Origin of the sequence: Leptospira weilii (assembly GCF_006874765.1) — a bacterium.
In the GTDB taxonomy this organism is placed as follows: Bacteria; Spirochaetota; Leptospiria; order Leptospirales; family Leptospiraceae; genus Leptospira; species Leptospira weilii.
Window position 1 is genome coordinate 240,001 of the sequence record NZ_CP040840.1, and the last position, 54,113, is coordinate 294,113.

At 41.3% G+C, this 54,113-nt stretch carries 72 protein-coding genes and 2 pseudogenes (1 of these 74 running past the window's edge); 26 read left to right on the plus strand and 48 right to left on the minus strand.

Features of this window, described 5'->3' with window-relative positions; genetic code table 11:
- Nucleotides 1-36: 36 nt before the first annotated feature.
- The 3 genes from FHG67_RS01160 (at nt 37) to FHG67_RS01170 (ending at nt 2,322) form a co-directional block, all read left to right on the plus strand.
- Nucleotides 37-291 carry a hypothetical protein gene (locus FHG67_RS01160; RefSeq protein ID WP_016758622.1) on the plus strand — a complete coding sequence of 85 codons (255 nt, stop codon included), beginning with the start codon at nt 37-39 and terminating at the stop codon, nt 289-291.
- Nucleotides 288-1,418: a suppressor of fused domain protein gene (locus tag FHG67_RS01165; protein ID WP_016760401.1), complete on the plus strand. Its 1,131-nt coding sequence runs from the start codon at nt 288-290 to the stop codon at nt 1,416-1,418. The genes FHG67_RS01160 and FHG67_RS01165 overlap by 4 nt, the downstream gene beginning before the upstream one ends.
- A 208-nt stretch (nt 1,419-1,626) precedes the next feature.
- Entirely contained in the window at nt 1,627-2,322 is a 696-nt protein-coding gene (locus FHG67_RS01170; protein ID WP_004495359.1) for a hypothetical protein, read from the plus strand.
- Nucleotides 2,323-2,674: 352 nt separating this feature from the next.
- On the opposite strand, the gene FHG67_RS01175 is transcribed toward FHG67_RS01170, so the two are convergent.
- From FHG67_RS01175 to FHG67_RS01395, 46 genes and pseudogenes are all read right to left on the minus strand, one after another.
- Nucleotides 2,675-5,062, minus strand: a complete 2,388-nt coding sequence (locus FHG67_RS01175; RefSeq protein ID WP_004498391.1) for a PP2C family protein-serine/threonine phosphatase — start codon at nt 5,060-5,062, stop codon at nt 2,675-2,677.
- Nucleotides 5,062-6,366, minus strand: a complete 1,305-nt coding sequence (locus tag FHG67_RS01180; RefSeq protein WP_002622292.1) for a hypothetical protein — start codon at nt 6,364-6,366, stop codon at nt 5,062-5,064. The genes FHG67_RS01175 and FHG67_RS01180 overlap by 1 nt, the downstream gene beginning before the upstream one ends.
- Nucleotides 6,347-7,498 carry a bifunctional glutamate N-acetyltransferase/amino-acid acetyltransferase ArgJ gene (argJ, locus tag FHG67_RS01185; protein ID WP_004495303.1) on the minus strand — a complete coding sequence of 384 codons (1,152 nt, stop codon included), beginning with the start codon at nt 7,496-7,498 and terminating at the stop codon, nt 6,347-6,349. The genes FHG67_RS01180 and argJ overlap by 20 nt, the downstream gene beginning before the upstream one ends.
- A gap of 69 nt (nt 7,499-7,567) precedes the next feature.
- Nucleotides 7,568-8,959, minus strand: coding sequence for a HAMP domain-containing sensor histidine kinase (locus FHG67_RS01190; RefSeq protein ID WP_004498400.1), 1,392 nt, complete (start codon nt 8,957-8,959; stop codon nt 7,568-7,570).
- Nucleotides 8,949-9,653, minus strand: a complete 705-nt coding sequence (locus tag FHG67_RS01195) for a response regulator (RefSeq protein WP_002622271.1) — start codon at nt 9,651-9,653, stop codon at nt 8,949-8,951. The genes FHG67_RS01190 and FHG67_RS01195 overlap by 11 nt, the downstream gene beginning before the upstream one ends.
- 226 nt (nt 9,654-9,879) lie before the next feature.
- Entirely contained in the window at nt 9,880-10,326 is a 447-nt protein-coding gene (locus FHG67_RS01200; RefSeq protein WP_004495319.1) for a hypothetical protein, read from the minus strand.
- A complete protein-coding gene (locus FHG67_RS01205; protein WP_004498368.1) occupies nt 10,323-10,718 on the minus strand; it encodes a hypothetical protein in 396 nt (131 codons plus the stop codon). Before FHG67_RS01205 ends, FHG67_RS01200 begins: the two co-directional genes overlap by 4 nt.
- Nucleotides 10,702-11,301 (minus strand): RNA polymerase sigma factor, encoded by a 600-nt coding sequence (locus FHG67_RS01210; RefSeq protein WP_002622287.1) that lies wholly within the window; start codon nt 11,299-11,301, stop codon nt 10,702-10,704. The genes FHG67_RS01205 and FHG67_RS01210 overlap by 17 nt, the downstream gene beginning before the upstream one ends.
- Complete coding sequence (locus tag FHG67_RS01215; protein WP_004498403.1) at nt 11,298-11,690, minus strand: hypothetical protein; 393 nt, start codon at nt 11,688-11,690, stop codon at nt 11,298-11,300. The genes FHG67_RS01210 and FHG67_RS01215 overlap by 4 nt, the downstream gene beginning before the upstream one ends.
- Nucleotides 11,687-11,860, minus strand: a complete 174-nt coding sequence (locus FHG67_RS01220; RefSeq protein WP_002622274.1) for an LIMLP_16695 family PerRB-regulated protein — start codon at nt 11,858-11,860, stop codon at nt 11,687-11,689. The genes FHG67_RS01215 and FHG67_RS01220 overlap by 4 nt, the downstream gene beginning before the upstream one ends.
- A gap of 362 nt (nt 11,861-12,222) precedes the next feature.
- A complete protein-coding gene (locus FHG67_RS01225; protein WP_004501535.1) occupies nt 12,223-13,707 on the minus strand; it encodes a hypothetical protein in 1,485 nt (494 codons plus the stop codon).
- Nucleotides 13,700-14,422: a hypothetical protein gene (locus tag FHG67_RS01230; protein ID WP_004498892.1), complete on the minus strand. Its 723-nt coding sequence runs from the start codon at nt 14,420-14,422 to the stop codon at nt 13,700-13,702. Before FHG67_RS01230 ends, FHG67_RS01225 begins: the two co-directional genes overlap by 8 nt.
- Before the next feature lie 56 nt (nt 14,423-14,478).
- Nucleotides 14,479-15,144 carry a hypothetical protein gene (locus FHG67_RS01235; protein ID WP_004501519.1) on the minus strand — a complete coding sequence of 222 codons (666 nt, stop codon included), beginning with the start codon at nt 15,142-15,144 and terminating at the stop codon, nt 14,479-14,481.
- Entirely contained in the window at nt 15,137-16,267 is a 1,131-nt protein-coding gene (locus FHG67_RS01240) for a baseplate J/gp47 family protein (RefSeq protein ID WP_142499602.1), read from the minus strand. The genes FHG67_RS01235 and FHG67_RS01240 overlap by 8 nt, the downstream gene beginning before the upstream one ends.
- On the minus strand, nt 16,264-16,578 hold the full coding sequence (locus FHG67_RS01245) for a 7(1) septoil knot domain-containing protein (RefSeq protein WP_004498874.1): 315 nt from the start codon (nt 16,576-16,578) through the stop codon (nt 16,264-16,266). The genes FHG67_RS01240 and FHG67_RS01245 overlap by 4 nt, the downstream gene beginning before the upstream one ends.
- A gap of 3 nt (nt 16,579-16,581) precedes the next feature.
- On the minus strand, nt 16,582-16,944 hold the full coding sequence (locus FHG67_RS01250; RefSeq protein WP_004498902.1) for an LIC10183 family protein: 363 nt from the start codon (nt 16,942-16,944) through the stop codon (nt 16,582-16,584).
- Nucleotides 16,944-17,516, minus strand: a complete 573-nt coding sequence (locus FHG67_RS01255) for a hypothetical protein (RefSeq protein ID WP_004498866.1) — start codon at nt 17,514-17,516, stop codon at nt 16,944-16,946. Before FHG67_RS01255 ends, FHG67_RS01250 begins: the two co-directional genes overlap by 1 nt.
- Nucleotides 17,513-18,604, minus strand: a complete 1,092-nt coding sequence (locus FHG67_RS01260; protein WP_004501511.1) for a hypothetical protein — start codon at nt 18,602-18,604, stop codon at nt 17,513-17,515. Before FHG67_RS01260 ends, FHG67_RS01255 begins: the two co-directional genes overlap by 4 nt.
- Nucleotides 18,605-18,973 (minus strand): tail protein X, encoded by a 369-nt coding sequence (locus FHG67_RS01265; protein WP_004498896.1) that lies wholly within the window; start codon nt 18,971-18,973, stop codon nt 18,605-18,607. It lies immediately after the preceding gene.
- The gene (locus FHG67_RS01270) at nt 18,970-19,515 is read right to left on the minus strand and encodes a DUF6046 domain-containing protein (protein WP_004498912.1); all 546 of its coding nucleotides are present in this window, start codon (nt 19,513-19,515) and stop codon (nt 18,970-18,972) included. Before FHG67_RS01270 ends, FHG67_RS01265 begins: the two co-directional genes overlap by 4 nt.
- On the minus strand, nt 19,512-22,136 hold the full coding sequence (locus FHG67_RS01275) for a phage tail tape measure protein (RefSeq protein WP_004501534.1): 2,625 nt from the start codon (nt 22,134-22,136) through the stop codon (nt 19,512-19,514). Before FHG67_RS01275 ends, FHG67_RS01270 begins: the two co-directional genes overlap by 4 nt.
- 16 nt (nt 22,137-22,152) lie before the next feature.
- Nucleotides 22,153-22,308 carry a hypothetical protein gene (locus FHG67_RS21595; protein WP_004501516.1) on the minus strand — a complete coding sequence of 52 codons (156 nt, stop codon included), beginning with the start codon at nt 22,306-22,308 and terminating at the stop codon, nt 22,153-22,155.
- 53 nt (nt 22,309-22,361) lie between these two features.
- Complete coding sequence (locus FHG67_RS01280) at nt 22,362-22,772, minus strand: LIC_10177 family protein (protein ID WP_004498843.1); 411 nt, start codon at nt 22,770-22,772, stop codon at nt 22,362-22,364.
- A gap of 53 nt (nt 22,773-22,825) precedes the next feature.
- Complete coding sequence (locus FHG67_RS01285) at nt 22,826-23,260, minus strand: hypothetical protein (RefSeq protein ID WP_004501550.1); 435 nt, start codon at nt 23,258-23,260, stop codon at nt 22,826-22,828.
- An 11-nt stretch (nt 23,261-23,271) separates the two neighbouring features.
- The gene (locus FHG67_RS01290) at nt 23,272-24,759 is read right to left on the minus strand and encodes a DUF2586 family protein (RefSeq protein ID WP_004498860.1); all 1,488 of its coding nucleotides are present in this window, start codon (nt 24,757-24,759) and stop codon (nt 23,272-23,274) included.
- A gap of 59 nt (nt 24,760-24,818) precedes the next feature.
- Nucleotides 24,819-25,106: a hypothetical protein gene (locus tag FHG67_RS01295; RefSeq protein ID WP_004501545.1), complete on the minus strand. Its 288-nt coding sequence runs from the start codon at nt 25,104-25,106 to the stop codon at nt 24,819-24,821.
- Nucleotides 25,103-25,723: an LIC10173 family protein gene (locus tag FHG67_RS01300; protein WP_004501537.1), complete on the minus strand. Its 621-nt coding sequence runs from the start codon at nt 25,721-25,723 to the stop codon at nt 25,103-25,105. The genes FHG67_RS01295 and FHG67_RS01300 overlap by 4 nt, the downstream gene beginning before the upstream one ends.
- Nucleotides 25,720-26,175, minus strand: a complete 456-nt coding sequence (locus FHG67_RS01305; protein ID WP_004501526.1) for a phage virion morphogenesis family protein — start codon at nt 26,173-26,175, stop codon at nt 25,720-25,722. Before FHG67_RS01305 ends, FHG67_RS01300 begins: the two co-directional genes overlap by 4 nt.
- On the minus strand, nt 26,172-26,618 hold the full coding sequence (locus FHG67_RS01310) for a hypothetical protein (RefSeq protein WP_004501514.1): 447 nt from the start codon (nt 26,616-26,618) through the stop codon (nt 26,172-26,174). The genes FHG67_RS01305 and FHG67_RS01310 overlap by 4 nt, the downstream gene beginning before the upstream one ends.
- Nucleotides 26,615-27,034 (minus strand): hypothetical protein, encoded by a 420-nt coding sequence (locus FHG67_RS01315; protein WP_004498889.1) that lies wholly within the window; start codon nt 27,032-27,034, stop codon nt 26,615-26,617. Before FHG67_RS01315 ends, FHG67_RS01310 begins: the two co-directional genes overlap by 4 nt.
- Nucleotides 27,035-27,048: 14 nt before the next feature.
- Nucleotides 27,049-28,173 (minus strand): phage major capsid protein, encoded by a 1,125-nt coding sequence (locus FHG67_RS01320; protein ID WP_004498897.1) that lies wholly within the window; start codon nt 28,171-28,173, stop codon nt 27,049-27,051.
- A gap of 9 nt (nt 28,174-28,182) precedes the next feature.
- On the minus strand, nt 28,183-28,548 hold the full coding sequence (locus FHG67_RS01325) for a hypothetical protein (RefSeq protein WP_004501524.1): 366 nt from the start codon (nt 28,546-28,548) through the stop codon (nt 28,183-28,185).
- Nucleotides 28,545-29,783: a hypothetical protein gene (locus tag FHG67_RS01330; RefSeq protein ID WP_004498857.1), complete on the minus strand. Its 1,239-nt coding sequence runs from the start codon at nt 29,781-29,783 to the stop codon at nt 28,545-28,547. Before FHG67_RS01330 ends, FHG67_RS01325 begins: the two co-directional genes overlap by 4 nt.
- Nucleotides 29,784-29,831: 48 nt before the next feature.
- Nucleotides 29,832-30,116, minus strand: coding sequence for a hypothetical protein (locus FHG67_RS01335; RefSeq protein ID WP_004498908.1), 285 nt, complete (start codon nt 30,114-30,116; stop codon nt 29,832-29,834).
- Nucleotides 30,113-31,261, minus strand: coding sequence for a structural protein (locus FHG67_RS01340; RefSeq protein WP_004498905.1), 1,149 nt, complete (start codon nt 31,259-31,261; stop codon nt 30,113-30,115). The genes FHG67_RS01335 and FHG67_RS01340 overlap by 4 nt, the downstream gene beginning before the upstream one ends.
- Nucleotides 31,262-31,431: 170 nt before the next feature.
- Entirely contained in the window at nt 31,432-32,979 is a 1,548-nt protein-coding gene (locus FHG67_RS01345) for a hypothetical protein (RefSeq protein ID WP_004501551.1), read from the minus strand.
- Nucleotides 32,976-34,592 carry a phage terminase large subunit family protein gene (locus tag FHG67_RS01350; RefSeq protein WP_004498895.1) on the minus strand — a complete coding sequence of 539 codons (1,617 nt, stop codon included), beginning with the start codon at nt 34,590-34,592 and terminating at the stop codon, nt 32,976-32,978. The genes FHG67_RS01345 and FHG67_RS01350 overlap by 4 nt, the downstream gene beginning before the upstream one ends.
- The gene (locus FHG67_RS01355; RefSeq protein WP_004498862.1) at nt 34,589-35,182 is read right to left on the minus strand and encodes a hypothetical protein; all 594 of its coding nucleotides are present in this window, start codon (nt 35,180-35,182) and stop codon (nt 34,589-34,591) included. The genes FHG67_RS01350 and FHG67_RS01355 overlap by 4 nt, the downstream gene beginning before the upstream one ends.
- Before the next feature lies 1 nt (nt 35,183).
- Entirely contained in the window at nt 35,184-35,759 is a 576-nt protein-coding gene (locus tag FHG67_RS01360; protein ID WP_004501541.1) for a hypothetical protein, read from the minus strand.
- Entirely contained in the window at nt 35,756-36,085 is a 330-nt protein-coding gene (locus tag FHG67_RS01365) for a hypothetical protein (RefSeq protein WP_004501548.1), read from the minus strand. Before FHG67_RS01365 ends, FHG67_RS01360 begins: the two co-directional genes overlap by 4 nt.
- Nucleotides 36,082-36,405, minus strand: coding sequence for a hypothetical protein (locus FHG67_RS01370; RefSeq protein WP_004498880.1), 324 nt, complete (start codon nt 36,403-36,405; stop codon nt 36,082-36,084). The genes FHG67_RS01365 and FHG67_RS01370 overlap by 4 nt, the downstream gene beginning before the upstream one ends.
- Nucleotides 36,402-36,635: a hypothetical protein gene (locus tag FHG67_RS01375; protein ID WP_004498844.1), complete on the minus strand. Its 234-nt coding sequence runs from the start codon at nt 36,633-36,635 to the stop codon at nt 36,402-36,404. The genes FHG67_RS01370 and FHG67_RS01375 overlap by 4 nt, the downstream gene beginning before the upstream one ends.
- 171 nt (nt 36,636-36,806) lie before the next feature.
- Nucleotides 36,807-37,109, minus strand: a complete 303-nt coding sequence (locus FHG67_RS01380; protein WP_004498886.1) for a MerR family transcriptional regulator — start codon at nt 37,107-37,109, stop codon at nt 36,807-36,809.
- 43 nt (nt 37,110-37,152) lie between these two features.
- A pseudogene (locus FHG67_RS01385) lies at nt 37,153-37,856 on the minus strand (tetratricopeptide repeat protein).
- A 209-nt stretch (nt 37,857-38,065) separates the two neighbouring features.
- Nucleotides 38,066-38,497: a helix-turn-helix domain-containing protein gene (locus FHG67_RS01390; protein WP_036075477.1), complete on the minus strand. Its 432-nt coding sequence runs from the start codon at nt 38,495-38,497 to the stop codon at nt 38,066-38,068.
- 361 nt (nt 38,498-38,858) lie between these two features.
- Complete coding sequence (locus FHG67_RS01395) at nt 38,859-39,269, minus strand: helix-turn-helix domain-containing protein (protein ID WP_061219676.1); 411 nt, start codon at nt 39,267-39,269, stop codon at nt 38,859-38,861.
- A gap of 151 nt (nt 39,270-39,420) precedes the next feature.
- On the opposite strand from FHG67_RS01395, the gene FHG67_RS01400 reads away from it, so the two are divergent.
- The 22 genes and pseudogenes from FHG67_RS01400 to FHG67_RS01520 all read left to right on the plus strand — a co-directional run bounded on the left by FHG67_RS01400 (nt 39,421) and on the right by FHG67_RS01520 (nt 51,007).
- Nucleotides 39,421-39,654: a hypothetical protein gene (locus FHG67_RS01400; RefSeq protein ID WP_004498907.1), complete on the plus strand. Its 234-nt coding sequence runs from the start codon at nt 39,421-39,423 to the stop codon at nt 39,652-39,654.
- Complete coding sequence (locus tag FHG67_RS01405; protein ID WP_004498898.1) at nt 39,651-39,995, plus strand: hypothetical protein; 345 nt, start codon at nt 39,651-39,653, stop codon at nt 39,993-39,995. Before FHG67_RS01400 ends, FHG67_RS01405 begins: the two co-directional genes overlap by 4 nt.
- A complete protein-coding gene (locus FHG67_RS01410) occupies nt 39,995-40,282 on the plus strand; it encodes an LIC13344 family protein (protein WP_004501533.1) in 288 nt (95 codons plus the stop codon). Before FHG67_RS01405 ends, FHG67_RS01410 begins: the two co-directional genes overlap by 1 nt.
- Before the next feature lie 599 nt (nt 40,283-40,881).
- The gene (locus FHG67_RS22115) at nt 40,882-41,106 is read left to right on the plus strand and encodes a hypothetical protein (protein ID WP_004498911.1); all 225 of its coding nucleotides are present in this window, start codon (nt 40,882-40,884) and stop codon (nt 41,104-41,106) included.
- Nucleotides 41,106-41,522, plus strand: coding sequence for a hypothetical protein (locus FHG67_RS01435; protein WP_036075480.1), 417 nt, complete (start codon nt 41,106-41,108; stop codon nt 41,520-41,522). Before FHG67_RS22115 ends, FHG67_RS01435 begins: the two co-directional genes overlap by 1 nt.
- Nucleotides 41,519-42,094: a DeoR/GlpR family DNA-binding transcription regulator gene (locus FHG67_RS01440; protein ID WP_036075483.1), complete on the plus strand. Its 576-nt coding sequence runs from the start codon at nt 41,519-41,521 to the stop codon at nt 42,092-42,094. Before FHG67_RS01435 ends, FHG67_RS01440 begins: the two co-directional genes overlap by 4 nt.
- Nucleotides 42,091-42,951 (plus strand): hypothetical protein, encoded by an 861-nt coding sequence (locus FHG67_RS01445; protein ID WP_004498840.1) that lies wholly within the window; start codon nt 42,091-42,093, stop codon nt 42,949-42,951. Before FHG67_RS01440 ends, FHG67_RS01445 begins: the two co-directional genes overlap by 4 nt.
- A gap of 59 nt (nt 42,952-43,010) precedes the next feature.
- On the plus strand, nt 43,011-44,666 hold the full coding sequence (locus FHG67_RS01450; protein WP_004498839.1) for a DDE-type integrase/transposase/recombinase: 1,656 nt from the start codon (nt 43,011-43,013) through the stop codon (nt 44,664-44,666).
- 28 nt (nt 44,667-44,694) lie between these two features.
- On the plus strand, nt 44,695-44,907 hold the full coding sequence (locus tag FHG67_RS01455; RefSeq protein WP_004498871.1) for a hypothetical protein: 213 nt from the start codon (nt 44,695-44,697) through the stop codon (nt 44,905-44,907).
- Nucleotides 44,904-45,887, plus strand: coding sequence for an ATP-binding protein (locus FHG67_RS01460; RefSeq protein WP_051017892.1), 984 nt, complete (start codon nt 44,904-44,906; stop codon nt 45,885-45,887). Before FHG67_RS01455 ends, FHG67_RS01460 begins: the two co-directional genes overlap by 4 nt.
- Nucleotides 45,888-45,912: 25 nt before the next feature.
- The gene (locus FHG67_RS01465) at nt 45,913-46,263 is read left to right on the plus strand and encodes a hypothetical protein (RefSeq protein ID WP_004501543.1); all 351 of its coding nucleotides are present in this window, start codon (nt 45,913-45,915) and stop codon (nt 46,261-46,263) included.
- Between the two features lie 13 nt (nt 46,264-46,276).
- Nucleotides 46,277-46,459, plus strand: a complete 183-nt coding sequence (locus FHG67_RS01470; protein ID WP_004498845.1) for a hypothetical protein — start codon at nt 46,277-46,279, stop codon at nt 46,457-46,459.
- On the plus strand, nt 46,428-47,012 hold the full coding sequence (locus FHG67_RS01475; RefSeq protein WP_004498859.1) for a host-nuclease inhibitor Gam family protein: 585 nt from the start codon (nt 46,428-46,430) through the stop codon (nt 47,010-47,012). The genes FHG67_RS01470 and FHG67_RS01475 overlap by 32 nt, the downstream gene beginning before the upstream one ends.
- A 62-nt stretch (nt 47,013-47,074) precedes the next feature.
- On the plus strand, nt 47,075-47,575 hold the full coding sequence (locus tag FHG67_RS01480; protein ID WP_172616489.1) for a hypothetical protein: 501 nt from the start codon (nt 47,075-47,077) through the stop codon (nt 47,573-47,575).
- Nucleotides 47,559-47,744, plus strand: coding sequence for a hypothetical protein (locus FHG67_RS01485; RefSeq protein WP_004498842.1), 186 nt, complete (start codon nt 47,559-47,561; stop codon nt 47,742-47,744). The genes FHG67_RS01480 and FHG67_RS01485 overlap by 17 nt, the downstream gene beginning before the upstream one ends.
- Nucleotides 47,741-47,940 (plus strand): annotated as a pseudogene (locus tag FHG67_RS22120) (hypothetical protein); the annotation flags it as partial. The gene FHG67_RS01485 and the pseudogene FHG67_RS22120, both read left to right, overlap by 4 nt.
- 29 nt (nt 47,941-47,969) lie before the next feature.
- The gene (locus FHG67_RS22125; RefSeq protein WP_036075496.1) at nt 47,970-48,194 is read left to right on the plus strand and encodes a hypothetical protein; all 225 of its coding nucleotides are present in this window, start codon (nt 47,970-47,972) and stop codon (nt 48,192-48,194) included.
- Nucleotides 48,194-49,027 (plus strand): DNA-methyltransferase, encoded by an 834-nt coding sequence (locus FHG67_RS01500; protein WP_004498882.1) that lies wholly within the window; start codon nt 48,194-48,196, stop codon nt 49,025-49,027. The genes FHG67_RS22125 and FHG67_RS01500 overlap by 1 nt, the downstream gene beginning before the upstream one ends.
- Nucleotides 49,020-49,292, plus strand: a complete 273-nt coding sequence (locus tag FHG67_RS01505; RefSeq protein ID WP_004498893.1) for a hypothetical protein — start codon at nt 49,020-49,022, stop codon at nt 49,290-49,292. Before FHG67_RS01500 ends, FHG67_RS01505 begins: the two co-directional genes overlap by 8 nt.
- The gene (locus tag FHG67_RS01510) at nt 49,289-49,726 is read left to right on the plus strand and encodes an ASCH domain-containing protein (protein ID WP_004498841.1); all 438 of its coding nucleotides are present in this window, start codon (nt 49,289-49,291) and stop codon (nt 49,724-49,726) included. Before FHG67_RS01505 ends, FHG67_RS01510 begins: the two co-directional genes overlap by 4 nt.
- Before the next feature lie 16 nt (nt 49,727-49,742).
- A complete protein-coding gene (locus tag FHG67_RS01515) occupies nt 49,743-50,480 on the plus strand; it encodes a DUF5131 family protein (protein ID WP_004498904.1) in 738 nt (245 codons plus the stop codon).
- The gene (locus tag FHG67_RS01520) at nt 50,477-51,007 is read left to right on the plus strand and encodes a phage protein GemA/Gp16 family protein (protein WP_004498890.1); all 531 of its coding nucleotides are present in this window, start codon (nt 50,477-50,479) and stop codon (nt 51,005-51,007) included. Before FHG67_RS01515 ends, FHG67_RS01520 begins: the two co-directional genes overlap by 4 nt.
- Before the next feature lie 253 nt (nt 51,008-51,260).
- Here the strand turns inward: FHG67_RS01520 and FHG67_RS01525 are convergent, their stop codons facing one another.
- The gene (locus FHG67_RS01525) at nt 51,261-51,932 is read right to left on the minus strand and encodes an NUDIX hydrolase (protein WP_004495352.1); all 672 of its coding nucleotides are present in this window, start codon (nt 51,930-51,932) and stop codon (nt 51,261-51,263) included.
- Between the two features lie 32 nt (nt 51,933-51,964).
- The gene (locus tag FHG67_RS01530) at nt 51,965-53,131 is read right to left on the minus strand and encodes a ribonuclease D (protein ID WP_004495360.1); all 1,167 of its coding nucleotides are present in this window, start codon (nt 53,129-53,131) and stop codon (nt 51,965-51,967) included.
- Nucleotides 53,132-53,172: 41 nt separating this feature from the next.
- On the opposite strand from FHG67_RS01530, the gene purF reads away from it, so the two are divergent.
- On the plus strand, nt 53,173-54,113 hold the 5' portion of the coding sequence (gene purF, locus FHG67_RS01535; RefSeq protein ID WP_142499603.1) for an amidophosphoribosyltransferase. 532 nt of this gene lie beyond the right edge of the window; only the first 941 of its 1,473 coding nucleotides appear in the window; it begins with the start codon at nt 53,173-53,175; its stop codon lies off the right edge, out of view.

Genomic DNA, 54,113 nt, shown 5'->3' on the forward strand with positions numbered 1-54,113 from the left:
ATTCCAATAGAACTTTGTCTAAAGACAGAGAAAAGTATGTACAAAAAACCAATGACTCCTACTCGAGCTATCGAGACTTTTATTCTTTGCCAAAAAAAACACGAACCTATTTCGGAAGAAGTGATTTTAGTTTTAGATTCTTTTGAATCTTGGAACGAGATTGAACTTATCGGTCTTCTTAACGCTTCTTTTTATTTTCCGGATATCTTAAACGAATATAGATCTGAACAAGCAATTCGGTTACTTCTCGAAAAATTTAGGCAAAAGATTGTGGAAATTCCCATTCAATGACTCATTTTACAGAACCTAAGGTAATTTATCAAGAAGCTAACCCGTACGGAACATTTACCGCGTATTTAGAGGATGACGGAAGAACCGTTTATCTTTATCTTCAAGGAGAACAGAATCCGGAATTCGGAATCAAATCCGTGTGGGTTTGTAATCGAGTGGAAGCTCCCGATAAAAGAAGTGCGGAAGATCTTTCGAATGGCTTAGCGCCTCTTCTTCTTCATTCTGAAGTAAACGAGCCGAAGCCTCAGCCCGCTTTCGAGGAAAAGGAACTTTATTTTATCTGGACGGAAGAAGGAGATGGGGTCGCTCTTTTTTACAAAGAAGTCTTGGTTGCGTTTCTTCCTTCTTGGTCGGGCATCAAAGGTTTCCATGGGTACTCGTTTCATGCGAAGATAGAAGCTCTTACGGCGTATCCTTTGGGCAACTCTGATTTTGGAATTATTCCCGATCGAGTGCGAGCGTCTCGAAGCTTTTGGGAAGCACGTTCCAAACAAGGAGCCTGGAAGGAAATTCAGGAGAAGCGGCTTTCATTTTTAGAATCCAAATTCGGCAAACATGATAAGTATTGGTCTGCGGACGGGGGAAAGTATCCGCAACTCGGAATTGCCCGTTTTCAATCGGAAAAGTTTCCCGAGATTCTAATCTATTCTACGATCGGAATGAGCGCGCAAAACATGCCTACGGTCGAACTCTTTCATAAAAATTATGAGGACTATGCAAGAATCGAGCTGATTCTCGCCGTTAAAATCGGTTTGGAAGGATTAGAAAGATCCGAATCTTGGGTTCCTCATTTAATCGGCGAATTGATTCGTTTTCCTTGGAATATGGCAAAGTGGTTCGGTCATGGGCATACAATTACTATGTCGAGAAAGGATCCTGAAGCTCTTTATTTGAATTTTACTTCCGTTCTCTTTCGAGATTTCGAAAGTTTTTCTTTATTGAATGTGCCAGATCTTTCGGGATTCATCTCTGAAAATGGAAAACAAGTTCGATTTTTAACCTTATTACCTGTATCTGAAGAAGAAAAAGAATACGCGCAAAAAGGCGGAATTCAATCTTTTAACCGAATGTGGGACGAAAAAGGATTTTCTTGGTATCATAACTCGGAAAGACAAACTCTTATATAAAAGCCTTTTCGTCTCGTTTCGATGAGACTAAGATGAAATGGAACCTTGCCGCTTGACATTCTTGATAGAGTGAAAGAATCTCTTTATGAAATTGATCGGCGACCATTACTCGTCTCTACATAACAGTGTCCGAAATTCTGCGTCTAAATGCGGGATTTGTGCTAAATTAACGGTATTCTATTTCATAGGGATCAGTAAAATACTAAAAATGGTTGTTTTGGAAGATATTATACGCTCTATCAAACATTACATGAACCACTCAGCGTTTTTATTGGCTTTGATTTGTGCGTCTTCTTTATGGATCACACTTCCTTTGTCTCTTTTATCCGAAAGTACAGATTCGTTAAGCGCACAAGTACAAGAAAAGATTTGGCAAGAGATTTATAGCCAAGATTTTCATTCTTCCAAAAAATTGGTTCAGCTTGAACTCGCTAAGAGTGGTAAAAATGAGACAATACCTCTTTTATCTCTTTTGGAAATTTCTTTAAACGGACTTCAGAGATACAAACAAGCGAATGACATTCGTAAAAAAATTCTTTCCATATGGGAAAGTAAGTATAAGAAATCTTTCTTAGAGGAAAATTATCCGATTAATCTTGCTACTTGGACGAGAATGGTGGTTGTAAAACCTGATTCATTGTTGATTGGAGCGGAATATTTTATACCTTATCCGATCAATTCAAGCAAGGAAGGATTCTATTATCATAAGTTTACCTTGTACAATCGTTTTTCAAAAAAGCCGACTCGTTTCTTCAAATTAGAAAAATCGTCCATAACGAATCAAGAATACCGCCTTTATGAGATTAATTCAGACGGAGAGTCCAAGCAGATCAAGGTTTACGGTGATATTTTGCCAGAGATGAAGGATGAAATGAATTTTCTCGTCGAATTTTTAAGTATTTAAAGCTGATTTATATTGAATCGAGTGACTTAAAGCGTGTCTTTAAAAGAAAAAACCCGCTTCAAGAAGCGGGTTTTAAAATTTCATTCCTTTTTAGAATGAAAATTGTTGCTAGATTACTTATTTCTTCCTTGCAACTTTCTTTTTAGCTGCTTTTTTCTTTGCAGCTTTTTTCTTAGCTGCCTTTTTAGCTGCTTTCTTTTTTGCAACCATTGACTCTTCCTCCGTGTTACTAACGTTAAGCTCTAAACGTTTTCAAAGCTTAATGCCGTGATTAGAGACATAATTAATGGATCAAGATAAAAATGTAAAGTGTTTTAATAAATTTTTACATTTTTTTTTAAATTTATTTATCTTACTGATTTTCTTTTAACTCGTGAGTCTTCTCATTCACTTCAAGACAGATAAAAGATATATCATCGCTAGGATCTTTTTTACCTCGAAAGTCTTGAATCGTTTTTAGTACAAGATCCGTTAGATCTTGTGGATTCAATTGATGATTACTCTTTAAAAGATTTAAAAAATTCTCATCACCGAAAATCTCTTCGTTATCATTGAATGTTTCAGTGACTCCATCAGTGAATAAAATTAATTTATCACCCGGGTAAACTGGAATTGTCAGGCGTTTGTATTCAGTAGGTAAGACGCCTAAAACTCTTTGAGTTTCAGTTCTTAGCTCTAATTTTCCGTCTTTTCGAATGCAAATTGGAGAAGAGTGACCTGCATTGATGTACTCGAAAGTTTCTTCTTGAGAATTATATTCTCCGCAGATGAAAGTCATGAACTCGCTTCCTCTGTATCGTTCGATAAGAAACGAATTGATCACTTTGAATATCGTGGATAAATCCGTTTTTTTTCGAATTTGATTTTGAATGATACCTCTGATCGCACTGACTAAATATCCAGTTCCCAATCCGTGACCCGAAACGTCTCCCAGAGCTAACAACATTGTGTTTGAATTTAATTTTCGAATGTCTAAATAATCTCCGGAAATTCCGACAGCGGGTATTGAAAAAAATCCGATCTTGGTTCCTTTGATATGTTCGCTTTCCGCCACGTGGAGAGTTTTATCGATGATTGAAGCCATATTAAGGTCACGAACGATTCTTTTTTTCTCCACTTCTTCGGCCAATAAAGTGTAATTTTGAAGGAGCATAGAGGCCATTCGAGTGCATTCTTTCAGAAAATGCAGTTCTCCCAGATTGAAGTTTTTTCGGTTGTTCTTTTCTCCTACGAGAAATACTCCCGACACTTCCCTTCCTCTGGAGTAATTGAAAATGGGATATGTTAACTGTACTCCCGAATTATGAAGAAATTTATAGACTGATTCCCGGATTCCGAGTCCGTAGGCAAGATGTGTCGTGACGGTAACTTCCGTATTTGTCGCAAAATACTGCCATATTTCGGAATTAGAGGAGATCCGAATGAAGTTGATGTTTTTTAGATCGGTTCTGGGAAACTTATCCGCGGGTATCAAAACGAGAATTTTGGTGATGTCCAGAGCTTCTGAAACCTTTTTCATGAGACTGTTGATGGTTGCTCTCATAGAAATCGGCGCGCTGATCATCGCGGAAATCGTTTCCATAGCAGAATGTAATTTTTGGTTCCGTTTAAAACTCCACGTGTCTACTAGATTCGAAAGACGTCTATTGATGGAACTTATCGTATAGACGCTCGAACAAAGAAATAGAATATTGAATTCTTCCAAATATTTGTCTGTGGCGATCGGATTGAATTTAAAAAACACCCCAAGTAGAAGCAAATAGCTGCCCGCTAAAATTAAGATCAGATAAATTGAAGTTAAAGAGGAACTGAATGCAATTTGAACCGGAACAATCGAATATGTGAAGGTTCCATAAATGATCAATGCAGGAAAAATCAAAAACGCGGACAAAATCAAAAGTTTGGATAAGTCCGGAGAAATCAGTTCCGAAAACTCAACCGAAACGAAAGGAAGAATGGAAATTGCACTAAATGCAAAAATAAGACTTAGCTTCTTGAATAAACTCTGAAGTGGAAAAAGATTTCTTATTGAATCTAGAACGAGAAAAAAGATACAAATGATGGAACAGAATAAGATGAAATAAACTCCGTTGGTTGCGAGTATTCCAAAAATATGAGGATCCGCCTTCTGTGATCTGCCTACAAAACCGGCGATCAAAGAAAAAATAACTTCCGGAGCGAACCAACGAATCGGAAGTTCCTTTCCTCTGAGTCTGAAAGATATATTCAGGATCACAAACGCGGTGAAATAGAGAAAAAAGAAAAATAAAAAGTGAAACTCGTGAAATCCCACCAAAAAGAAATTAAACAAACTCAGACACGATAAGGATCCGAATAACAAAAGCATATAGAGATCTCTTGTATAAAAGAAAAACCAAATCGCTACGGAAAGATACAATAAAGAGATAAGAATATCCCTTGTAAATTCTTGGATGACAGAGTAATACGATTTCGGTGCTAAAATAACCGGAATCGTTTCACTTACCCCCTTACCATAAACGTGTATTCCGTTTTCGTAAGATTTTCCAGACTCGGCCATCTTTACGGCGATTTCCAATTCCAAAAGGTCGACCTTTTTTCCGAGAATGTTTGGAAACTCTTCGCCACTTTGAATGATTGTCCCGTTCGGATAATAATAGAAGGGAGGTTTTAACGTTTCGGAAGAAGTTTGTAAAACACCGACAAGGAGAACGATGCTGAGCAAAATCAGAGAGATAAATAATAAAAGTATGTTTCTCACTACGGAAGCCTCAGATCGTGAATCGAAATCATAGTGCGGTTTTTCCAAGTAATAACCAGAGGGTCATTTTCGATATTTTCTTCTACTTCCCATCCCGTTGAAAGAAGGTTTTTGCCGAAGTTGGAGTTTCTATGAACCTTGAAATTTTTTCCCGACGTTTTTAAAGAAATTGTGTTCTCGTTTCTTCGAATGACTCCGACGAGAAGATCGTATTCTTCGTTCCAAGATATTTCTTTGAGGTAGGATTCTACGAGATTTTTAACGTAGCTCAAACTTTGAACGGATCTGGAAGTTCTTGCCGAATATAATACTCCCAGTATATAACAAAGAACTAATACGGAGACCTGATTTGTGATCCCCAGCTTTAAAATGACAAAGTAGGTTTCGTCGCTCTCCGAATGGAGAAATTCCACAAGTTCTCCTGGCTCTCTGGAAAGAATTTCTATGCGGATATTGCCGATCATAGGAGGTTCTGCGGCCGCTTCCAGGAACTTTCGGATTTTACCTGCGGTTTCCAATTCCTTTCTGTATTTTTTATTTTCTGCAACTTGGGAGGACAGGATATGATTGTGGACAGCAATCCCGCATTTTCCGGAAAGAAAACTCAGATCCTGTCTGACCGAATCTTTGGGAATGTTGGATACGGCGAGAAAACCGAAAAGAGTTTCTCTATAAACGAAAGGTAAAATGAAATTGGCTCTGAGACTCACAAAGTCTTCGTTGATCTCGTGATTTTGATCCGGTTCCCCTATGATCGAGCCGTTCTTTTTATTCAAAATGTATTTTAAAAGCTTTGCTTCGGGATTGATTCCGTCATGGGTAATTACTTTTCTTTGTTTCTTTTTTGCGTACATATAGAGCTCGAACGTTTTCAAATCGTTGTTGAGTAATGCCAGTTTACCGTAATTACTTTCTGTTAATCGAACAAGATCGGGAAAAACGTTTTTGATCAAACCTTCGTGGTCGAACTTGCGATAGGCTAATCGAGAAGAACGGGGATCGTCGCTTAAATATTCGGAAATCAGAATGGACTTAAGTTTACCGCTGAGTTTTTCCTGGAGGGGAAAAATGATAAAAACAGCAAAAATCAAAGTAGAAAGCAAACTTACTTCCATGTAGTATTCGATTGCCGTCGGGAACACGGAGAGGATAAAGAAATAGAACCCTAACGCGATGAGAACAGAGGTTCCCTTTGCGAATAGATTGATGATTCCGGAAATGAGATAATAATCCGTCACAAGAGAACGAAACGTTTCCTTAAATCCTCGTCGAGAGTTTTTACTTTCAGGTGGTGTAGTAAGCATTCTCTTTTATATATTCTTCCGAAAAATCGCAGCCCCAAAATTTCATGGAAACCGTTCCAATATTCAACATTACATTTAAAGAAATTTCAGTATTATTTTTTAAATATTCGGAAAGCTTTTTTAGGGTTTCTGGATTCGCTTCTTTAACGGGAAGGGTCCCGAAATAAATTTGGAGATTTTCGAACGGAATCGGTTCTTCGAAAACCTTGCCCACAGCCATCACCAATCTTCCCCAGTTCGGATCTCCGCCATAAATCGCTGTTTTTACTAAGGGAGAGTTGAGAATGGACTTGCCGATTTTTTTTGCTTGGGCTTCGTCTTTTGCGCCTTTGATTGTGAGTTCGATTAATTTAGTCGCACCTTCCCCGTCGATCGCGATGAGTTTCGTAAGATCGATGCAGATTTCGGTAAGAGCTTGGGAAAAATCTTCCATCGAACTTTCGCCGGACAAACCGTTGCAGAGTAACGCTACCGTATCCGAAGTGGAAGTGTCCGAATCGATGGTCAAACAATTGAAACTTTGATCGACCGATAATTTTAAAACCGAATAGAGATCGGTTCCTTTCGGAAGAGAAACATCGGAAAGAATGTAACAGAGCATCGTCGCCATATTCGGTTCAATCATTCCCGCACCTTTTGCGATTCCGTAAATTGTGCCTTCTCCTGACTTGGTTTTAATTTTTCGGAAAGAAATTTTTTTTCTCTTATCTGTAGTCATGATTGCTTCTGCGACTTCTTCCAGGTTTCCCGGTTTTAAAAGAGATTTCGCTTTTTTGCAAGCGGGAAGAATGATTTCCATTTTTAGGGGAATTCCGATCACGCCAGTAGAGGAAGGGAGGACTAACTTTTCGTCGATGTCGAGAGATTCTCCGATTGCTTTGCAGATTTCTCTGGAGTTTTGAATTCCTTTTTCTCCTGTCGCAACGTTGGAGTTTTTGGAATTAATGACTACCGCTTGAAGAATTCCGGATTGAATGTGCTCTTTTCCGACGATTACCGGAGCGCCGGGATAGTTGTTTTTCGTAAACATGGCCGCCGCTTTGCAAGGTACGTCGGAATAAATAACGCCGAAATCTTTCGTATTGTCTTTAATTCCTATATTGATTCCGAAAGATGAAAAGCCTTTGGGCATTGTCATAAGATCCCTCAACGTGTCAGTTGGATCTATCTTTGGGAAATTATCTCTGCCGAAAAGAAGAATTCAAAATGTTTCGGCCTGATAACGAATGGGAATCGTAACTGCAAAAATAGTTCCGCCTTCTGAATTGTCGAAAACTTTTACGGAGCCGTGGTGAAGGCGAACGATATGTTTTACGATGGAGAGGCCTAAGCCGGTTCCGCCTTCTTTTCTGGAACGGTTCTTATCAACTCGGAAAAATCTTTCAAAAATTCTACTTTTATCCTCGTCTTGAATTCCGATTCCTTGATCGATCACTTGAAACTGGATCTGATCCGATTCGAAAGGAAAAATTTTCAGGATAATTGTTTTGCCTTCGGGGGAATAAGCGGAAGCATTCGAGATTAGATTCAAAAGCATATGCTCCAAAAGGACCCAATCGGCCGCGATCATTAGAGGCTCCGGCATCTCCACTAGGAACTTCTGTCCTTTAGGCGACACAACTCCTTCGACCGTATAACTTAAGTTCTCCACAAGGGATTTTAAGGAGAATTCCTCTTCTCCGGAGATCTTGGTTTGGTTTTCGATTCGAGTAATCGCGAGCATATCTTCCACAATACGAACCATACGGTCTGTATTTCTTGAAATTGCGTCCAAGAATCTTTTCTCGTGACTTTCGGGAGAAAGACGTAAACGATCGAGTAGCGTTTCAGTGTATCCCTTAATGGACGTAATCGGGGTCTTGAGTTCATGAGAAGCGTTCTGAACAAATTGTTCTCTTATGATGTGGGATTGTTTTTCTTCGGTAATGTTTCGGATCACTCCGATGTACATGAGGGTTTTCCCGTTCGTTTTCAGAGGATACATTTTGATTGTATAAAAATTTTGTCCGAGATCCAGTTCCATCTTAGAGTCGCCTAATCCTTTGAGGTGATTTGATACGAATTCCAAGAGTCTCGGATCTCGGGTTGCGTCTGCGACTTTTCTAGATCTGGAATTCGGCTCTATGAGAGATCCTGGGATACTTTTGTTTTGAAAAAGAATGGAAGTATTTTCGGGATCGATCGCAAAAACTCCTTCCTTTAAGTTCTGTAAAACGGAATCGAATTTTTCTTTTTCGATCGTGAGATCCACAAACTGACTTTTAAGTCTTGTGGACATTAAATTGATGGAAGAGGCGAGATCCGCAAGTTCTCGAATGTCGGACAAAGTCAATTCGGACCCGAAGTCGCCTGCGTTGATCTCTCCTGTTTTTTTTTCGATTCTATCCAAAGGTTCCACTACACTTTTGGCGATCGAATACGACATGTAGAATGTTCCGAACATCGCGAAAAGAACGTAAAACGAAAACAGAAGAACTTTAAAATCGGAATGAACAAACTTTTCCACAAAAAGAACTATTCCCGCGACAACGAGAAGGACTAGCAAAAGTAACCAGTTACTGAGAAGAAGTTTTGAAAATAAGCTACGCCTCATTGAATCTATAGCCGATTCCGCGTATCGTTTCGAGCCTTTCTTTTTCGCCTCCGAGCTTATCGCGTAATCTTTTAATATTTACGTCGACGGCTCTGTCGGTGACGTAAATGTCTTTTCCCCAAACCCGATCTAATAATTTATCCCTTGTAAAAGCGACGCCGGGGTTGGTCATGAAAAGATTCAGAATTTTATATTCGATTAACGTTAAGTCGACTTCGGAATTATTGATAAATGCTTTATGTGCTTTTAGATTAAGAAAGATGTTTCCAATGGTGATGTTTCCTTCGAATTGCTCTTCTTCCTCGCCTTCTTTCGCTCTTCTTAAAACGGAACGTACTCTTGCGATTAATTCCCTAGTACTGAAAGGTTTGCGAACATAATCGTCCGCACCGAGTTCGAGTCCGAGAACTGCTTCGGTTTCACCGGATTTGGCGGTGACCATAATAATCGGCATAGAATATTTTTCTTTGATTTTTTTACAAAGATCCATACCGCCTATTCCCGGAAGCATGAGATCTAAAATGACTAGATCCGGAGTATTCTTTTCCAGTTTTGGAAGTACCTCTAATCCGTTTTGACACGTATCTACTTGGTAGCCGTTTTCTTCGAGGTGAAATCGGATTAGTTCGGCGATATCTTCCTCATCATCTACGACAAGGACTTTTTGCCCTGGGTTCCCTGGTTGATTTTTCATGAAGTCCTATTCTTTTTTTGCCGGCCTATCGTTATTATTTTACAAACCGACTTTCCTTTTTTAGAAAATTAGAAACCGTGAGATTTCTTCTATTTCGACCGGGCAAAGTCTATACTCTTAATATTCCAGAAATTCGTTACAATTAGAATACGAAAAAATTACAAACAACAGAAATTCGGTTTTCTCTATCGTTCTCATCGAATCTATACGGCAGAGAAAACAAAAATTACTCTTTGTCGTCCAATTGTGCGTTGATTTTTCGTACTAGTGTTCTTTGACGGAAAATTGAAAAAACGAGGAAACCGGAGAGTAATAAAGCTCCGATGAAATAAACTTCGTTCAGGCTTTTCAATCTTTCATGTTCTTCTTCGATTGCTTTGATGCTTTCCAAGTGAGAAATTAAAAAATAAAATTTGTCCGTCTTAGGCCACTCTTTCCTAGATTCTTCCCGAATTTGAGTGATTAGAATCGCCGCTTCTTCTTTTTTCATCTTTTGGAGGATGGGAAAAATCCGGTCTAAATCGGAATTAAGATATTCTTTCGCTCCCATAATCGGTTTTGGTTCTCCGTTATCGGAAAGAGAGTTTTTATCTGCAAATGCATTGTTCGTCGTTGTCAGGACGAAGAGAATTAAAAAGGAAAAGAGAGAAGTTTTTAAAATACTCGAATTCATTCAAAAAAACCTAATTTGTTTTTCCATTCTTTGGTGTATGGATTTCTGTAATGGACAAGATAGATTCCTGCTAGAATAGAGAAAACACAAAAGAGAATACTGCTCGTGACTAAAATAAAAGGAAGGAGATTGGTCTCGATCAAAAATCTAAAATCCAAAAAAAACAAAACGGATAAGGGTGAAAATCCTAGGAAAAATAAACCGGATAAGATAATTTTAATGTGACGTACGGGAACGATATGCAACATTACCCTTCGCTTTAAGTCCGGTGGGACAGTCGTAGTATTTTCCGGATGATTTAGGGGGCCGTCTTCGAAAAAATGCAGTTTTTCTTCGAGTTCGGTCGGGACGGAATCTATTTCTTTGGAATGGGAATTATTCTTGCTTTTCATTCTCTTCTTTGTTTAACCAATCTCTCATGATTTCCTTACCTCTGAAAATATAACTCTTTAAAGTGTTCATTTTCAAGTTTAATTTTTTGGAAATTTCTTTATAGGACATATTCTCGAAGTAATGAAGTATGATCGGCTTACGATAGAGTTCCGGTAAACTTTCCACGAGGCTTCTGATTTTTTCGGAGATTTCCTGTTTCAGAAGTTTTGTTTCCTGTTCGGATGAGATTTCGTTTTTCTTTTCTATTTCACTTTCTACGAGCAGAAGCGTATCTAATCCGGATACCTCCGGATGTTCCCTACGATATCTTCGAATGATGTCGTTTCTTGCGATTACGAACAGCCAAGTGGAGAATTGGGATCTACCTTGAAACGTAGATAGACTTTCAAAGGCTTTTAAGAAAATATCCTGAGTAAAATCTTCGGCTTCGGTTTCGTTGCGAAAGGCCTTGATCGCTTGAGAGTAAATCAATCCTTGATACCGATTCATCAGTATTTCAAAGGAATTAAAATCGCCGTGTAAAACTTTTTGAATGCAATCCCAGTCTTCCTGATTGCATACAATTGGAATGTTTTCCCTCATCGGGAGAATTTATAATAGCAGAGTAGTCCCAGACCGGCTCCGAGTGGAACAAGTCCGCCTAGCATGGCGAGAGATTGTCCTAATACGGAAATGAATCCGATGGAAAGTGCGATTCCAACGAAAGTGAAAATCAATCCTAAAAAGAAAGAATAAGTTCTCAGATCGAAAATTTCTTTTTTATAAAGTCCGGCTTTGATGATTTCAATCCGTTGTCTGTACCACCAATAAAAAACAAAAAATAACAGCGCACAACCGAATACAATTCCAAAGATAGGAACTAAGTAAAGAACCACTTTATAGTCGGATCCGGAGTTGGAACTTTGATTCTGAAGGTGTTTCAGAATCAAGTCCAGCGTTTCTAGTAATTTTGCTTTTTCTTCTGGATTCATCTTGCAATCGCTGTCATTTTTCTATGTTCCGCTTTGGTTTTGAAGTAAGGAATTCTTTCTTCTATGCCCGGGCGGTTGATCAAAGATTGATACCATTCTTCTTCTTGAAAACTTTCTTTTAAGAAAGAATTCCGAATTTCGGGTTGAAACAGGTTTTTAATCATCTTCATAACTTTTTACCTCCTTTGAAAATTATGGCACGTTCTAAGAACCAAATGTCAATCCAAACCATAAAGTTATAGTTTTCGGAATCGGTTCTTATGTCTTATAAAACTATCGGCAGATTCGAACAATTCGTAGTATGATTTCTCGACTCGTAAGATATGTTTTTCGTCTTTGAATTTAAAACTTTAAGACGTTCGTGTTATATGCAATCGACTGGATCTTACAACTTATCCTAATCGGAACTTTTTCCAGAGAGGATTCAAGTTGAAGTAACATGTCATTTTATCCACAATTTTCAGATGGTATCCGCGCGCAACACTGAAAAGCGCGTTGCGCACTAACCCCTAAACTAAAGCCAGTTTCTCCCTCAGAGAACCCTTTTTGCAAACACATACGGAAATGCCGATAATCCTCTGGGATCGGTAGTTTTACCCATCCTCGGAGGTCCATTTATTCCATCGTTGGATGGGATTAACGGGTTGCCCGTTCCAATAGAACTACCTGGCATAACTGCACTTCCTCCATTTTGAATACCCTGAATAACATGCCCCTGAAATCTATCCCTTCTTCTTAACCCGCCGATCCATTCGCTATCCGAATCCATCACCGACACAAAAGCTCGTCCCTGAACCGCAAAATGTCGAGCTTGATTTGTAATTGAGGTTCCCGGAGTGATGTCCGGCAATCGATGTTTGTAGAAACGAACCTTAACTCCAGAGAGTGATCCGCTGGAATTCGCAGCAGAACACGTGAAACTAATCGTTCTACTGGCAGACGAGAGGGCCGTGATAGCCAGGGTTGCATTTGCGGGAACTCCCCCAATTGCTTGTTGAAGCGTTCCAGTCATCCAATTCGTAAAAGAACTATGAACCAGATTATCCTCAATAAGGGCATCGATCAACTTTTGACAGGCTGTCGTATTTGCGAACGTCACAGTCAGAACGTTGCTTGAAATCGCATAACTGATTGCGTCGAAGTCGATCACATTCGTTCCAAGAGGATCATAACGAAAAGGTTTGTTCAACCAATACGAAACCAGATCCGGCATTCCACCGGCACCACTTGCATTGATCAATTGATCCGGACTGGCCAAACAAAACGCTGGAAAATCCGTAGACGGAGTTCGAATGTCGTCCATCCAAAACATTTCTCCAACGAACTTCCTTTCCTGCTTGAAGGTAACGTCAAGGAAGTTTTTGAAGAAAAGGTAAACTTGATTGATCCCCTTTACGAACTTCAAAGGATTGTTTGTATCTGGATTAATTCCAGCGATAATGTCGGAATGAAGATCAGTCACCAAACCGGTTTTCACGTTCGCCGCTTGTTTTGACTCTGTAACTTCACCGTCTTTGATACGATTTCCTTTAAGTCCGCGCATAATACGAAGGTCAGTTCCAAGCGAAACAGTTCCGGAACCGTTTACAGTGATGGTTCGTAGTGAAATATCACCGGCGACGAGAGAACCTTGACGACAAATTATTTCGTTAGAATCGTCTCTCCAAATGACCGGACCGTCAGAAGGAAGATTCGAAGGACTATCGTATGGAGTTTCCTGAAATTTGTGACGAACAACGAGAGTGAAAGTTACGTTATTTGGAACCTGGATGTTTGCCGTTGCAGGAATGCAAACTCTCTTTCCAAATTCATCGTAAGCGATCAAAGTATCAGTAAGGTCTACATGATTCGCTCCAGTTCCGATAACGATGGTTCCTCCGGAGTCGATACCAGGACCCCAAGCATCCATGTCGCGTTGAAGCACTGCGTTGGACTTTGATTCTTGTTCGTGAATCCAGTCTTCCGGAAAGACTCTCTTGCCTACACTTGGAAATGTAATTCCTGGGAGTTTATCCATTTGTGACCTCCTCATAAGTGGGGAAAGAAATTTCGATCGCTTCTATTTCTGTGTAGAGAACTGAAACGTTCGTTTTTTCGTTATTCTCGATCTGAGAAATCAGATCCTTTTTGATTCGTTTACAGGTACCGCTGAATAGTTCGTATTTTGCGGCCTTATCTTGAACGGAACTTGCAAGTTCTGAAATATCATCATCGGAATTTGATTTTGATTCACTTACAAGGGCTTGAAGCTTTAATTTTATCGAATCTCTACCAGCCGGTAAAGTTTCGATCCAAAGATTCGCTTGTTCCCGTAACACCGGCCAAGAGATCGGTTCATGTTTAGGATAACGCGCAAGAACGGTTTCGAGAGCTTCGTCGAATTTTGAATTGATTAGGGTGATTTTTTGAATTTTGTAGTTTGAAATCGTAAGAAAACCACATTGCAAAAGCTCTAATGTAGTTTTCGGAACGAGCTGATCGTTTTCGATTTTTTGATTCAGAGGAACATTGAATAAGCCTCGATCAGCTTTTTCGGAAAGGGAGAGTTCTTTCAAAAAACCTGATTCAAATTTGAAGCCTTCCGGAGGAAAAGACGTTCCGCGATGAATTCGCTTTTGTTTTTCCTCGGATTTTCCACGGTTAAATAATTCAACCTCAAGATTGATTGAATCGTTGCGATCGACAGGAAATTCTTCCTGAGAATCGATTGAGTAAACAAAAACCTTTTCCATATTGCTCCTAACAAGGAGCGATTAAGTAGTTGGCGCGTTATACGCTCTTTTTATTTCTAATAAATTGCGAATTCACGAACCTTTTCAGCTCGCCTTGTATGGAATTTTCCGGTTAAGGTTCCTCCCATAACAAACGGATCAAACTCGCCTCGATCTTCCCAAAGTTCGGGAACGTTTCCACCCACGTTTACGGCGTCCACCGCTTTACTCAATCTGATTCTGTCAAAGGAGTCGGAAAGTTTTGAAAATAGGAAACGGTATCGATTCAGAATATACTTTCGTGGAAGCATTCTACGATCCATTTCGGAACCCATTCTAAAACCGGATTTTCCTTCGTCGGAAGTATAGAGTTTTACGTATGAGATTTGATCCGAAGATAATCCTGTCGCGTATTGGATTACCTGACGTTTCGTTGCGACCGTCGGAACCGAGAGTCTGAAAAGCTTCCCGAGAAGAAGACGAGTTCTATATGATTCATCAGATTCCCCCGGAAGTTTTTCGATTCCGAAACGAACTCCCCAAAGAACCAGACCGGTTGTATCGGAAGTTTCGAGCCACATTTGACGATAAAGCCAACTTAAACGGGAATCGCGATCTTCCAAGATTTTCAGAATCGAATTTAACGCTCGATACCAAAGAGAAGAATTTCCGTTCTTCCGAATCGACGCGCGGAGATTCTTCCAAACGGTCGCGTCAAAATCGAACTGGAAGAAATCAGACATAGACCGTCCCTACAACTTGGAATCCGGAGCCGGGACTTGCTAAAGCACCGGCAGGAACGTCTATGTTTCCAAGAGGATTGAATTCCACATCGATACAACTTGGAAGAGCCTGATAAAGACTTTTCAGTTGAGCATCCACAAAATCCTGTCCTTCGGAAAGAGAAAGAAAGTATTCATCCGTGATTTGATCGAGAACGGATTTACTTGGAATCTTATCCGAAGAAGAAAATTTGACAGTCACCGTTTTGTTTATGACCGCTTCGTTGATGTTCTCTGCGGAAAGATGAGCGACTCCACCGGGATCGTTTTCCTCGGCATTGAAATGATCCTGAACTTGATTCAGTTGAGCGGATGTCAAAGAACCAACAGAACCTTGCAGAAGAATTTTTACTTCTCCGTCTTTTCCAAGTGTTTTCGCGCTTTTGAAAATAGCTCGTTTGACGAATGCGAAACTTTCCGCTTCGCTCGTATACCACGCCGGAGTCCATTTGGAAGAAACGCCTTCGGCGGTTTGAAGGCGGGAACGAACGGAAGTTCGGGTTTCACGGTATTGACCTTGTTGAATCGGATCTGATTCGAGATTCTTAATGTAGTCGATTCCTTCCGGCGGACTTTCTATGATCGAGATCGATCCCGGAACGACATTCCCCGCAGGACCGTCGATCATACACTGAACGAAGGCTTCGATCGTGAATTTTCCCTGAGCGTCTGCGGAGATCCCGGCGGGAAGAGTAAGTGAATCGATCAGAAAGAATCGGATCTTCTGATCTTCGTTTCCGGAAGTCGTTACAACCAAAGACTGAGGAATATCCCGATCGATGATCGGCTGAGTAGAGGAACCAATTCTTACCTTGATGATTGCGGGAAGAGCCGGTTTCCATTTCATACCGCGTCGGATTAAATGTTCGTGGAGCGCATCGTCCTCCGCAGTATGCGGGTGAATCGCTTTTTGAATTGAGATTAGATCGGTATCGATAAACGAGAAGACAGCGTTCGAAACAGCGCGTATGAGCGTGAACGTTTTGGAAGTTGGGCTGAATGAATGATTCTTAAAAACTCCGGAGGCTTTTATACTTTGCAGATGATCGGAAAGAACCTGATCCTTCGTTACATTTAGATTCAAGGACCGACTCCCGGGAAAGATTCCACAAACTGAATTGTAAACTCACCGAAAGAAGGATCTATTTGGATACGGAGATCCGGATTCGAAGTAACCATTTGCCATTCTCCGCAACGATTCGGGACTGTGGTCACCGCCTGCACTCTCAAATCGGGAATCGTATTTACGGAACGAACTCGAAGATCCGGATTTGAGGAAACGAGCATGATTCGACCATACAATTTCTTTCCTTGAAACATGCAGTCGTTGGAAACAGAACTCTCTGAAAAAAGTAGAACAGGAATCAATAATAGAATCAAAATAAATCTCTTCATCGTTTACCCCATCACAAAGCCCTGAATCGCTTCTCCGGTTTTGAGCTTAAAACTTACAACAAGTCCATTCTCAGAATTTAGACCAACATCGATTGAATTTGAGTCAATCATCGGGTGTAAATTTAGAATTCTTTCCGCGTCTCGAATTCGCGCGGCCTGATCCATAAACTCTGTGGAGTTTTGAGCGGCGCGTTGACGACTATAAATCTCCGGATAATCCAGATCGTCCGCGACCGTCATTTCAAACATTTCCCGAACTTCGGAAAGAACAATTCGAACCGGATTTAAATCGGTTTGAAAATCATCGTTCGAAGAATCCAAAACGAGATCGCCGAACGAGAGAGTATCATTTGCGAAATCAATCATCAGGTTCCTGCCTTCGGTTTGCTTGTAACCGCCGGACCGACCGGCGTATCCACATAATCGGTCACGTGAGTGGAGAGTCCCACCGAATTCGGAGTTTCCGAAAACGCGGTTACTTCCATCTTTGCGTCTACTTTTCCGCTGGTTTTGAAGTTACCTATTTGTTCCACGTCACCCATAATCGTGAACTTTTGCCCACCCAAATCAAGCAAAAATCCGGTTGGAGTAATGGAAATCTTGATTAGATTATTGAAATTTACGAATGCTTGATCTTTCGAAATATCGACTTCGACGGTATCCGCGATTTTGGTTTTGATTTCGTCCACCTTCTCAAACGCAAACGCTGTATAACGTTCCGATTTGTTGTTTCGCGCGATGAGCAAACACTTTGAGCCCTCTCGCGGAATGACCGGATCAGTCCAAGTTACGTCGTTTCGGAAAATGTCACCAACTTTTACCTTGAGCGTCTTGTTCACCTTGTCCACAGATTCTATGGTTCCGCTTTCCGGCCAATAAACCGGAAAGCCAAGAGTCCACGCTTTTACGACAAGATCGACTAACGATTGTTTTTTCATGGTTGCGGTCCAGTATAATCATTTCGGAATTTGCTTTCGTTTTTGGACGGCTTTGATCCCGATTTTTTCGGAGGTTCGAAGAAAAATCCGGGGTGGATTTCTTGACGATAACCGCCGATTCCGAACGTTTTTGTCACTTTCTCTACAAAAGATTTCGCAGTTCTCGAAGGTTCTTCCGGATCTATAACGTGGATGACTTGCGAGTGAGTGACCGGCGGATATCCGAACGTTACGAATTTTCCGTTATATCCGGATCCACAGTGTTCCATAAAGAGTTCTTTCGCTCTTTTTTCCGCGCCCGCTTTATCAAGCCCATCCACTTCAAAAAATCTTTCCTCTCCTGTTCCATACGATCCTTTGTATGTTGTCCCCGTTTTCGGGTTCTCACCTCGCACTGTGATTTTGATTTCTTTCTTTTCTCTTGCTATGAGTTCGTCTTGAATTATGTTGAAACCAACTCGAAACGCCGGAAAGTTTCCAGAAGGATTGGAAGATCCAGATGCGGAAGTATTTTGCGTTTTCTGGATCTTTTTGTTCTTCGTTTTCTCGAAAAGGTTTGGATGAACCAATGCCTTTTGAACAACAAGTTTCCAATCGTGAAAAAAAACATCCACACCAAGCGTTTCCTTTAACCGTGAAAGAGCATATCGCGCCGACTTTCCAGCACATTCAAGACTAATAATGGATGGAATATCTGAATCGCGAATTAGAATCGATACGTCAGTTTTTATCTGAGGATGAATACAATCGTTTAAAAATGAAAGCAGTGATTCGTTGCTATAACTTCTTGTCATAGTCTTTCGTTGGCAGAAAAAAAACGGGTCTACACATTTGATTGATAATGGGACGCTTTGACTGACTTCCAAAACGTAACCGCAGAACTCGGGGAAAAGTCCATATTGTTTGTAACCGGCTTTCCATTCTACTTTCGCAAATTTCTGAATGGAATCTTTCTTCAAATTTCTGTATTTCGGAAGTTTAATATTCAAAACATCGGTCGGAATTTCCCTTGAGGATTCGAGAACCACTTCCGACACAACCGGGAACTTGAGTCCGCCTATGCTCAATTCTTGTTCTAAGACGAGCATTTACATCATTCTCCTTTTTGCATTTACCAAATCTGATTTTTCTATCAGCGAGGGAATGAATAGAACGGAACCTATATTTTCATAAGGTTGGAGATTTTCGTTTGCGTCTCGAATCCTTCCGGAAAAATGTTCCGTTCCATAATAGGAGAGACTCAAACTTTCGTACGTATCACCGTCACGGATTGTATGATTTATATCGTCGGTTCGGGGAATTGGGATTTCGATTTGAACTCCGACTGGAAGGGATTTCCAACTGCTGAGGTGTGGGTTTGAATCAAAGATCAGTCTCCAAATTTCCCACCTGCCATAATATCTTGCCGCAAGACGTTGTAGTGTATCGTTTGGTTTGAGAACATAGAAAGAATTCATATAGAGGATTCCACGATCGAACGTTTCGCTTCTAAAGAAGCTTGATCCAAATCAATGTCATTGTCACTCAAGAAAACAAACGTTACAGGTTGGCTGTATTGAATGGTTGCGTTCGAAACTTGAATCGATTTGAATACTACATTCTTAATTCCTAATGCGTTCAGAAGGGAATGAGTGAGTCCGATAGATTCTGTGTTTTCCCAAATTCTTCGTATCTCTTTTACCTGCTGAATCATCGTCTTGATTAAGGGGTTGGAAGGGGCCGCAAGTAATCCCGCTCCATACACAGCCGCCAGTAACGTGGTTTCGATCGTGATTGTCCAATCGTCTTGACCCGTTAGTTCTTTCACTGTTCCGGATCCTCCGGGAATCGCTGTTAAAACGATTCTCTTCTCCTTCCGCAAGGTGAATTTTGTTCCGGAAGGGAATTCATAATCCGTTAGAATTCCTGGACTGATTACAAGTCGATCAGTGTCCCCGGTAATGATCTCCGGAGGAATGTAACCTGCTGGTGCAATTGGCGGTGTTATTCCTCCGATCATGCTGGAACTTCCTCATACCGGTCGAGTTCATCGAAGAGCGCATCCGCTAAAATTTCTCCAATCTGACGTTTGTTTTCTTTCCCGCCTCCGATGACGAGTTGTCCGATTAAACTTCCAATGCTGATTGTAGATCCGTTCTTTCCGGAAAGTATTCCTCCATCCTCTCCATCGGACTCTTCTTTGAGTCTGCGGATGATTCCTTTTTCGGGGTTCAAAACTTCGTTGAATCGTTGCATCACCGGTTTTAGACGGGGTGTTTCTGTTTCGATTCCGGATACGTATGTCGAGACGAAGGATCTTCCAAAATGACTGGTTTTTGATAGAGGGCCCTCTTTTGCATCCGATTGATTCACGTTTGGAACAACTCCTTTACCCCAAAGTGTATTAATTCCTTTCGTAATTGTGTTCACTCCAGAAAGCATTCCATCTTTAAAGGTATCCACAAATTTGAGTCCGTAGTCTTTCGCTGTTTCAACTTTCTGATCGAATGAACTTGCTACATCGATCATTGTCGTTGCAAGAAATGCTTTCCTCTGTTTCATTCCCAAAGCGAACGTATCCACAAACGCGGCCCCACTTCCGGTTAAATTGGATAGCGGTCCTTCATCCGCATTCGAGTGAGGAAGAAAACGAGCGATAACGCTCATTACGGAATTGACTGTCGTTTTCAAATCGTTGATTGAATCTAAGATTCCGAGACCGAACGCTTCAAACAAACTCAATCCGGACTCTTTCATCCGATTACGAATATTCCCGATTACATTACTGAGCGCGGACCAGATTAAACTTCCGAGGCCCAAGAACGGATTTACAAACGCTAATATTAGAGCTTCCTTAATTCCATACGGGAGTGAGTGAAACGCATCTACGACTTGAGAAACAAATCCGGTTACAAAATTCTTGAGCGTATCCCAGTGAGCTATGATGAGAGCCGGAACCGCTATCATCCAGGTTACGGGTAATGTGAGTAAAGCGAGACCATATACCAGACCCTTAACCCAAGAAGGAGAATCACTCCACATTGATTTGATCTGTGCGCCTGCGGATATGATTCCATCCCAGATCCCGAAAAGAAAATCCTTGATCGTAGACCAATGTTCGTGAATCAAAAGAGGAATTCCGATGAAAGGAAGAAACCCAGCTACAAGAAGTTTGACAAAACCTCCAAGACCCGCCCAAGTTTCTGTGATCCAAGTCCAGGCACCAACCGCCGCCGTTTTGATCTCATCCCAATAGGTTATAAGGAGTGAGATTCCGGCGATCGCGGCGACAACCCCGATCACGATCCAACCGAGCGGATTCGAAACGAGACCAAGATTCATCGCAACGGAGAGCGCGGTCCAAGCTCCTTTCAAAACGAGAAATGCACCGGCTCCGAGAGCGGCGGTTGTTGTGAGCATCAGAAACGTTCCGGCAAACTCCGCAAGTCTCGGATTCTCTTTTAGAAAATCGTTTACGATCGAAAGTCCATTCGCAAAAAGCGAAACGACTGTCTTGAGACCGGAATCTTCGATTCCTTTTCCAAGGATTTTTTGAAAATTCTCCCAACCTTCTGAGACACGTTTCATTTGAGTTGGAAGAGATTCGAGATTTGCTTGTTTTGCGATTTCTAGATAACGATAATCTTTGTTTTTACTGAGTTCTACAATTTCATGTATTTTATCTCCTAATTCGTCTGTCTTTGGTAGGAGAGTATTGATAAATTGTACGGCCTCATCGGAACCATACGCTTTTTTTATGATGTCCAACTCCCCTATATCCAAGGAGTTCCCAAATTTTTTACGAAGTTCTGCGAGTTGCTCTGACGTGTTTTTTAGTTTTCCATTCGCGTTGTATGCGTTCAGACCCAGTTTACTAAAACCTTCATTTAAATGAGTTAGATATGATTTCCAGGAAGTTCCCGCCACACCTGGGTCCATCGTGTTTAACAACATACCCAAAACAGCTGATTCTTCCTCAAGAGATATTTTTAGTGATGCCGCAGTCGAACCAATGCTCTTCATCGCTTGCTCGATTGTTTGACCATCCGCGCGGTAAACATTTGCAGCCCACGCAATATCATTCGCTATATTTTTACCAAACTCCACATTATCCATATCGGAGTATAGATGTTTGAATTGATGAAATGTCATTCCGAAGAGTTTTGACATTCCCTCAAAATTCCCTTTTGTTGCTATCGCGGCGTCTAAAACAGATTGTGTAAAATCTACTATTTCGGTTCCGTTTAAATCACTAACAGCCGATTTTAGATCATAGATACCAGTTAATATTGTATCGGTCGATTCTCCCATCCCCGACGACATTGAATATGCTGCTTTCGTTATATTATCAACTTCTTTCGAAGCGAGTCCGAGAGACTTGAGGTTCCCCTCCAGTTTGGATGTTTCCATTCGGGCATTGACAAAACTCATTGTGAGAGATCCGACGGCCAATCCGGCTCCGAGAAGCGCGCCGCCAACTTTCATGTTGCCAATAGCGCCCTCCATTTTCACGACATCCGAGTGTGTTTCTCCCAATTTTTTACGCATGGCGTCCCACTTGTCGTTAATTTCGTCGAGTTTGTTTGACGCTAAGTCGCGTAGAGTAATCACTACTCCGAGTTCAAAAATTGAGCTGTCCATGATTCCTCTCCTGTTCTTATTCCCCGTTAAACGCTCTGACGATTGCGCGGGCCATCGTATTGATTTCAATTTCCCGAATGTATTCCAATTCTGCGGCAAGTCGAATTTCGAATTGATCCCTTTCATCCCCGTCTTCTGGATATTCAAATTTCCGTCCAGGAAAATAGTGCATGGATAGAACTTCCAACGCACCAATTCCTTGTCGAAGTTCGTGAAGACGATTGTTTATAGCTTTTTTGCGGTAACCTCTTTGATGGTAGCAGTCAACTCAAGAAGCTTATTACTGAGCGGGAGAAATATCCCTGGAGAATCCTGCGCCCATTCGTTCAAAACTTCGATAGGAGGATACAAACAACACTGACCAACAAGCCGGTGAGCGACGTCGATTTGCTTTTCTTTTCTGGACTTTTCTAGTGTTTCTTCTACTTGAGTTTTGTTGGGAACTCGACAGATGATCTTTCTGTCTTCACCGACATCCAGCAAATGCAGCCCCCCTTTGCCAACGAAATGAAGTTTCATTTCCTCGATTTCGTTTTTGTGTTTAGAAAGAAAATCGTCATCGATAATTTTATAGGGGTTAGGAAGTTTCCCAACCGCTTCTTTGAGTGCCGGAATCGAGTCTACTAATTGATTCATATTGTTTTCCTTATATTCTAAATTTAGAAACTCTTAAGTAGTTTTTTCTGTCTTTACGCAAACGTGATGACCGGAATCGAGAGAAGCGCCAGTTCCAACGGAACCGCGATCGCTCCCGAGTTTCCGGATTTGATATCCGCGTTGTATTTTGTGATTTTGACCGCCGGAGCGATGTATTTGAAATCGGGTCGTCCTTCCGCTGTCAAAATCGCGGTGAGCGGCGCAGGCGGAAGTTTTTCAATCAGTCCGCCGTACGGTGCCGCGAGTAAAACCAAACGATCCAATTCCTCGAAATAGATTTCTGCGGACAGAGTTCGTTTGTAGTTCTTTGTGGTATATCCCACGACCTCGCCGGACTTTCCGTAGGTGAGTTCGATCTCGACGGCATGCTCGAATTTGAACGACGAAAAGTTCACCATGTCATAACCGAACAATTTAAACTCAAGGCCTGTGAAGCTATAGTTTTCCTTTACTACTTCTAATGCCATTTTCTAATCTCCTATTTTTGTGTTGCGAAGGAAGTTTCCCACTCGATCGCTTGGGTTCGATTGCTTACGAACATTCTACATTTCGCTCTCAGAATCCGATCCACTTTGAACGTTTTGTTCGGATCTAAGACGATCTCGTGTCCGGAAATTTCCTTTCTTCCGGGCGCTTCCATCTCTGCGGAGATTTTGGAATCGATGTAGGTTTTGAGATAATCGAGACCGCCGGAACCGGAATCGACTTCCGTATCCATATTCAGGAATTGAAGAGATTCGCGGTAAAGAATGCGGTGCATCTTGTCCGCACGTCTTCTCTCGGGCAGTTCTTTGAAATCGGAAGAGCTGACCGCTTTGATCTTGTCGCGTGCTACGAAAATCCCTTCGTAGTCATCGTATTCTTTAAGGACCATAAGACCCATGTCGTGTAACAGATCCATGTAGTCTCTGTATCCCTCGTTCCAATAACGGACCTCGGAGAAAGTTAAAGACCGCATGTCTTTCACATAACCGATCGAAACGTTAACCGGAGCCGCGGCGATTTTTGCGGTCGCCATGGTCGCGAAGTTTCTCCATTCTCCCATTGTGTTTCCGGCTGATTTCACTGCGGAAAATCCACCGGCGGCTTTGACTCCACCCGGAATGTAGCGAGCTTCTCCGACGGCTATCATCACTCTTCCTTTCGGAGACGAGAACGGATCGAATTCGTCTTGGATGTATTGGGAATACTGTGGAACGGTTTCCGAATCATTCTTTCCGCGAGCTTCGAGGATGATAAAGGAAGGGAGGTGATGCAGGGTTTCCATCTCTTCCAAAATCGCGTTGCACGACATCGCAAAAGCTCGCGTTGCAGGACCGAGAACGTGAATCCAGTAGGACCGGTATTCTCTTTTCAGTGTTTCGACTGCGGTAAGTCGGGACGCGGTGGATGCGGTCGGTCCCGAAATCGGAAACGTATACGTGTCACCCGAAACAAATGTGTTTGTTGGAGTGGACGCATTCACGAAAGTTGCCGTAACTCCAACATCGAGAGAGATCGGAGAACCGGAAGCGGGCGTTATGATCGGAGACGAAAAGTTTTCTCCACCGTCTGTAGACTTACGGTATTCTGCGGTTCCGTGTGCGCCCGATTTTGTGATTTTCAGAACAACGTTTCTGTTACCTAATGGAGTTCCAGCAATTGTCGGAAGAGCAGCTAAACCAGTGCCGGTTTTCGTCGGAGTTCCGACAATTCCAGCGATGTCGCTCTCGGGACGAACACAAAGAACCGGAACCGGTTTTTGTCCTTTCGATTCGTCGAACTCTTCAAAAAATTGTTCGAGAGATCTTACAAGTTCGCCTCGACCAAACACGTCCCGCGCCTGTGGTGCGTTATTGATTATGTAAATTCGATTTGCGTCTCCCGTTTCTGCGGTTCCTACTTTGGAACCGACACGATCCGGTTTTACGTCGCTAAAGTTGATTCCACCGTCTTGGTGATATGTGGAAACATCGCCTGTTGCCATTCGTTCGCTCCTGTTTTCGGAGCGAGTAAGTAGATTTTATCGCGCGTTATCCGCGCTCTTTATTTTTTTTCGTCGGCGGAGACAACTTCTTTTGGTGTCCGCGCTTTGACAAGTCCTTCATCGGAAAGTTTGAGTCCTTTCGCTTGACTGAAACTTTGTCTCGGATCTGCATCACTTACTTTTTCGAGCGAAGACCCATCCGGTTTTACTCCCGCGAATTCTTGAAAAGTCGCAGTCAGATAATCTTCCTCTATATCACTTTCCGGATCAAGTCGTAAATGTTCTTTGAATCCTACCGCAAGTGCCGGCCTGATTTTGTGTTTTTGAATAAACTCGTCTGCTTTCATAATTCCTCCGAACTTACTATTTCCGTTGGCTCCTCGATTTCAAAAGTTCCCGAAGCCAACGTAGGAACTTGCTCCACTTCAAAAATTCCGTCTTCGAAAATCACTTCCAGGTAAATCTTGTAGAGACTCAAACGTTCCGCTGGATCGGTAACGAGAGCGGTTTTTCCCGGCCGGATTTCTACGGTTGCACCTTGCGTGGTAGCATAACGTTCATTTTTTGCGATATAGATCAGGGCTTGATCTACGATTCCGGAATCAATTGGACTGCCTGTAAAATCTCCTTTGGAAAGAAGATCTTGCTTCACATTGTTTAACCAGAAATTCAAAACGTATTTGTATTCCTGTTTGTAATGCTCCTTCAGGTATTGAAGATTTTTTACTCCGTCGATCATCGTAGGTTCGAGTCGCTCGGTTCTTCGTCCGTTTCGTTCCGGTTGATTCGGAGAATGTTCGACGACACAAAACGGAACCAATTCCTGAAACTTGTCATCCGGCGGATGAACTTCGAAAATCCGATCGTTCGGAATGAGTTGACGCGGTTCCGTTTCGGGTGGTTCCGGACTCGCTTGAATCGACCGAATCAAATTCTTTAGGTATTTGATATGTCCGATTTTCATTGTTTCATAAACTCCCGCATTCCGTTTTTGTAATTTTCTTTGAACTGTTCGTAACCTTCGTCAATGGACGGTCCAAGAACCGGACGCGCTGGAATTCCACCAGCTTCATATCCGAACTCGTGGGCTCTCGCATATTTAGCGTTCGTTCCGACGACAGCCTCATATTTTCCGAGAGTCGCAACTTCGAAACTTTTCCATAAATCTTCCGATTTACTCTTGTCTCCCTCGATCAAAAACCTTGGATCGAACCCCTTTTTGGCCTTTCTGGCAATCGTCTCCGGATGCAACGCTTCATATTGAGAAACGTATTTTTGATCTCGAAAACCCTTCGTAATGAGTGCCTGTAAAAGATATGCGTTTTTAATATTCGCGCTTCCGATACAAGATTGAAGTTTGTCGGTTGCGTTTCGAAACAAGTTCTTCAAGTTATCTTTATACGAAATTCCGCTCATCTTAAAAAAACCTGATTTCCTTTTTCCGGCAGATTCAAACCGATCACAATCACAGAAAAGTTTCCACTGTGTTTCCCCGGTAAAAACTTTTCAATCCTCCACGCGAATTTCGCATGTTCGTCGGTGATAGCAATCTCCAAAGGAATCGTCCCGCGAAAGATCCGACAATTTTGATCCAGTTGATTCGATACGGATTCGATTTCATCGAAAAGAATTTCCGCAATCGCATCGTAACCTTGTCTTTCTCCTCCCGTTCCTTTGGTTTCCGTTTGAGTATTGAAATCAAAATATCCTCGAACACGTTTCAATCGAGTCCAGTTTGTTTTTCGAAACGAGTTTAACTCGTTGTCACCGACCGCAGTTTCCAGAGTCGATTTTAAGATCGTGAAATCTGCATTTGTGTGTTTTAGATATGAACGCCTTAGCATTCCTTCTACACTCATGCAAATATCGACCCCGGTTCAGGCGACCTTCCGAAAAGAGTTACATACGCCCGATTTCGAAATGAGGCGGCTTTTTCGCCACGCTCTTCCGAGGAAAGTTTTTGCATCTTCCTACGTTCTCCATTCTGACCGCCTACTTGGAATTCCATAGGGTCAACGACGTCTAACAGTCCATGTTCCTCGATGATTTCCGCTTTTACCAAAAGGACTTCCGCTCTCCGAAGCTCCCGCGGAAAAGGAGCTGCCGGAACGGAATAGCCCCAACTTTGAATGAGTTTCAACGCGTTATCCGCCACCGATTCCAAAAACTCCTCGAATTCTGTTTTGTCGGTTGTGAGTTTTACGGAATCGTTCATATCCAGGTCGGAGGGTTTTACTCCGACGAGCGCTTTGAGGTCAGATAACACGTTGATCATTGTTTTACTTCTCCTTACGAACCGGATGGAATTGTTTGAAGAGTCTTTTGGTGACAAGCGGCTTGAAACAATTTCGTGAATCCAAAATTCAAACTGATTACAGTTTGTTCCAGTTGCTTGTCGATAATCTTGTCTGTTTCGATAAGCGAAGATTTCGCTTCTTCGAAATACGATAGACAGGAAGTTTTATCGAAAGCAATCATCGTCTTATCTGGAACGAATTCGGACGTTTTCCAAGCTCGGCCAAAAAATCCTTGAATCTCTCCGGAGGTGATAAATTTTTCCGCAATATTCAAAGATTGGAACTGCTTGAAATTGATTTCATCCGTAAGCACGTCCAAAAGGAACTCGTTGTTCAAAACTACAGTTGTAGCAGTTTGACCTTTCTTAAATTGCCCATAGATCAGTCGAATGATATCGGCATACTTCCATTCGTTTGCTTTCGTGTAAGAAATCGGAGCGGCAGACCCTGGGGTTCCATCACCGTCCATAAGAACCCTTAAACCCTCTTGTGCCATTTGCTGACCCAAGCGATATCCGATTCTTTGAAGATAAATTTTCAGAATATCGATATTCACTCTTCGCGCGGCCTCGTAGGAGATGATCATCTTCCGACCGACTTTTTTCATTGAGACAGATCCGGTTTTTAAAGCGATTTTCGCTCCTGGAAAGTTACCTCCCTCACCAACGGTAGCTACATCGACATCTTCTTTCTCGAAATCGATACCGATCTTCTCGATTGCAGTCGAAGAGATTTTTTGGGAAGTAGCTTTTAGGTCTTCAACGGAAAGTTCCATCTGACCTAACCCCATTCCTAAATAGATCTGATCACTGATGAACGCTGGAAAAAGAATTTTGGTGTTGTTGGTTTTGAAGAAATCTTCGATCAGGGTCGCGCTATTGAATACATCGACTCCATTAATCAGCAACTGGCGTTCGACCGGATTCATTAAACCTACATCGGATTTTTGATCGAACGGATCGAATCCTGCTTTTTCCTCCATCTGCTCGATAATTTTGGATAGAGGAACCGCACATTTGTTCGTGTCGAGTTGTTGATACATTCCTTTTTCGAGAGACAGTTCTTTGATCTCGCTTTTTTTAAAGCGAAGTTTTCGTTTCTTTTTGGTAAGTGACATGATTCCTCCTTATAACCGAATGAACGATACGCGCTTGCCTGCAGTATCGATCGAAAGAACGAGAAAGACATCCCCTCCAACATCTTTCTTGATTGCACCGTTTCCATCTGAGGCCAAAGTGTCACGACCGTAAGAAGGAACGTTCCCTGAATAGGAACTTTCGAAACTTCCTTCGATTTGAACGGTGACAGACTTCTTGTCTATGCTACTGACGAAACCATCGAATTTCGATCCGTTCGGCGCTAATGAAACTGTCATTTCGCCGGATACGATAACTGGCTGACCGATCGAATTATCTGTAAGGTTATTCGTGTTATCGAACGTTATCAGTTCCGGTTCTCTTAATCCTGTTGCTTTTGTTGAAAATGGGTTCATGCTGGTATCTCCACGGTCATGTAAGGTTCGGTGTCTTCCAATTCACCGCCACCGTTACCGGAACCACGTGTAAGATTTCCAAGTTCATCTGTGCGAACTGGAAATTTTTCGTTCAATTTGATTCCGTATTGATTAGCAAGTGCTTTGAGTTGTTTCAAGTCTGCACTCTCGATCATCTCTTCGATCGTCTTGTCCGCTTTTCCGTTTACAAATAAACGGTATGCCTTCAGAACTTCGTTTCGATTTTGTTCGAGTATTTTTCTCGGCTCTCCCAAGAGTTCGTTCAACGTTGCAACGTTTGATTCGTGATCAAACCCTGCTGAAAAACTTTCTTGATTTGTGAGTCTTGCGTAGGTATCGAGAGCCGTCTTTAACTTCGAATATTCCAAGCCCGCTTTTTGTAAAACGACCTCGTATTTTTCAGCAGACAACTCCACTTCTTCGCCCTGTTTTTCCAGACCGAGAGATTCCAACGAAAGACCCAAGGCCAAAAGTAATTTAGCTTTGAGTTTCATATTTTCCTCCGTTTGTGGTTCTTCCTCCCCCGACTCGGACGAGGTTTCGTCAAAATGATTCAGTGATAATTTTTTGGCGTTAGGGTCCGCGCCAGCGCATACTATGGAAACTTCCGAAACCGTGATGATCTTAGTGATGATCAAACGAACAATAGAACCTTCGATTTCTTCTCCAAGATGCCAGTAAAAGTTTTCAAGATATGGATGAGATTTGATAAACGTGAATTGAATTCCGACAGAACACGAATCCAAAATCGGAGGATCGGTTTCTAACCGATCGATGATGGATGAGGCAAATTTTTTAAAGAACCTAAATCTGCCGTTGACTCCTTCGTTATTCTTTTCATCACTCCAAGTTGGGTCGATGACTGCGCCAATAGAATTTTCTACAAATGTTTCATGATCTTTGTAAATCTTCGTTGCGAACAGAGACGTTGCATTTTTTAGAACATTGTCCTTTGTAAAATCGAGTGCATAACACTCAATGAATGCCTTAGACAACATTCTGAAATCGTGTTCAACATACGGTAAATCCGAAGAAATTGGCTCTTGTGGAATTGTTGGAGTAGATAATTTTCCACCACCGGATAGAACAGCTCCAGACGCAAATAATACAACGGAGCCTTGACCGGAACAATTTAGTCTAACGCCATTATCAAGTGTTGCCCAACCGTGAGAGTCGTATTGGAGTTGTTTCTTTTCTGTCTTTTTAGTTGCCATTGCTTCCACTCAAAGGAAGCGTTTAAGTAGTGTGCGGATTCCCGCTTTTTATTTGTAGTATAACTCGTTGGCGATTTCTCGCACATGCTCGGGAAGTTTTTCCAAAGGATATTTTCCTGAAGAAATTTCGTCCGGGAAAAATCTCCACGAACTTTCAGACAAATCCATTCCACCGAATAGGTGAGAAAGTAACGAAAATTTACGAACCAGATTCGCGTCGCAATCTTCAAACTTTCCATCTATCTCGTCGAGGATTTGGACAATCATTTCTTGCTCTTCGACGCTACCACCTTCGACGGTTTCGATCAGTTTCAAAATTCGCTCGCGTTTCATGTGACCTTCAATAAAGAATCCGTAATGCTTTCTATCTCCAGCAAAAAGAGATTTTCGATCTCGAACGTTTCCGCATTTACCGGAACGAAAAATTTTCCTCCGCCTTTTTGATCTTGAACAAAACCAAATTTGAAAGACTTAAATTTCGTCTTTTTATCTTCCATCGAATACGCATACAGTGTATTGAAGTTTTTCAAAACATCAATGGCCTTAGATGCGTATGTGGCCTCTGTTTTTCCAAATATACCGGAATTTCCATCCGCAACTCGTTTTTTCCAACTGGTCTTCAACCTGTCTGAATTCCAAACTGCGTTTCCTTGGAGCGATGAAATTTTATTCAGAAGTTCCTCTTGTTCGAGACCACTTAAGCTTTCCGTTCTAACTTCATTTCTATTTTTAGCTCTCTCCATAGGATTTAACGGACTTTCAATTTTCCCCATCAGGGGAGTCTGTCCGCTTTCGGTAATCCGATTAATAACCGATTTCACAAACGTTACGATCGTTGTCCGACACTTAAAATGAAACGGCGGACACTTTACCGAGAGAGTTTTCAAAATTTCCGAGGATTTCATTCCTGGAAAATCTTTGATTTCCTTTGCGGTTGGAGGATGATACTTGTTCCAAAAATTCTCGTCTACCGGAGTGCTGATGAACTCCTCAACGAAGTCGCTCATTTCCGAAACCTGGAATTTACGTCCGTTCAGTTCTCTGCAAATTGGAGAAGTCTTCGCATCCATAATCGCGACAATTTCCACTTCCGCAATTCCGAGTATGTGCATCCGCTGAATTCTGGAAAAATTCTGAGACGTATATATTTTGTTTCGAAAAATGTCGTCGATTCTCTCGGTAATTTTTTTGTTTTCAAGATCCACTCCGAGTTTCTCTTTCAGTTTTTTTAGTGCTTCGGTTTTTGTTTTACTTCCATCCAATACGGAACGAATCGATTCTTCAAAAACGGTTCGTTGCGAGTTAAAAAGTTTTCCGTAGTCCGCGTTGTTTAATCGGCCGAAAAAATCGATCGCGTCCTGATTGATTCGAGGCGCGATATCCTTTACACCGACTTCATACGCTTGGCCGATCTTCCACGCTTCGCGTGTAAATTCCTCGACTTGAGCCCGAGTTAAATCCGGAAATTTGTCCCCCATCTCGCGGACAATGTAGTCTGTGATTACCTTTACCGCGTCATCCGAATCGAGTTCGAATTTGATTCCACTCAGAACTTCTTTAACTTTTTCTTCGTAGGAATGGAAAATTTTCTTTAAGCCACGATTGATGACCTCCTCTAACTGTTTCTCTTCCTCCTCATTCCACGTTCCTAATGTTTGCGTCCGCGTTGTATCGGAACAACATTGGTCTGAGAGCCCTTTTTTTTTTGGAACTTTTCTGCAAGTTCCTCATCATTTTCATCGGATGATGTAAAATCGGGTTCTGAACTACCACCGGTCTCCGTTTCATTGCGTTTTAAACGGTGTTCATAGGTGTTCACGAGTGCTTTTCCCTCCTGAGATAGGGGGTCGATGCCCAAAGTCCTTAAAAACGCGCCTAACGCGTTTTTAGAAATGCGTGTTCCAAATGCTTTTTCATAACCGTGTTCCACGGCTACCGTATCCAGATCTATGACACCAGCTTGCTCTAAGGATAGAAATCTTTCTGTGCGAAGTTTCTCAGCTTCCTCATTTGTTTTCTTTGCTAATGCATCGTCTTCTGGATTTAAAGGTCGTCCTTCTTTCCAAGAAGCTCGCAATCGAGTGAATTTATATCCCTTCATTCGGAGATGTAACGTTAACGTTTTCTCAAGGAACCTTTTAACCGGATGACGAACGTTTTCTCCTTTCATTAAAAAGAGTTTTGAGGAAACTTTCGCGTAAGTTTCTGTGACACTCGTAGGTCGTCCCAAGATGAACAAATCTGTATCCATTCCAGAGGAGAGTTGTTCCTCAATGATTTGCATCACATCTTTCAATCCCGTCGATTTTTCGGAAGCGATCGAATGATGTTCGATCTTTGTTCCTTCCGATCCAACTAACAGTCCAGATTCAATCGACTTTTCGATTTCGTTAGCCGAGGTTTTCAAAAACTCTTTTTGCTGTGTTCCGTGGGTTTTTAAGTCGGTTCCTGGGGCCGGTTTGAATTTCGACATGACTACAGAAAGAAATCCGAGGAGTGACCACTTGTTTGTCGACTTTTCAAGGTTCTCCATTCCGCGAGACTGCGAATACATAGCTTTGATCGCCGCGATCGCAGGAGGGATTCCATACGGGCTGTCTTCATCGGTTTCAAGTGCTTCGTAAGTATAGATCTCTTCGTTTAGAACAAGTTGATTTCCGTTTTCCAAGATTTGAAATGGAACGTATTTGTATCGAACTCCTCCGTTTTTTCCTTCAATACGTTCTTTTTTAAATCTAACTTTAGCAACGGGGATCAGCTGTACGGTTTCGATTGCATCCAACTCAAACGATGGAACAGCCTCAGCCGAAAGAACTCCCATAATTGCAGTTTGTCTAAGAAGCTTGTTCGCTATTCCCGGATGTAAATCAAACCAGTCGTCAATTTCGTTTTGAACCAATTTCGCTACGTTTTGGCTCGCTCCTTCCAGTTTCCATTCAAAACCGGTGTTCATCAAAAAGATGTTTCTTTTCAACGACTGGTTGAAATCTGGATTGATAAGTGCAAGTTTGGAAAGAACGGGAAACATTTGAATCGGATAGTTCGGCGTCACCTCGTCAACGTATGTGATAACGTCGTTCGAACTCTGACTGAATGATTTTGTCGAATTCGGACTGATTGCAAAACTCGTTCCTTTGCTACTAAAACGATCTATGAAAGAGCCAACTTGTTTAGAAATTCTTTCCGAAAACTTCATGGCGCCCCCAACTCGAAAGCCAGACGCAACGAATTTAAGGCCATGCCAAAGTGGTTCGCGACTTTTTTCTTGAAGGAGTATTTCGGTTTTCCGTTGTCATCTTCTCCGCGTTCTTTAATTAGCATTTTCAAATGTAAATCCAGCTCCTCAGCAAGTTCCAAGTCATAACCGGAAAGACGTGATTTATCCGGAAAGAGAAAGAGTCCGTTCTTAATCGCATCCACTGTGTCTTGAAGCGACTCATCGCGATTGACATTCACGACTTGAATGCCTTCCGATTCATCTTCCGAAACCAAAGACTCGTCCTGAGTTGAAAAGCGTTTTGAAAAATACTGAATCCGAATGTAATCGCTGTATCGTCGTGCAGTTCTCACAGACCAGTTTTTGTTCGGCATCGCATCGAGGATTCCGGAATACACTTTAAACTTCTCGATCGCACGATTGATTTCCGATTCATTGAGAACTGAAAATTTGGCCGGATATATTTTGATTCGGTTATCCGACGTGTGTTCCCCGAAAAGCATGTGGACCGTATCCCCTTGATCGGCTCCCATATATGTAAAAGAATCCACTCCCTCGGGAATTCCGTGGTCGCCTCTCATCGAATCCAGTAAACTTTGAGTTACTGGTTTTTCGTCATCCGTTGAATACGGCCAGCCGACTACGGATATGAAAAAGTTCTTCTTTTTGATTGAAGTAGTCGCTTCTTTCCATCTGTTATAATGTTGTTGGGGAGTTTTGATCGTATTGAAAAATTGAGCGACTTGAACACCGGTATTTTGATGTTTCGGAAATGCGGGAACATACGTTCCTTTTTGCGGATTCAAAGCGGCACCACATTTGCAAGCAAAAACAACTTTAGAAATCTTCCCGATCTTTACGCCAAAAATTGATCCAGGCTCGTCAATGAAACGTTGAACGAGATTATTCCATTCGTTACATGTCTCGCATTTGATTAGCCACCAACATTGATTCGAGTTTTTCCACTCTGCGTGAATTCCAAAATCTTCAAAGGAAGGCTGAGAAATCACACGACTTAAAGCCAGTTTCGAATGATCTAAACGGTCGTTTGCAAATTCAGCATGTTCCTGATTTTGTTCGTCGAATTCATCGAGATAGTTTATATCCGAGTCGAACGTTTTTACCTGCTTTAATGTTTCCGTCGCGCGAAACGCGAGCGTGGATTCCAGATATTTCAACAGCTGGACGTTCTTGATTGAGTCCGTTTGATCGACATTTTTTTTGATATGAGGCGAGATATTGATCATATCGTTCACTCTATCTTGAACGAAGATTTTCATATTACCCGCGTCAGGAAAAAACCACGCCAATTTTAAAGACCCTTTTTCAGCCCTCCAAAATGATTCTGCGATGAGTAACGTAGAAAGAGCGACTTGCCCGCCCTTCAAGGCCAAAAATCGTTTCGTGTTTTCGAGTTTCTTGGCGATTTCTTTTAGATACGCATGGCCTTCAAAAGAATAACGAGAAACTCCGTCCGAACTTCGAACATATACCTTTGCCAGGAGATATTCTATAAAAGAAGTATTGGAGAATGATCTTTCTCCCTTATCAATTAACTGTTGAATGAATTCCTGTTGTTTCGCCGAACTCATGAACGTTTTTCCGTCAATGCCTTCGGTTCTTCTATGATTGTTCCCTGAACTTCTTTGGCGTTAGTCCATTCCGAATGCCATGCTAATAGATTCTTTTGATGAATTCCCCATTCTTCACTAATCGATTTCTTCGTCTTCGGACCTTTCATAAAAAGATCGAGCAACGTATCCGCCGCACGTATTAAATCAATAGAGCCGGAATCCGCGTTTTCCAGCTGAATTTGATTACTCGCAAACTTACTCCAAAGATATCCGAGTTGTACCGGATCTTTCGCTATTCCGATCATAGAACCGGCTTCCGATAAAAACGCATTCCGAACGGCTTGCATCATCATCGCGTTATCTGTTTTTATTTTGGAACGCATATCGGACGTCTGTTCCTGAATTTTCAAACGCGTTACACGATTTACCTCATCGCGAGAATCAAACCAATTTTTTCCGGATTGGTCTTTTGCTTCTGCCCAACTGCGTATCGTGTTCGCCGAAATTTTCGGGAACTCCGGTTTTAGAACCGCTTCAATTTGTTCCGCGTTTTTTCCGACGAGGAACAGGGTATAGGCGCGGTGTTTTACGTTTTCAGAATACGCCATCCTATTCCTTCACGTCCTCCAGGTATAGAATCGTAGGAACACCAAAATCAAACAGTAGATTCAATTCATAATCTACTTCGTGTCCGTTCGGATCCAGATAGGCGGGGCCTCGTCCATACGGATCGGAGGCACGAAGATATTTTGTTCCATCGCTCATTTCAATGATTCCGATTCCACGAATGATGTGGCCTTTCCTCGTAAGCCTGGTTCCGAGGCCGCAGGGATAAAATCCGGTTTCAAAATACTTACAAAGCTCTTCTTTGTTTCCCTGTTTTTTGACGATTTGTAACGGAATCTGATTATTCTGCATCAACAGATTGAAATATTCTGCATGGTGTTCCGAATCATAAATATTCTTTCCGTGTTGAATCACCCAATCTTCTAAGAGCACGTAGTAGTTAAAGGTGGTCAGTCGGATGAACCCCGGAATGTTTTTAAGCATCCCTACATACACGATGAAGTCTTGGAAAACATTTCCCATACACTGTTGGTAATCGCGTAGTTTGAGTCTCGGTGTAATTTGATCTCCACGCTGTGGATTCCAAGGAGCGATTGGATGAGAGAGATGTGAGATCATGGAGCCCCCAGTAGATTACGAAACTTATAGATCAATACGCCAACAAGCCCAAGGACCGCAAAAATTCCGACGGCTATCGCCGAATTCCTAAGTCCCTTCCACTTGTTCGCTAACTCTTGGAGTTTCAAATTCTCCTCTCGAAGTTCTTTTAACTCTTCATTTTGTTCGCCACAAACATCCAGAGCCTTTTGAATATTCCGTTTTTCTTTCGAAGGCGGGAGAGTTTCTACGTCTGCTTTTGCTGATTCATAGATCGCCTCATTCCCCGTTTTTTGTAAGGCGGTGCAGGCGCAAATAAACAGTAGAACCAAACAGATCGATTTCATAGCCGACTACTTCCAATTTCAGACTGTGTTTTCTCGCTGGTTTTTCCGCCGATATTCTCGATTAAGTCGGTGAAGGATTTTGTTTTCGAATTCAAATTCTCGTTGATTCGCTTTCCTAAATAGAGGCTTCCAGCCGCGGAATAAAATACGATTAACCATTGGATCAGATCCATATGAAGGGGCCTTAACGAATCCGGGGATACGATTGAAAGAATCGAAAGGGCAATCAAATATGAGATCGTTAATATAAAAACGATCCACGTTCTGAACGTAGTATCCGAAGGCTTTCCGGTTTTGTCGTCGTGAGATAATAACTTCATTCCGAACCTCTCCTACGCGGTGACGAGAGTCGGATCAAATCCTTAACATCAGATTTTATTTCCGAAAGGTCCTTGGCGATCGCGGTCATTTCCGTTTCGATCTTAACGATTCGGATTTCGTGATCCTTATACATTGTATTGTATTGAACAACTGCGGATATGACGAACCCCAGGAGAACCAAAAGGTCTTTAATCCCGAGCTTGATTTGATTTGTTTTTAAGTTCTCCATTCTCTCCCTCAAAAAAAATCCCGCACTGTGGCGGGCTAAGTTCTACTTAATCGCTTCCGATTGTGAGAGAAGAATAACACGAAGCTCCGCTGGACGGAAGATCCTTAGAGGATCTTCCAAAACATCTTGGCCTCTAATTTTTAAGAGAGTTCGTTTTTGAGAAGGGAATGGTTAGTAAATTTGTTTTGTAGTTTTGAGAGTTTGAGAAATGCGATCGAGATCCGAGATTAGAAATCTTCTGGTTCGAGGTCCCCATTCTATATACGGTATCTCGTGATCAATCACATGTCGGTTAAAGGACCTAATCGAAAGATTCAAATAGGCCGCCGCTTCTTTTGAAGTCAGCGACTTCCGTTTGTCCTTTGGTATGAGTATTTCTTGGGTTTCAACGAGATGAATCCCATTGGCGGATAACGACGGTTGAGTTAATTTGAGTAAAGATCCGTTGCGAGTATGGCCCTTAATTGTAGACATGCCATCCGGTTTGAATGGCACATTAGAGTTTTGTCAAGTCTTTTTATTGGCAGAATTCTTTCATATTATCATAGACGTCAGTATTGCCTAATTCCCCCGCTTTACTCAGATCACTACAACCGGAATCTTTATTTCCTAACCCAATTTTGCCCAGTCCTCTAAGTTGATACGCTTCGGCAAAATTTGGTTTTAGTTTTATCGCGATGTTTAAATCGCGAATCGCCCCACGGGGATCATTGCAAAGTGCCCGAAACAATGATCTAGAATAATAGGCTGAGGAACTTTTCGGATTTAACTCAATTGCCTTATTACAATACTGAATACCTTTTGTAGGATCTTCTCCATTGGCATGAGAATAACAAGCACCCGAATAGAAATCAGAATTTTTTGGTTCTGCTTCAATGGCGTTTAAATAATAATCAATTGCCTTTTCTCTTTGCCGAAGAGAAAACATTAACCTACCTAAATTTGCAAATGCTTGTCCAAACTTTGGATTGATCTCCGTCGCTTTTAGATACAATGTTTCTGCATTCTCAAAATCCTGATCCATTTCGGCAATGTATCCCCGAGAAAAATATCCGTAATCTGATTCAGGAGAAAGTTCTATAATCTTTTTTCTCAGTTCCTTTTCTCTGCTTCGTTTAACGTTTTCATGGATTGATCGAATAACTTTTTTGCCTCATTTCGATTTGTATCCGTGGCAAATAAAACGAATGAAACAAAAAGGATCAGAATAAATTTCTTCACGACGTAACTCCTAATTTTTAACAAGAATGAAATTAAGGATGAGCCATTAGCTGAAAATCCTAAAAAAAGGGAAAATCAAAAATCAATCCGTCGGATTGTAAAAGGAAAACACATGATTCAAAAAATTAGTAATTTATTACACGAATTCGTCCGGGACTTACGCGCAGGCATTCCAACGCCCAAACTCATTGAAATTTATACGGGAAAATTTATTCGGGCGTTTCGGGAGGAAACATCCGATCAAAAACCGTCTTAAATAAGGCAAAATCCGACTGATCTAAATCTAAAATTCGTTCGATTATTTTTTGAATTTTTTTCGCCTCGATTTGTTTCACGAAAATCCTTTCTCGATCTATTTTCTCAAATAATTCATCGTGGCCCGTATTTAGCAACTGCCACGCCCCCGGTGAAAAACGTTTTTCTCCTTCTCCCAAAATCAACCAAAACGGGTTATATCCGAAACTTTTCATCAATCCATAGGCGAGTTCGAAAGGAATTTGCCTAATTCCTGCCATATAGTTCGCTACAGCTGTTGCCGTCACCCCGCCTATCCGTGCAATTTTTGCTTTTTTCAGACTTTGTTCTTCGGCTATAATCCGCAGTCGGTCCGCCTGAGTTGCAATTTTCTCACTATTATTCATCTTTTTGATTGACTCTTGACTCACAAATTACAGATTACAAACAGTTGTGATATAGATATTTTATCGGATTTATTTTGTCATAATAGAAGATTTTTTCAAATAAATACGCTTATTAAATTAACTTTTTGTACCATGCTACAGGTATAATTTGAGCACGTTTTTGGTGGGAAGGGAATGGGTTGGATAGATGGATATGCAAAATAGAGCGGAGTTAGAAATTTTACTCTTAGAAAACCGAATAGAAAAAGTCGTAGACAAATGTATCAGACATAATCCGCAAAGCTTAATTCCCGAAATCGCGGCAGAAGTTTGGGCATGGTCGATAGAATTATTCAACCATAGTCATTCGTAAATATATTCCCTATTTTTCCATAAAGGTTTTTAGAATCCCTTCCACCTGATCAAGCTTTGATTCTGGAATTTTTTCGAGAATCGTTATGATTTTTCGCAGTTTTGGCAAAGGTCTCAAGCGATGTAAAAGACCAAATTCAGCATTCAATCGATTCGATCTATCTACATCCTCCGCGCTGGCAAACATAGGACCTTCGCCTGTCAATAGCCAAAGCGGATTAATATTAAACTCCGTTCGCATTGCAAGGATTGTCTTATGACTGGGTTTTTTTGATCGTCCGGTCAACAAATCATTCAACGATCCATGGGAAATCCCCAATTTTGTTGCAAAATCTATCTGAGTTAATCCGGAATCCTCATAGATTTTTTTTATACGAGAATTCATAAAAATGTCGGTAATACCGTAATTTTCTCTTGACAATTGTCGGTGATGCCGAAATGGTCATTCCAGGCGGGAGAGTTCCCGCCAAAACTCGGCAAAATCTGACACAATACTGCTATCCGTAACATAGAGACAGTATCGTCAATGTGAGCCGAATCGCAAACAAAAAACGGAGTTAAAGGGCGGCCTTATGATCATTACCAACGGAGACGAATGTAAGGATTTCATTTGTATCACCTTGAAAATGAGAACCCTCGCGAAGTTCGCAAGGGAAGCGGGAATCAACTATGACTATCTTTCAAAAAGCTTAAACGGACAACACTCGTATACTGAGGTTCGGGAAGCGTTCAAAAAGTTCAACGTTCCGTTTCGTATGGGAAAACCGTCTCACAAAAATTCCAAAAAACGCAGGAGCGCAGCATGAAAACAAAAACGCAACCTCAAACTACGTGGACTGAACCAAAACGTTGGGAAGTTTTCGAACCTACTAACGAAATTCAGCGCAAGGCCGCAACCGCCTACTGCAACGCAAAAATATATGCCGATCTAACGGACGTTCCAATCGATTTTCTGTTTCTCGCGGATCGACACAGACAACTGAATACCCAACACATTCCTTACGTGCGAATCGATATTCCTTCGCATACTGATTTTGCTGTGTATGTTCATGTTTGGATCGTTGCTAAACAATCACTACGGTTACGCGATGAGATTCAAGCCATAGAGAAAGAACTCAATTCCAAAAAACGGAGACGGATAGCGTGATGCACCACAACATAACCGGAGCCGCTTCTAACATACAAACTTCTTCTTCGGATATGCTCTCAGATTTTGAAGAAACGCTGATCTCAAACGTGGCGGACTCAGTAAAGGAGAAATTTCCGACGTTCGATTGGAGACGAGACGATCATAGCGAGATGAGCGATAAGCAAATCGTCGCTCTCTATCTGGTAAAAAACGACATCGCCCAAATCTGCGGAAATGATAAGGAAGCGATCCAGGAGTTTATGAGTATTCTCGAATATATTTTTGATGAGGAGTTCTCAGAATGATGACACAATATAAACTCGAATATCTGAAACGTAGTCTCTATCTCTCGAAAAAAAACGACGGGCGATAATTCACTCAGAACGGAAACGGAAATTATAGATATCCTACTCACTCGATGCGCACTCATGGAGGAATATCAAAAACAACATGATATTTCCGATCAATTCTATGATTGGCGGATGGATCAAAATATCGGTACGGAGGCATACACACGATGACAGTTAGCGAACGTATCTCTCTACTTCGGAGAAGTATTCTGCTGTCGAGACTTTATAAAAAGGACGGAAGTAGACGAAACCATATAGAAATCATCGAGTGTCTTCTGACTCGGAGTGCGATACTGGATGCGTTTCTCGAGGACCGGGAACTAAAAGGCAAATTCTCAGAGTGGTCGAATGAAAATTTAATTCAGGAGAGAACTAACAATGAAGCCTAATCTATGTGTTTATTGCGGAGAACAGAGACAACTTTTTCAAAACTATCTTTGTTCAAAATGTCTTCGACCAAACATGCAACGAGGATCGGCAACGATCAATAACATCCGTCCGTTTATACCAAAAACGAATCTGATAGCAATTAAAAACTTTCCGGACGGTGCCGCATGAATACGCCCAAAAAAGAAAAAATACAAAAAACTCTAAAAATAACGAAACGAGTTTTCGAAGAGTGCTGGAGGGAAATCCCAGAATACATGGCCAAAAAATTATCTGCTATCGAGTTGGCCGAATACATTCAGCGCCATATCCTCCCCGTAGTTACTAGAAGAATGTTATCAAACCCTTATATTCAATATAAGGCGAGTAGGCGCCTGATCGCGATCGCATAATGAAAAAAGAAAGCCGGGTTTTACTCAACGGAAAGCTAATCCATCGAGGCGATCTTTGGCGTCGCGGGCGAGTCATGTCCGAGCGCATTGGGCTGATCGTTATCGAGAGCAAGATGACCCTGCGGGACATCGCATGGTATTATTCCAAAAAGTGTCAACATATAACACCGGGATCTAACTATATGTTGACATTCGATCCAGCGGTCCTTTCCCACACGATAAAAGGGACTCGAAACACACAACGCTACGTGAAAGCAATAGAGGAGTCTTGGGGGCTTCCGATTGAGAATGTTCGCCGTATCTACCGTGAGGATAAGGAACGAGAAAGATTAGGAGAACCCTATAGTAGAGAAGAAATTCAGACATTCGCAAATTGGTATATTCAGATTTTAAAAATAAAAAGGGCGGCGTCATGAACCCACTAAAATCTAAACCGAAAACAAAAAACATAGATTTAACGATTTTGAAGGTATTTCTCACGTATCCGTCAATTTTTAGACATTATGCCGATGTCGCGCTCCTCACATCGAACCAGGGAAAAATCCGGACGATACATCGCTCCTTGGAAAGGCTGTATCAGGCGGAACTTCTCAAAAAATATAGATTCAGTTCTTATCTAAACGCCGAACTAATCAATTCTCTCTACGGTAAAAAAACAGCTCTGCGGGAAAATCTTTCATCATCCACAGAATATTCAACAGACCGCACCGTTGGAATAGAACTGCAACTGATCAAACACTTCATTTCGGATACATCCGGTCTTTGGACAATAACCGAACTTGCTCTTTTGCTGGCTCGATCCAGTGCAACGATTCAACACAACCTCAACGCGTTAGTCGAACACGGCTTAGTGATGCGTAACGCGGTGGACAATTTGAAAAACAAAACAAACCCGGTGCAGTATAAACTCGCCCCCGATTTCGCAATGAACTTATCTTCCGATAAACCAAAAATTTTGAAAACTATTCAGGAGACAATCACACAATGAATTTAGAAATATCAGACAGCAATATAGAAAATGCTCTCGTTCCAAAGACCGGCGGAGATTCGGAACGAGAACTATTAGCCAGAGCCATTTATTTGAGTCAGAGGATTCAAAGTAATCTCATCGCATTCTGTTTTGACTTAAAGGAGATGAGGGATCATAAACTTTTCACAAGATTAGGATTCGAGACATTCAAAGATTACCTACAAGCAACGATGCCCAAGTTTATCCCCATCAGTTTTGCAAAAAATATGCTGATGCTGTCGGACAAGATGAGCGAGGAAGAATACTCCGGAGTGGATCAGGATCAGATAAAGGCATTAGCCAAAATTGCGTCCGATTCGGATGTATATAAAATTACAGGAATGGGAACCGTTCATTTACTCGACGGCAAAGAACTTACTATCGAGGAATACGAGTCGATCCGTGCGGAAGAGATCGCACAGAACACGAAAACGTATCGTGAAGCGATTAAAGTTGTCGAGGAACATAAAGAACTAACAAAAGAAAAGTCTCGCTTAGAACGTGATCTTGAGGTCAACGAGAGTTTAATCGAAAAACAATCCGACAAGATAAAAAGCCTTAGCGAAGCAATCGATTATATCGCGAAAGAAAAAGGAACCGAATCCGATTTGATCGCAACGGTCACCACAAAGGTCGGAGCCTCGAAAAGAGTTATGGAACTCCTTCTGTCCATAGAACAAGCAGTAGTTGAGATCAATAATATCGACGATTCTTTGAAGGCGGACTCGGACGTCGCCGGTTCTGTTTTGCAACTCGAAACGATGTTCAAACTGGCAGGAACAAAACTCAACAACGTTTGGACTCCTTACTTCTTTGCGATTCAGGATCACGAATAAGAAGGTTTATCATGGGTCGCCGAGAGATCGACATAACAATTTTAAATGAACGTTTCACGATGTGGAGAAACGCATCTTCACGTTCGGATAAGAAAAGAATCGTTCTTACGTTTGCGGAACAATTCGGAGTTTCCAAGGAAACGATCTATGATCGTTTCCGAGAAATCGAGAACGGTGTTTCGAGAACGATAGTGGCCGGTTATTCAGGAGTTGCACAGATTCGAAAATCTCAGGATCAACTCGAAGAAGAAAAAGCCCACATGGTGACGATTGCGATGATCAAGCGCGGGGGAAAAGTTGGAAAACAAGGTTACGGAGTTTCCACAGAACTGGCAATTACCGCCGCCGAAAACGAAGGACTAATTCCGCGCGGGAAATACACAAGATCAACTGCTGATCGTTTACTCAATCAACTTGGAATTTCAACGAAGCTGATTGATACACCATCAGTAGCGACAGAACTCATTAGTCCGTATCCGAATCACTGTTGGATAGTAGATGCAACGATGAAGAATCATTATTTTTTGAATATTAAAAAGAACAGAATCGATTATAGAGACGATATCAAATACGATTCTTCGCATGCGATGGATATTTTAGAAAAACATGATTTAAAACGAATTTGGGATTACTTCATCGTAGATAACTATTCGAAATCTTACTTGATGATGACGTTCGCTCCAGATCCAAAAACGATCGGAGCGAAACACGGAGGAGAAAATACAGAAGATTGGATTACGTTTTTGACATATGCGATGCAGGCTAAAAGCAATTTGCAAATCCCTATCCAGGGAATTCCAAAACTTATTTTTTGTGACGAAGGTTCCGGTTTAAATTCGAATCACATGAAATCTTTTCTTGGTCGGCTTGGGATCGAGGTTAGAACTCACTTACCCGGCCACGCAAGCGCGAAAGGTGCGGTCGAGGCACGAGTCGGAGCGTATAAGCGAACCTTCGGAGTTACGATCAACAGAAATAGAATTTATTCCCTCGATGAATTAAGAAATTATGATAATCGCTATTTGATCTTTGACAACAATAAGAGCGGGGCATTTCAACGATGGGTGGATGGGACAAAAGACCATCCGATTACGAAAGCAACTCGTAAAAACATTCAAGACGCTCTTGTTACCGAAGACGAGAAAGTTATCACCAGATACGGAACGATCCAAATCGATAAACAACAATTTTTTGTAAGTTCAGAACTACCGCGCGGAACTAAGGTCGTTGTATTTACAAACAGCGAAGGGAAGAAATGCGCTCAAACCGATGACGGTAAAATCTTCCAAGTAAAACCGTATGGAAAGATTCAACGCAACATAGAGACATTCGAAATTTCCGATGGACGAGGACATGAAGTCCGCGTTTCAGAACTTCAACAATTACGAAAACATATTCAAGAAACTTCCCAAAAGTTTAAAGAAACGATCAAACAAGAATCCTATCTACGTGACACAAATATAACATTCTTCCCCGCACAAGGGGAGGATGCGGAGACACATGTTGCAATGGCTCCCTCGAAAATTTTAAAAGTGGATGAGGCGATTACGTACGTATTCAACGAAACCGGATTTACCGCGGATGAAATCGGTGAGGAGGATCTGGTAGCAATGCGTGAAGTTTTCAGGAAGTTCATCGATCAATACGGACACGTTCCGGCTGATACACTTTACAAAATCGTAAACATATATCTCGGAACCGGAACGAACGGTTAAGCAATTTTAAATTTAGGAGTTATTACAAATGAAGGGAAAAGAAGAAAAATCACACATAAAGAGCATTGCGTTAATTAAAAAATGCATTCAGGGGTTTCCCATTTCTACGTCTCGCGCAATTGTTATGGCGGAAAGAGAAGGAATAATTCCGATCGGAAAATACAAACGTTCTACAGTTGATCGTTTGCTAATTAAATACGGATTTTCGACACGATTAAAAACTGTTTCAACTGGTAAATGAAGGAGTTACTACAAGTGAGAGAAGAAACTAACAACGCACTGGAAGAATGCGAAGATGTATTCGTTGAGACTAAAAATGCAAAACGAGTATTGAAATTTTGTAAGGACGTGATTAAACGAAATCAGTGGGCAGTAGTCACAGGAAAAGCCGGTGCTGGCAAATCAGAAATCAGAAAGGAACTTTTGCGACAACTTAGAAAATCTAAATCTAATATTGTTCTTGAAGTTCCGGTATTTCATTCAGTGCAGCCTCGTTCCGCCGCAATTATGAAGGAAATTATTAGAGCAATAAACCCGGATGTTCACGTTCCTGGTTCGATCGAATCGAAATATAGACTGCTTCGAAGCGTATTGACTGACGCTCTCGATTCTGGTTACAAGGTCGTGATAGTTTTCGAAGAGAGTCATAACCTTTCTCATAATATGATGCGGGAGTTAAAGCTCATTCATGAAATCGAGGCAATGGGAAAAACGCATTTATTTGCTATGGTGATGTTTCTACAAGCTACACCTCGATTTGGGGAAATATTTAGAACTCGTGAAATCGGAAAACGAGTTCTTGTCGAGGAGATGAATCTTCCAACGTCGGAAGAAGCGATAGAAATAGCAGAAAAAAGATTCAATTTAAGTTTCAAAGACGATTCTGCGAAATCCGATTTTCTGGATACAACTGGAGAATATCCGGCTTCAATCAAACATCTTGCTCAATCTTTGTGGTTGTTGCCGGATTTCAACGGAGTGGTAACAAGAACAACATTAACAACTCTGAAAGCACAGGCGTTCAAAGAAGCCCTGTTAGAACACAAGATTTCTAATCGAATGATTCAACGCTTTATTAAACGAGAAATCAAAGAAGACCTTTCTGTTGGATTCATAAACGAATCGCTCAACCACAAACGAAACGGATCAAAAGCGGACGCTGTTCGCGATCTTGCCAGCAAATTATTAAACGACGCACGGGAAGAAGCAAGAGCCGTCTAACGCATTTTTTTAATTAGGAGGAAAAATGGCTAACGAAACAAACGAAGGAAAGAAGAAAAAGGGAACAGGAGAACGAGCAGAAAAACCTGTAAAAGAAAAACCGGCTCCTTATCTCATCAATTCCGAATCAGAGAAAGAAACAGCACTGCTGGAAATTCAGGAGATGCTCGGGAAAATCGAAAACGATTCCGAATTGAAGTCGTGGGAAGAAGAGTTAACAGACATCAACAAACGCGCGGTAGAATTGAAAGCTCAGATCAGCGATCGTAAAAAGTCCTCGTCCACCGAAAAGAAGGACATGGCGGATAAGATCGTTCTGATCAAAGCAGGACTCGCAGAATACGAGGTCAACAAGGCTCTCGGTAAAACCGCGTAAAAGGAGCGACGTTATGCCAGTTAAAAAGAAGACGGTCAAGAAAAAGGCCGTTCGTAAAACGGCGAAGAAAAAAACGGGAAAGGTTCCAAAGGCACCGGTTATTCCTTCTTCTTCAAAAGGATTAGCTGTGGATTTGAATCCCGAAACAGATAAGGAGGTAGAAAGTGGCAAAGAAAACACCGAAAGGGAAAGTTGAACTGCCGGATAATCTCTATAAAAATCGCGCCGATCTCACCCAAGCTGTAGCAGAGCTTGGGGAGACCAAACGCGAGAGAGATCGTATCAAAAGCGAGGTAGACGACCAAATCAGCCAGCTTACGACAGAACTCCAAACTGAACTTACCCCGCTGGATTTAAAAATCCAGCACATTGTTTCTGGTATTAAGCTCTACGTTGACACGAACAAGGACGAACTATTCCCAGATCCGGAGTATCGGACTTGTAAACTGCCAACAGGAGAGTTGAAACTTCGAAAAGTCCCGGCTTCGGTGAAGACTCGTACGTCCTCGAAACTATTCGAAAAGATTCTCTCAGAAAACGGTCTTTTGGAAAAGTTCAATAATCTCGTTTCAAAATTGGGCGGAATCTATCTCCGCGTAAAATTGGAACTGAATAAAGAAAAAATCTTAGCAGAACCTCTGAGGGCAACGCAAAAGATCGGAGTCCAGTTAAACGAGGAAAACGAACGTTTATATATCACTCCGAGTGAAATTGACGCCGAAATCGAAGCCGTGGGAGATGCCGCTTAATGGTCCTTCCGCCTATTTCAGAAGTTACTTACTCAAATTTGCTCTCCGTCGTGGAGAGCTTTTTGAAATCTCGTGAGAGATCCTATTTCAGAAGTATTCAAAAAGAGACGATTGCTCTGAATCAGTTTATGAACAATGGAATTCCGGCTCCTAACGTTCTCGATCTTCTCGAAAAATTGATCGCGATCCGAAAGCACCCTAAGTTCGGAAAGGAATCCTTTTGGATTTCCGCAACGGAAAATATTTCCGGAGCTTATGCGTATATGCACAAAATTGAAACTGTTCACGCGGCGATCTGGCCCGAAGCAGAAAAACGTAAAGAAGAACAGAATTTGAAAGATCCGAAACTCGGATGGAAAGCGTTCTTAGAATTCTCTAAGCAACTCAGCCGTGAACTTCAACACGAAATAAAGAATCTTTCGATCTTCGAAAACACAGAATCGAAGACTATACGAATTCCAGAGTGTTCCGAAAAAGCAAAACTATTTATATTCAAATTTTTTCATGAATCCAATTCAGGTTGGAAAATCAAAAAGGCGGAACCCAATGCAAACGACATTTAAAGCACAAATAAAGATCCAGTTTGAGGATTTGGAATTTAATGATTTTTCTGACGCGGTTCTTGATGAGTATGGGGTTGTTAACATCAATACGATGACTCAATATGCAAAGAAACGACTTGGGGTATCTCAAGCAACCATCGAAAAACTGAAAGAGGATCGTAGAGGATGAAACGTCCTCTTACTGGGCACATAAATTGTTTCTCCGAGGATGGTGACGGGTTATATTGTGGACCAAGAGTCGCCGAAGAAGTTCGAGATACGATGATTCTTGGTCGCTGTGTAAGCATGGATACCACGGAGGCTATCCAGCCGGATTTTTGGAACGCGCAAGGTTACTTTTGGTTGGAGGAGATCAGGAAAGCACAGCGCGGTGGTTCACGATTTGGAGGAAACGATGATTCAAACGTATTTTGGACGCGTTTCGTTTCTCGATCGTGGTTTTCTGATTTCGACGGTGTTTGTTTTTGAAGCAAAATCGATCTCCCAAGTTTATCAACTCATTCAAGCTAAATTTGAAATCACCGAAGAACAAATACTGGATTTGAAAATAACAAATCGAAAAGCAATAAAAACGCACAAAGTAAACTCTCTTAAACAATGGATGGAAAAAACAATTTAATGACTCTTACCGCAAATACAAATAAAAATACAGAACCTTCGATTCAGCTTTTTAATGACGACTGTTTTAATATCTTTCCTCAGATTCCGGACAAATCAGTAAATTTGGTTCTTTGTGACTTACCCTACGGAACAACGGATTGTAGTTGGGATAAAGTTCTTCCTTTCAAAGAGCTTTGGGAACAATACAACCGGATGATCGTAGAAAATGGGGCGGTCATCCTTACAGCAAGTCAGCCTTTTACCACGGCTCTGATCAATAGTAACCCGAAAAATTTCAGATATGAACTCATTTGGTATAAAACGAAAGCGTCCGGATTTCTGAACGCGAACAAAATGCCGAATAAATCACATGAGAATATTCTGATTTTTTACAAAAAACTACCTGTCTATAACCCACAAAAATACCAAATCGATCCTAAATTTCAAAGAAAAGGAAAATCTTCTAAAAAGAATTATTCTAAGCTCTTTAACGTTCGAGGACCAAAATCAGAAACCTATCAATACCTCGATCTTGGTCAAAGACATCCAGATTCTGTTCTTTGTTTTCCTTCCGAATCCGGAAAAGGAATCCATCCTACGCAAAAACCTACTGCACTCATGAATTTTTTGATCAGTTCTTATTCCAATGTTGGAGACACGATCTTAGACAACTGCATGGGAAGCGGAACAACGGGAGTAGCCTGCATTCAAACGGATCGAAATTTCATAGGGATTGAAAAAGAAGAGGAATATTTCGAGTTAGCACAACGAAGAATAGAAATCGCTAAGAAAATTCGCAGACTCAAAACACTTCCTTCCATTTTTTCGGAAAAGGAGAAGACAGATGAATGATTGGGAAATTGCAAAGCTGATCCTCACATATACGTTTTGGGCTTCGATCGCTTGTTTCTTTTTCTTAGGAGTGATCGTTCGGGTGGTCATCGATTATATTACGTTCCTTTCTTCCTGGTTTAGAGAAGAGGCTAACAAGATTTCTTTGCAAAAGAATGTGTCAGAAGCGATAACTTACGAAGGTGAGCACAAGGAAAGAGTAATGGCGAAGGCGTTGCTTAGAATGGCGCGGGAGATCGATTTACTTAGGGAAAAATCCAAATGAAAATCATATCCTTTGGCTATACCGCCGCTCCTCTTCTCGCGGGAAGAAAAACAATCACGCGACGTGAATGGAAAGATGAATATGCTTTAAAATTTCACCCTGGGGAAATTGTCCAAGCGTATGATAAGCAAGCTCGTTTCGGTGGGAAGAAAATTGGAGAGATAAGAATTTCTTGGATTATAAAGCAAAGTCCTTTGTTAATGCCGGACTCCGACTATGAAGAAGAAGGATTTGCGTGGTTAGATGAAAATCCAGAATTTATTCCTAAAAAATTCATTCTCAAGGATGGAACAAAGGATATGAAAAAGTATTTTCGTATGTGGGAAATGTTCGGAGAACCGTGTTGGGCGATCAAATTCGAGCCTGTGAAACTCTTACCCTTCGAATCGTTTTTTACATCTCGAAATTCCTCACTTACAGAAGTCACATTTTGACGAAGAGATTGTATCAATGAATCATACAAAGATTGAATGGACTGATTTGACTTGGAACCCAACAACTGGTTGCACGAAAATATCAAGTGGCTGTAAAAATTGCTATGCTGAATCTCTTACAAAACGTTTTGAAAAAATGTGGGGAAAGTTTTCGGAAATAAAATTGCATCCGAACCGGTTGGATTTTCCACGTACGGTAAAAGGAAAACGAATATTCGTAGATTCGATGTCTGATCTCTTTCATAAAGACATTCCGTTCGATTTTATCGATCAAGTTCATTCGGTCATTGGGGAATGTCCTGAAAATATATTTCAAATCCTTACCAAAAGAATCGAGAGAGCGAAAGAATACTATGATTCCAGGAAAAATTTCACATTAGAAAACGTTTGGCTTGGAACTTCGATAGAAAGTCAAAACGTAGTTGAAGATAGGCTTCGTCATCTTATACAGATTCCGACTAAAGTTCGATTTCTTTCCTGCGAACCATTACTCGAAGAAGTTGATGTTTCAATTTATTTGAACGCTTGGGGTTATATCGATTGTTTCCCAATAGATTGGGTTATTGTAGGCGGTGAATCCGGTCCGGGAGCGCGACCGGTTCAAGCGGAATGGATTCGTTCGATTCGCGATCAGTGCAATATCGCGAGAGTTCAATTTTTCTTTAAACAATGGGGTGGAAGAAATAAGAAAGAATCCGGACGAGAGTTAGACGGAAGAGAATGGAATGAATTCCCGAAGGGGATAGTAAGATGAGTAGTCTTTTCCAAATTTGGACTTTAAAATCTAAAGCCGATATTTCAGAAGAGAATTTCCGTAATCTTGTAGAATCCATTTCCGGAGAAAGATCAACAAAAAATCTTTCTAAAGTTCACTTAGAAAAAATCGTGACCGCAATTTACAAATTACATCCTGAATTGAAAAAGAAAAATGTCGCTGATCGCCGCACTCCAATTAAATATTCGTCCGTTCCGAAAAACAATTCTAAATTCAAATCAATAATAACACCAGATCAAAACGAGTTGATTAAAAATCTTGTAACAGCTCTCAATTTATCAGGAAATTATGAGAATCTTTCGACAAATTCTCTTCCAGTTAAAATGTTTAAGAAATCGTTAAACGAACTTTCCAGACATGAAGCTCAGTCTGTAACTGAAGCACTCAAGGGAATGTTGATTCGCTCGAATCAAGAACTGTTTGATAAATTCCTGAAAGATATGACGCGCTCTGAAAGCGTTCTCCGGATAATGCGTTTGATTTTGGTTAAAGGAACGGGTGTTTAGGGTGGAATTTAAATCTAAATTCCGACGTTATCCGAATGCTTTTTCGTATTATTTCTTCGTAATATTCTTGAATTCTTCTTCGTTCGTTTTCAATATTTTGTCTATAACAGGTCTAAAAACCTTCTAAAACCCCTTCAAAAAGCCGGTTTTTCCTCGATTTTCCTACGTTTCCGTTTAGACTTTCCTGGGTATCTCTTCTTTCAGTGTTAGGGGGGGATAAGATGGCAAACTAAATGAAGAAAAAAATGTCTTTTTAATTTTTTTGGAAAAATTTACGAGTGGGATCGAAAAAAGGAGGGCTACTTAAATTAGGTTCCGCTAAAATAGGCTCTCTTTCAAAGTTTGCGTAGTCTCTCAGAAAGTTTACGATGATTCTTCCGGTAATTCCCCAAAGTAATTCTTCTTCGAGGTCGAAATAATAAATTTCAATTTCTTTCGCACCCGATCTCCGAATTCGAATGGAATAAAACGGAGCCGTTTCCAGACGATTGAGATCCAAGAGGATAGAACGTTCTACTTCTGCCGCATTTGTGTTGAACAGAAACGAACCGTTGTAACGCGCAATGAAGGGAGAAATATGAAATCCGGTATGAGTGAAAAGTCCGTCATATTCCCCTAAAACTTCCAGAACGGAACTGGGTTCTCCCATTTCTTCTTCCCATTCTCTTAGAGCTGTGTTCAAAAGATTTTTATCCGTTTTGGAATAAGCTCCTCCGGGAAAGGAAATTTGTCCAGGGTGTGCTTTTAGATTGAAATTTCTTTTTTGTAGAATCAAGCCCTGTGCCAAATTTTCCTTTTCATAAATAGGAAGAATAACGGATGAAGCCTTGGACTTTTCTTCTCCGATCGGCGGAGTCGGAATTCCGGTAAAAATTTTCTGAGGAACTGCAAGTCGATTTTTGAGCGACTGAAAATCAAATCTCATTTTTTTATCTGCATTTGAAGAGTTAAATATTTTTATTCGAATTTTTTATTAATCGGAATGAGTCCCTTGATATTCGATTCGTAAGGTACATTTTCTAATGCGGCCAAAATAGATGGACCGTAGTGAATCACTTTCCACTCTGAAAAAAGATTCATCTCTCTCAATTCGTCTAAAGTTTTCGGATTCCTTTGGGCTAACTCCGCGATCATTTTGTTCGAAGGCATCATCTGATGGCTCATTCTTCTGATAGACATGATCGTTTCTCTCCAAATTCTCAGACGCTTGAAACGCTCGCCTTCTTCGTTCGTCAAGTTCTCGCCCGGTTTTTTAAAAAGCTCAGATTTTTGAATCGGGGGTCCGCTTGGATTCGCATAAATCTGAAATAAACTTTCCGCATCTTTTTTACCGACAATTTCGGTTAACTTTGCTATATCTCTTCTCGACTTTACGAGAAGAATCACTTTTTCGTTGTTGAACACTCGAAAGGGGGCTTTGTTTAATTTTCTAGATTTATCGTCCCTAAAAACCAAAGTGTCGTAGATAAATCTTCTTTCATCGGCGCTATATTCCAAAATCTCGGGGAACTTATCCATCGAGATGGAATTTCCTTCTGTGCCCGGTTCTTCGCATGCGATCTTTTCAAACTCGGAAAGCGCTTCCTCATAAAGATTTCTTTTGGTAAGTTCTTCCTTCATCTTTTCCCAAATCGTTTCCAGATAAACCGTATCCAAAGCGGCGTATTGAAGTTGGCTTTTTTCGAGAGGCCTCTTTTCCCAGTTAGATTTCTGTTCCTTCTTAGAAAGTTTGATCTTATGGTAATAATCCACAAGATAAGTTAAAGAATATTGTTCGTGATCTAAAAGGCGGGAACTGAATCCGGTATCTGCGATGTTTTGAAATTTAAAACCGAAGTCTTTTTTAAGCGCTTTAATATCATCAATGGCGGAATGAAAGATTTTTAGAATTTTTTTATCTTCAAATAAATTTCCAAGTCCATCTAAATTTTGTAACTTCAAAGGATCGATGATGTAATTTTTTCCCTTAGCCGAAATTTGGATCAGACAGACCTTTGAGAAATAGGTATAATAGCCAGAGGACTCCGTATCGATGGAGATGGAATCGGCCTGACTCAAGGTGATGAGAACGAGTTGGAGGCTTCGAATTGTATCTACGACTATGTAATCGGAATTTATTTGCATGAAAAACGCAACCTGAGATTTTAAGCTTAAGAAGGCAGAGAATGAGTCGAATTCCCGATAAATCCAGAGTAAGAAGACAAGCCCAGGATGACAAACCAAAAGATGAATGTGCGATTTTTGGTATATTTAATTCATCGGAAGCCTCTAATTTCACATATTTAGGTCTTTACTCGATGCAACATCGGGGTCAGGAATCCAGTGGAATCGTTTCCTCAGACGGAGAACATCTCTATCGATACGCAGGTATGGGTCTGGTGGCTAGTATCTTTACAGAAGCTAAACTCAAGGAACTTCAGGGTACTTCTGCCATTGGGCATAATCGATATTCTACTACCGGAGCGAGTTTTTTAAGAAATGCTCAGCCTCTTCGAGTCGAATCTCATCTTGGAGCCGTTTCTCTCGCTCACAATGGAAATTTGGTCAACTCTTGGGAGGTCAGAAGGCAGCTTGAGAAGGAAGGAAGCATCTTTCAGACTACGATTGATTCGGAAGTGATCGTTCACCTGATGGCTCGTTCCGGAGAAACCGATTTTCTCTCGGCGCTTTCTTCGGCTCTTAAAAAAGTGAGGGGCGCGTATTCTCTTGTGATTCTGACGAAAACCCAATTAATCGCAGTGCGGGATCCGAACGGTTTTCGTCCGTTGGTGATGGGTCGTCGAGAAGACGGGTCTATCGTTTTTGCTTCCGAAACCTGTGCTTTCGATATTACGGACACAAAGTATGAAAGAGACGTTGAGCCGGGCGAGATGGTTGTAGTCGATAAGAACGGAGTCAATTCTTACTACCCGTTTCCGAAAGCGACTCCAAGTCTTTGTATTTTTGAATATATTTATTTTGCAAGACCCGATTCCAGTATCTTTGGGGAATCTGTTTATAAGGTTCGGAAGAATTTAGGAAGATTTTTAGCCCGAGAATTGCCGGTCGAAGCGGATGTTGTGATTCCGGTTCCGGATTCTGCGAACATCGCGGCCTTGGGTTATGC

Excerpts from the sequence above, each read along its gene's own strand:
- FHG67_RS01325 (WP_004501524.1), bottom strand. The coding sequence starts at position 28,548 with ATGAACCCATTTTCAACAAAAGCAACAGGATTAAGAGAACCGGAACTG.
- FHG67_RS01290 (WP_004498860.1), bottom strand. The coding sequence starts at position 24,759 with ATGGCAACAGGCGATGTTTCCACATATCACCAAGACGGTGGAATCAAC.
- FHG67_RS01350 (WP_004498895.1), bottom strand. The coding sequence starts at position 34,592 with ATGAGTTCGGCGAAACAACAGGAATTCATTCAACAGTTAATTGATAAG.
- FHG67_RS01300 (WP_004501537.1), bottom strand. The coding sequence starts at position 25,723 with ATGAAAATCGGACATATCAAATACCTAAAGAATTTGATTCGGTCGATT.
- FHG67_RS01390 (WP_036075477.1), bottom strand. The coding sequence starts at position 38,497 with ATGAATAATAGTGAGAAAATTGCAACTCAGGCGGACCGACTGCGGATT.
- FHG67_RS01355 (WP_004498862.1), bottom strand. The coding sequence starts at position 35,182 with ATGGCGTATTCTGAAAACGTAAAACACCGCGCCTATACCCTGTTCCTC.
- FHG67_RS01315 (WP_004498889.1), bottom strand. The coding sequence starts at position 27,034 with ATGATCAACGTGTTATCTGACCTCAAAGCGCTCGTCGGAGTAAAACCC.
- FHG67_RS01445 (WP_004498840.1), top strand. The coding sequence starts at position 42,091 with ATGAATTTAGAAATATCAGACAGCAATATAGAAAATGCTCTCGTTCCA.
- FHG67_RS01250 (WP_004498902.1), bottom strand. The coding sequence starts at position 16,944 with ATGATTGATTTCGCAAATGATACTCTCTCGTTCGGCGATCTCGTTTTG.
- FHG67_RS01365 (WP_004501548.1), bottom strand. The coding sequence starts at position 36,085 with ATGAAATCGATCTGTTTGGTTCTACTGTTTATTTGCGCCTGCACCGCC.
- argJ (WP_004495303.1), bottom strand. The coding sequence starts at position 7,498 with ATGCCCAAAGGCTTTTCATCTTTCGGAATCAATATAGGAATTAAAGAC.
- FHG67_RS01360 (WP_004501541.1), bottom strand. The coding sequence starts at position 35,759 with ATGATCTCACATCTCTCTCATCCAATCGCTCCTTGGAATCCACAGCGT.
- FHG67_RS01435 (WP_036075480.1), top strand. The coding sequence starts at position 41,106 with ATGAAAAAAGAAAGCCGGGTTTTACTCAACGGAAAGCTAATCCATCGA.
- FHG67_RS01230 (WP_004498892.1), bottom strand. The coding sequence starts at position 14,422 with ATGGAAAAGGTTTTTGTTTACTCAATCGATTCTCAGGAAGAATTTCCT.
- FHG67_RS01330 (WP_004498857.1), bottom strand. The coding sequence starts at position 29,783 with ATGGCAACTAAAAAGACAGAAAAGAAACAACTCCAATACGACTCTCAC.
- FHG67_RS01260 (WP_004501511.1), bottom strand. The coding sequence starts at position 18,604 with ATGCTCGTCTTAGAACAAGAATTGAGCATAGGCGGACTCAAGTTCCCG.
- FHG67_RS01190 (WP_004498400.1), bottom strand. The coding sequence starts at position 8,959 with ATGAGGCGTAGCTTATTTTCAAAACTTCTTCTCAGTAACTGGTTACTT.
- FHG67_RS01215 (WP_004498403.1), bottom strand. The coding sequence starts at position 11,690 with ATGAATCCAGAAGAAAAAGCAAAATTACTAGAAACGCTGGACTTGATT.
- FHG67_RS22125 (WP_036075496.1), top strand. The coding sequence starts at position 47,970 with ATGATTCAAACGTATTTTGGACGCGTTTCGTTTCTCGATCGTGGTTTT.
- FHG67_RS01255 (WP_004498866.1), bottom strand. The coding sequence starts at position 17,516 with ATGAAAAAACAATCGTTAGTCGATCTTGTCGTAAAAGCGTGGACTCTT.
- FHG67_RS01205 (WP_004498368.1), bottom strand. The coding sequence starts at position 10,718 with ATGAAAAGCAAGAATAATTCCCATTCCAAAGAAATAGATTCCGTCCCG.
- FHG67_RS01460 (WP_051017892.1), top strand. The coding sequence starts at position 44,904 with ATGAAGGAGTTACTACAAGTGAGAGAAGAAACTAACAACGCACTGGAA.
- FHG67_RS01500 (WP_004498882.1), top strand. The coding sequence starts at position 48,194 with ATGACTCTTACCGCAAATACAAATAAAAATACAGAACCTTCGATTCAG.
- FHG67_RS01210 (WP_002622287.1), bottom strand. The coding sequence starts at position 11,301 with ATGAGGGAAAACATTCCAATTGTATGCAATCAGGAAGACTGGGATTGC.
- FHG67_RS01225 (WP_004501535.1), bottom strand. The coding sequence starts at position 13,707 with ATGGATAAACTCCCAGGAATTACATTTCCAAGTGTAGGCAAGAGAGTC.
- FHG67_RS01265 (WP_004498896.1), bottom strand. The coding sequence starts at position 18,973 with ATGAATTCTTTCTATGTTCTCAAACCAAACGATACACTACAACGTCTT.
- FHG67_RS01195 (WP_002622271.1), bottom strand. The coding sequence starts at position 9,653 with ATGAAAAATCAACCAGGGAACCCAGGGCAAAAAGTCCTTGTCGTAGAT.
- FHG67_RS01440 (WP_036075483.1), top strand. The coding sequence starts at position 41,519 with ATGAACCCACTAAAATCTAAACCGAAAACAAAAAACATAGATTTAACG.
- FHG67_RS22115 (WP_004498911.1), top strand. The coding sequence starts at position 40,882 with ATGAATACGCCCAAAAAAGAAAAAATACAAAAAACTCTAAAAATAACG.
- FHG67_RS01525 (WP_004495352.1), bottom strand. The coding sequence starts at position 51,932 with ATGAGATTTGATTTTCAGTCGCTCAAAAATCGACTTGCAGTTCCTCAG.
- FHG67_RS01530 (WP_004495360.1), bottom strand. The coding sequence starts at position 53,131 with ATGCAAATAAATTCCGATTACATAGTCGTAGATACAATTCGAAGCCTC.
- FHG67_RS01520 (WP_004498890.1), top strand. The coding sequence starts at position 50,477 with ATGAGTAGTCTTTTCCAAATTTGGACTTTAAAATCTAAAGCCGATATT.
- FHG67_RS01515 (WP_004498904.1), top strand. The coding sequence starts at position 49,743 with ATGAATCATACAAAGATTGAATGGACTGATTTGACTTGGAACCCAACA.
- FHG67_RS01295 (WP_004501545.1), bottom strand. The coding sequence starts at position 25,106 with ATGAAAGCAGACGAGTTTATTCAAAAACACAAAATCAGGCCGGCACTT.
- FHG67_RS01270 (WP_004498912.1), bottom strand. The coding sequence starts at position 19,515 with ATGATCGGAGGAATAACACCGCCAATTGCACCAGCAGGTTACATTCCT.
- FHG67_RS01165 (WP_016760401.1), top strand. The coding sequence starts at position 288 with ATGACTCATTTTACAGAACCTAAGGTAATTTATCAAGAAGCTAACCCG.
- FHG67_RS01510 (WP_004498841.1), top strand. The coding sequence starts at position 49,289 with ATGAAAATCATATCCTTTGGCTATACCGCCGCTCCTCTTCTCGCGGGA.
- FHG67_RS01345 (WP_004501551.1), bottom strand. The coding sequence starts at position 32,979 with ATGAAGTTTTCGGAAAGAATTTCTAAACAAGTTGGCTCTTTCATAGAT.
- FHG67_RS01245 (WP_004498874.1), bottom strand. The coding sequence starts at position 16,578 with ATGAAGAGATTTATTTTGATTCTATTATTGATTCCTGTTCTACTTTTT.
- FHG67_RS01305 (WP_004501526.1), bottom strand. The coding sequence starts at position 26,175 with ATGAGCGGAATTTCGTATAAAGATAACTTGAAGAACTTGTTTCGAAAC.
- FHG67_RS01160 (WP_016758622.1), top strand. The coding sequence starts at position 37 with ATGTACAAAAAACCAATGACTCCTACTCGAGCTATCGAGACTTTTATT.
- FHG67_RS01320 (WP_004498897.1), bottom strand. The coding sequence starts at position 28,173 with ATGTCACTTACCAAAAAGAAACGAAAACTTCGCTTTAAAAAAAGCGAG.
- FHG67_RS01465 (WP_004501543.1), top strand. The coding sequence starts at position 45,913 with ATGGCTAACGAAACAAACGAAGGAAAGAAGAAAAAGGGAACAGGAGAA.
- FHG67_RS01505 (WP_004498893.1), top strand. The coding sequence starts at position 49,020 with ATGAATGATTGGGAAATTGCAAAGCTGATCCTCACATATACGTTTTGG.
- FHG67_RS01280 (WP_004498843.1), bottom strand. The coding sequence starts at position 22,772 with ATGAATCAATTAGTAGACTCGATTCCGGCACTCAAAGAAGCGGTTGGG.
- FHG67_RS01405 (WP_004498898.1), top strand. The coding sequence starts at position 39,651 with ATGAAAACAAAAACGCAACCTCAAACTACGTGGACTGAACCAAAACGT.
- FHG67_RS01310 (WP_004501514.1), bottom strand. The coding sequence starts at position 26,618 with ATGAGTGTAGAAGGAATGCTAAGGCGTTCATATCTAAAACACACAAAT.
- FHG67_RS01375 (WP_004498844.1), bottom strand. The coding sequence starts at position 36,635 with ATGGAGAACTTAAAAACAAATCAAATCAAGCTCGGGATTAAAGACCTT.
- FHG67_RS01410 (WP_004501533.1), top strand. The coding sequence starts at position 39,995 with ATGCACCACAACATAACCGGAGCCGCTTCTAACATACAAACTTCTTCT.
- FHG67_RS01335 (WP_004498908.1), bottom strand. The coding sequence starts at position 30,116 with ATGAAACGCGAGCGAATTTTGAAACTGATCGAAACCGTCGAAGGTGGT.
- FHG67_RS01285 (WP_004501550.1), bottom strand. The coding sequence starts at position 23,260 with ATGGCATTAGAAGTAGTAAAGGAAAACTATAGCTTCACAGGCCTTGAG.
- FHG67_RS01370 (WP_004498880.1), bottom strand. The coding sequence starts at position 36,405 with ATGAAGTTATTATCTCACGACGACAAAACCGGAAAGCCTTCGGATACT.
- FHG67_RS01235 (WP_004501519.1), bottom strand. The coding sequence starts at position 15,144 with ATGTCTGATTTCTTCCAGTTCGATTTTGACGCGACCGTTTGGAAGAAT.
- FHG67_RS01180 (WP_002622292.1), bottom strand. The coding sequence starts at position 6,366 with ATGCTTACTACACCACCTGAAAGTAAAAACTCTCGACGAGGATTTAAG.
- FHG67_RS01400 (WP_004498907.1), top strand. The coding sequence starts at position 39,421 with ATGATCATTACCAACGGAGACGAATGTAAGGATTTCATTTGTATCACC.
- FHG67_RS01200 (WP_004495319.1), bottom strand. The coding sequence starts at position 10,326 with ATGAATTCGAGTATTTTAAAAACTTCTCTCTTTTCCTTTTTAATTCTC.
- FHG67_RS01455 (WP_004498871.1), top strand. The coding sequence starts at position 44,695 with ATGAAGGGAAAAGAAGAAAAATCACACATAAAGAGCATTGCGTTAATT.
- FHG67_RS01220 (WP_002622274.1), bottom strand. The coding sequence starts at position 11,860 with ATGAAGATGATTAAAAACCTGTTTCAACCCGAAATTCGGAATTCTTTC.
- FHG67_RS01170 (WP_004495359.1), top strand. The coding sequence starts at position 1,627 with ATGGTTGTTTTGGAAGATATTATACGCTCTATCAAACATTACATGAAC.
- FHG67_RS01450 (WP_004498839.1), top strand. The coding sequence starts at position 43,011 with ATGTGGAGAAACGCATCTTCACGTTCGGATAAGAAAAGAATCGTTCTT.
- FHG67_RS01340 (WP_004498905.1), bottom strand. The coding sequence starts at position 31,261 with ATGGGGGACAAATTTCCGGATTTAACTCGGGCTCAAGTCGAGGAATTT.
- FHG67_RS01485 (WP_004498842.1), top strand. The coding sequence starts at position 47,559 with ATGCAAACGACATTTAAAGCACAAATAAAGATCCAGTTTGAGGATTTG.
- FHG67_RS01275 (WP_004501534.1), bottom strand. The coding sequence starts at position 22,136 with ATGGACAGCTCAATTTTTGAACTCGGAGTAGTGATTACTCTACGCGAC.
- FHG67_RS01470 (WP_004498845.1), top strand. The coding sequence starts at position 46,277 with ATGCCAGTTAAAAAGAAGACGGTCAAGAAAAAGGCCGTTCGTAAAACG.
- FHG67_RS21595 (WP_004501516.1), bottom strand. The coding sequence starts at position 22,308 with ATGCACTATTTTCCTGGACGGAAATTTGAATATCCAGAAGACGGGGAT.
- FHG67_RS01380 (WP_004498886.1), bottom strand. The coding sequence starts at position 37,109 with ATGTCTACAATTAAGGGCCATACTCGCAACGGATCTTTACTCAAATTA.